Below are 44369 nucleotides of genomic sequence, written 5' to 3' on the forward strand. Positions count from 1 at the left end.
GACGGGTTTGGCGAAGGAATGGTGTATCTGTCGGCGCTGCTCGAGGTCGCCGGTCGCTACGCGTTGCCCGGACCGCTTCCCGAAACGGCGGCGATCGCTGCGCCGTTGCTCGCCGAACTCGGCAGCGAGACGCAACGTTCGACGTACCTCCCGGCAATCGCCGACGGCGACTGTCGAATGAGTGTTGCAGTGTACGACGACGAAACCGAATCGCTGCCGGGTGCGATCCGGATGCAAGCCGATCGGGTCGACGACGACGATACGCGGTACCGACTGCACGGAACGAAGACGCTCGTACCGTACGGCGACACCGTCGATGCGGTCGTCGTCGCCGCGCGGACGAGGCATAATAACGACTACGACGGGATCTCGCTGTTCGTCGTCGAGACCGACCACGAGGCCCTCGAGACGCGACGGCTCGACGGCCTCGACTGGACGCGTCCGATGTGCGAGCTCAGCTTCGACGAACTCACGGTCGGTGAGGAGGCGTTGCTCGGTCCCGCTCACGGCGGTGGCACCGCGCTCGTGGACGCGCTCGATCGGTTCCACGTCGCGGCCTGTGCGATGCTGGTCGGTGCCGCCGACCGTGCGGTCGAACGCTCCGTCGAACACGGAAACGAACGCGAGCAGTACGGACATCCGATCGGCCGGTTCCAGGCGGTCAAACACCGCACCGCCGATATGTGGATCGATATGCAAAGCGCCCGGTCGCTGGTCTACTACGCCGCCTGGGCCATCGACAACGACGAACCGGAGGCGTCGCGGGCCGCTGCGTCGACGAAGGCGTACGCGGCCGATCGACTCCATCGCGTATTCGGCGACGATATTTGGAACCACGGCGGAACGGGGTTCACGTGGGAACACGACGGCCACATTTATCTGAAACAGGCTAAGAGCTGGCGGAACTTCCTCGGCTCGCCGGACGCGTGTCGTGAGCGGCTCCTCGAGGCGCGACTCGCCGAACGAACCGAGTAGCGAAGACGGGGCGATACACGTACGAGGAGATTCGTACGGGCCCTCATCCGGCGGCGCCGGCGAACCATTCGTAGCCGCCGATCCGGGCGATTACCAGCAGACGAGACGCATGTTCGAATCGACCCACGTCCTCGCGGTCGTGCTCGCCCTCGGTGCGGCGATCGCGAGCGCCTCGCAGACTATCTTCGTTCGGATCGGAACGGAGGACGGGACCGCCTACGACGCCGTCATCATCGTGATCGCCGTCAATATGATCGCGCTGGTTCCCCTCGTCGCCGTTCTCTATTACCCCGACTACGGGTTGACGCGAGTGTCGTGGCTCTCGTTTATCGCCGCCGGACTGTCGGGAACGATGTTCGGGCGCATCTTCCTCTACACGAGCATCGAGCGCATCGGTGCGAGTCGAACAGCGCCGATCATCGCCTCGTGGGCGCTCATCGCGTCCGTGCTTGGCGTCCTGTTCCTCGATGAATCGCTCTCACCGATCCACGCGGTCGGCATCGTGTTGATCGTCCTCGGTGTCTCCGTCATCGCCTGGGAGACCGGGCGCGAGAACCCCGACGGGCTGTCGCGTCGGGAGCTGGCGTTCGGGATCGCGATCCCGTTCGTCGGCGCGTTCGCGTTCGGTCTCGAGCCGATTTTCGCGAACTGGGGGTTCAATGAAGGGACGCCCGCGCCGGTTGGTCTCGCAGTTAAAACGGTAGTCGCGACGGGCTGTTTCTGGCTCTACCTTCGGTGGCACGACGCGACCCCCGACCGCTCGAGCCTCCGCTCGAACGATACGCGCTGGTTCGTCTTCGCTGGGATCGCCAGTACGCTCTTTCTCCTCGGTTACTACGTCGGCCTTGAATTGGCACCGGTGAGCGTCGTCGTCCCAATCGTCGTTACGAATACCCTGTTCGTCGTGGTACTTTCGTCTGTATTCCTGTCCCAGCGCCTCGAGCGCGTGACGTGGACGGTCGGCGCCGCAGCGCTCGTCGTCGTGGTCGGCGTGATTCTGATCACGATCTACGGGTGAGGACGTTCGATAATCGATCGCGCCGATTCGTCCCGGCGGTCCCCAACCCTTAGTGTTATATGCGAGTGTCAATATCTACCAGTATGGTAGATACGTATCGATTGATGGAGCTCGCGGAGACGATCATCTCGGAAACGCGCGAAATCGTATCCGGCCGTATTTCTCGAGCATAACATGACGTACGAAAGCGTCTACGAGTCGGTTAGGGAACTGTACGATAGTGACCGCTGTTGGGACGAACTGGTCACAGTAGGTGATAAAAGCTCGTTGAACGTTGCCGAGGAAGCCCTCGGTCGTCACGGGGATTCTGAGGAGACGGGTCTTCGATTGCGAGACTTCGAGACGGGAACGAGCGAGACGTACACGTTTTCGGAACTCAATTCCGCTGCGAACAGAGTGGCAAACTATCTCGATTCGACCGCGAAACCACGCGATCGGGTCGCTGCGATGCTCCCCGCACAACTGGAACTCTACGCTACCGCCTACGGCGTCATCAAATCTGGACGCGTGTACGTGCCGCTGGCGCCGTTGTTCGGTCCCGAGGCGCTGCAGTATCGATTGGCCGATTCCGGCGCATCAGTGCTGATGACGACGAGCGAACACGTCTCCAAGCTCGACGGCGAGGCAGTACCCGCTCTCGAGACGGTAATCGTCGTCGACGGGACGGACGGTATCGATCCGACCGACCGACCGGACGGGGTCGAGCTCGAATCGTACGACCCGATCGATCGGTCAGAGAGCGAATTCCAGTCCGTCGAAAGTCACCCGAGCGACGTTTACGCCATCAAATATACGAGCGGCACGACGGGGCAACCGAAAGGGTGCCCCTCGACGCACGGCTCGACGATTCGAATCCACACCTTCTTCGAGCACGTAGTTGATCTGCAACCGACGGACAGGTACTTCGTCGCCGCGTCACCTGCGTGGTCGTACGGCTTCACGGTCGGAATGCTCGCGGCCGGGTTACGCGGAACCGCTGCCGGGTGTTATCGCGGCCCGTTCGACCCCGAAGAACTTCTCGAGACGTTCGAAGCGTTCGGGATCACGAACGCGATGGTGCCGCCGACGGGACTACGAAAGCTTCGAGCGTCGTCCGTTTCGCCCGCAGAGTACGACGTCGACCTCCGCGTGTTGGTCTCCGCCGGCGAGTCCCTTGACGAAACGACCGTCGGGTGGTGTCGGGACGAGCTCGGAACGCGACCGCTCGACGCGTACGGCCAAACCGAGTCGGGAATGGTCGTGGCGAACTATCCGTTCCCCGACTGGGAGATAAAGGCCGGCAGCATGGGTAAACCGATACCCGGCTACCGAGTAGCACTTCTCGACGAAGACGGTGCCGAGGTCGATACCGGTGAAATCGGCGAAATCGTGGTCGAGCGCGACGAACACGCTCGGACCGGCGGTTACTGGGGCCATCCGGAGGAATCGATTTCCGCCTACAACGGCCAATGGTGGCGGACCGGCGACCTCGCCAGACGCGACGAAGACGGCTACTACTGGTACGTCTCACGTGCGGACCAGGTGATCATCTCCGCCGGATACCGAATTGGACCCGAGGAAGTTGAAGAAACGCTGTTGAAACACGCCGCCGTTGAGGAGGTTGCGGTCGTCGGGGCGCCACACGAAACTCGAGGAAGTATCGTCAAAGCGATCGTCGCACTATCGCCTTCGGCGACGACTTCTGACGAATTGGCGTCGGAGTTGCAGTCGTTCGCCCGATCGCGACTCTCGAAACACGAGTACCCCCGCGATATCGAGTTCGTCGACGAACTCCCCAAGACCTCGAGCGGGAAGATCAAACGTTCGGAGCTGGAGGCGTAGTCGGCCGAATACGAACGCCATCACCACTTACGCATGGGAAACTCTGACTACCTCGACCGACTGATCGACAAAGACGCGTTACGTCGCTATCTCGAACGAACGCTCGGTCCCGCGGAGCACCTCGAGATCGAGTACCACCGGGAAGGCCACTCCAACGAAACGCTCTTTCTCGAGTGGGGCGATCGAGACCTGGTCCTTCGGCGTCCGCCTGCCGGATCCACGGCGGACTCCGCACACGACGTGCTCAGAGAGTATCGGGTTATAGACGCCCTTCAGGAAACGAACGTACCGGTCCCGCGGACGGTATCCGGCTGTGAGGACCGGTCGGTCATCGGCTCGGACTTCTACCTGATGGAGCGGTGTCGCGGTGACGTTCTCAGGGACGAGGAACCCGATCGATTCGCGACCCCGCAGTTCCGAGGGACGCTCTCTGAACGGCTCATCGACGTGATTGCGGACATACACACCCTGGACCCCGCGTCGGTCGGTCTCGAGGAACTGGGGTATCCCGACGGGTACACCGAACGGCAGGTCGATCGGTGGATCGACCAACTGGAGTGGGCAACCGAGCGCACGGACGCGGAGCGTTCCGTGCCCCTCGCTTGGGACGTCGCAGACTGGCTCAGGGAACACGTCCCGGACGAGTACGACCACGCGCTGGTCCACGGCGACTACAAACTGGATAACGTGATGTTCGCGCCTGGGACACCGCCGGAACTCGTCGCCGTCTTCGACTGGGAGATGTCGACACGAGGGGATCCGTCGATGGACCTCGGCTGGTTCCTAGTTTACTGGCCCGACGACGGAGATCCGTCCTACGGCGACCCATTCGCTAGCGAGCTTCAGATGCAGCCGGGGTATCCGTCCCGACGAGAACTCATCGATCGCTACGAAACGCGCACTGGTCGAACGTTTCGGAATCAGCGCTTCTACCGAACGTTCGGCGCGTTCAAGATGGTCAGCGCTTGCGAGATGATGTACCGGCGCTACCTCGAAGGGAACGCCGACAACGAGTCGTACCCCAGAATGAGAGAGCGCGTTCCGAAACTCGCCGAGCGGGCTTACGGAATTCTCGACGGGAAGGAACCACTCTGAAATTCGTACGGCAGAACGGTCGCGCACTCACCTGAGCACCGATTCTCGCTACTTCGGGAGTCGGACGACGGCACCGGAGTTCGCGGATGGAAGTACGTCCAGCCTCGTACTCGTGAAGCACGTAGACGGACGCTGCGGACGGTATTGAGCTCTCGTTTTCGTCGGAAGCAATGTTTACAACGGAAGAGGATGAATATGAGGTATGTCATCACACGACTCTCGCGAGACGGGTGACGCGAGAGCGGATCTCCGGTTGATCGACTGTGACGTCCACCAAATGTGGGCGAATCCCGACGACGTCGTCCAGTACCTGCCGGATCACTGGAAGGGGCGAGGAATCGACGTTCCCGGTACTCCCTGGCCGAGTCCCGTGGGGCTAATGCGCGACGACGCCGCCCCCGAGTCGGGCGCCCCGGCTGGCTCCAACCCGGATCTGATGCGTGAGCAACACATCGATCCGTACGACGTTGAGTACGCGATCCTCAACGCCACCGGGATGTTGACCCTCGGCGTCACGCCGAACGAGAACTACGCTGCAGCGCTCGCGAGTGCCCAGAACGACTGGCTGGTCGACTACTGGCTCGAGGCAGACGACTGTTTCAAGGGGGGACTCGTCGTCGCCCCGCAAGCGCCGAACCGGGCCGCCGAGGAGATCGATCGGCTGGGCGGGCATCCCGATATCGTTCAGGTTCAGATGGCGAGCGTCGGTCGGACCCCCTTCGGTCGACGGGAGCTCTGGCCCATCTACGAGGCGGCGGCGAAACACGACCTGCCGATCGCGCTGCATATCGGTCCGGAGGGAATGGGGACGAGCCCGCCACACACTCCGGCAGGCTACCCCTCGAGTTATTTCGAGCGCCACGCCCTCACTAACACCAGCCTGATGGGACAGCTCACCAGCATGCTCCTTGGAGGCGTCTTCGAGAAGTTCGGCCTCGATCTGGTGTTGATCGAGGGCGGGTTCTCGTGGCTCCCGTATCTTCGATGGCGACTCGACAAAGACTGGCGCGGACTCCGGGAACAGACGCCGTGGATCGATCGGCCGCCGAGCGAGTACATCACGGAGCATGTCCGCGTCACGACGCAGCCGCTGCCGGAACCGGACGATCCGGATCACCTTCGACAGATGTTCGATATGATCGACGCCCGGGAGACCGTCCTGTTCGCGTCCGACTATCCCCACTGGGACGCCGACGATCCGCGTCTGGCGTTCCCGCCCATGGACGAGGAATTGGAGCGACGCATCTTCCGCGAGAACGCGGCTGAGCTGTACGGCCTATGACCGGTGACGATACGTCTCGCGATCGGATCGAGGTCTGTCCGGCCGCGGAGCTCCCCCCGGGTTCGCGCACCATCGTCGAGGTGTCGGATCAAGAGGTCGGTATTTTCAACGTCGACGGCGAACTGTACGCGATCGCGAACGCCTGTCCCCACCAGCTGGCGCCGCTCTGTGAAGGACGGTTGACCGGTGAGATGACCGCCCCTGCGGTGGGGGAGTACGAACTCTCCCGGCAGGGGATGGTCCTACGTTGTCCGTGGCACGGCTGGAAGTTCGACATCGAGACGGGCGAGTCCGTGTTCAATCCTCACCTCCGGACACGAACGTACGACGTAACTATCGAAACGCTCGAGGAGGGGGACTGTTCGAAGGACTGCACCTACGGGGCGGACCTCGCCGGCGACGAACCGCCGGTCGACACCTACGACGTCGCCGTCGAACGGTCGACCGTGGTTCTCTACGTCTGAGACGTCGTCGAGGCCGGTGAGAACGTTCTCGAGGGTACCGTGATCGCTCTCGGATCCAGTCGTCCGATCGCGGATTCGAATTCAGTGAATCGAAACGGTCGTCACACCGAATCGGCCGAATCGTGAATCGGTGTCGTCTCGCACTTATTCGGATCCCTCGACGATACGAAGCGCCCGACGAGCGAGTTCCGGAACGCGCTCCTCCATCAACGGATACCGATCGTCGGCGGCGTTCCCCTCGAGGTGACGGCGGAAGAACATCTCGCCGATTCCGCCGAGTTTGTAGTACGCCAGCGCGCGATAAAATCGGTCGTTCTCGAACGTATATCCCGTCGCCGATTCGTACCGTTCGACGAGTTCGTCACGCGCGGGGTACCCGTTTCGGAGCAAATACGCCGCATCTTTCGCGGTTCCGACTTTGGTCGTTTCGTCACTCTCGTCCGGCCAGTATGACAGTAGCCAGCCGAGATCAGTAAATGGATCCCCGATAGTCGACATCTCCCAGTCGAGAACGGCGACGGTTTTGGGTTCCGAACCCAGTTCGAACATCACGTTGTCGAGTTTGTAGTCGCCGTGGACCAGCGCGTGGGGATGATCCGTCGGAACGTTGTTCTGGAGCCAGTCGGTCAACTCGTGAACTTCGGGTATCTCCCGTTCTTCGGCCGTGGTCTCGAACGCCCAGTCGTACTGCTGTTCCCACCGATCGACCTGTCGCTGCGTGAACCCGTCCGGGCGACCAAATCCGTCGAGGCCGACTTTCTCGTGATCTACCCCGTGAATGGCCGCAAGTGTGTCGATCATTTCAGTGCCGATCCATCGGCGTTGCGACGGGTCGGTCACTTCCTCTGGCTCATCCTCTCGAATCACGACTCCGTCCTTTTTCTCCATGACGTAGAAGTCCGACCCGATGATATCGTGATCCTCCGACGCAACCTCCGTCGTTGGGATCGGCACATCGGAATCTTGGAGCGCCTCGAGTACCGTGTACTCTCGTATCACGTCGTGGGCCGTGTCTGCGGTTTCCCCCGGCGGTGGACGCCGAACAACGAACTCTTCTGCCCCCCACGTGATGAACAGCGTTTCGTTGGAGTGCCCGCCTGGGTGTCGGTGGACCTCGAACGTGGCCGCCGGTCCGAGGTGCGTCTCGAGAAACGCCTCAAGTGCGTCGAGATCGACGAGTCGGTCGAAGTAATCGGTGTCTCTATCAGACACGAACCTCACCTGTTGAACCGTCCATAGACGTGTTATTCACACGCAAGAACTTAAATAGTATACTCATTCGTTCGCCAACACGTAAGCTCGGGTCACTGTACGTGAATGACAACGTCAACGCTCCGCTGTGCCTCGTTTCGTAGAATAAAATGATAGCGTAAGTTCATGCTATTCGAATGTATTCGTGCGCTATTTGATATATGTGACCACATAACAAACATACGCATAGATAAGTAGTGAACGTATGTGCGATAACAACGAAGAAAATCGGCGAAATTTTATGAAAGGATGCGGTGCAGCGGCCGCGATGGCCGTAACCGGACTCGGTGCCGGGACGGCGGCGGGGCAAACGGAATCGATGGGAAACATCGAAGAGTTGCTAGATGGGCTTCCGAATAATTGGGGCCGGTGGGGTAACGACGACGAGGTGGGGGCGTTGAACTTCCTCGACAGCGAACAAGCGTTCGCCGGAATGCAAGCGGTAATGCGTGGCGGTCCAGCAAACATTCAGCAGTATACGCTTCAGGTCCCGATGACCGGCGATGCGCTGGAGTCGGTCGTCGACGAAGATGTCGAGGTTTCAGCAGACGCCGGCGATGCACTGTATCCGCCGCGGACGCCAGCAAGACGGGACAACACCGCCGACGCAACGACGATCGAAGATTCCGATGCACGCGCCGGGGTCAAATCGTCGGACGACGCGTTCATCACGCAGTTGTTCCTCCACGGAACGACCCATATCGACGCGCTCGGACACGTTTGGTACGATGACCAACTCTACAACGGGTACGACGAACTGGCGACGGCGGAGGTCAAGGAATTCGATCAACCGATCCCGGGCATCGACGCGGAGGGTAACGCGACCGAAGTGACGGAAACCAAAGGACACTCGGAAGCAAGCGTTGCACCCCTCGCCGCCTCCGGAGTCACGGGTCGCGCAGTCCTACTCGACGTCGGTCGTCACATGGGCGACGAAAACGGCTGGCTCGAACTCGGCGCATCGATCACGCTATCAGATCTTCTGGAGACGGCGGACGCCCAGGGAGTCGACATCAACGAGCGAGATATCGTCCTCGTTCGGACCGGTGGCGTCGAGCGGGCAATCGATCCCGAGGCGGAGTGGGGACCTGAGGCGGAACCCGGTCTCACGTTCAGCGAGGAACTCGTCGAGTGGGTGTACGATATGGAGATTCCGATGATCGGTGCTGACAATATTGCGGTCGAAAAGCTCGCCCAGACTATTGACGGCAAAACGTACGCGATCCCACTTCACGCGGCACTGCTACGCGACCTCGGCGTCTCGCTCAACGAGATACTGTGGCTCGGCGACGTGGCTGACCAGTGTGCAGAAGACGGTATTTACGAACTCATGTACGTTGCGGCTCCGTTGCACGTCGAACGAGCGACGGGAGCCCCGGCGAATCCGGTCGTCCTGAAAGCTACCCAGAACGGGAAAAACGGACGGGACGTTGATCCGAAGGAGAAAGCCGACCGATAACACGCTGACGGTCAAGTGCAACACGATTCCATTGGGAAGGCGGACGAGGAATTTGCCCGTAGGGCCTTAGTAGACGACTTCCTGCCGGCGACGTAACCGATAGTTCAATAGTGGCTGAACGTTCGTTGGAACTCGCCGCCGACCCTCCCCACGGCGTTACAGAGGCAGAACGAATCTAACCGGGGAGGTGGGTCGAGGCGTCGTATACTGTCGCGCCAAGCCAGTTATCGTACAGGGATGGATGTTGAACTGATCGCGCCGACGGTGGCTCCACGGGGTAAACCCATGGTTCAGACGCAGTAATTCGATGGAAACGAACGTCAACCCGCACGAGCGCCGATTATCGTGCTGGTGCTGTCTGCCGAGACGCGTTCAACTATCAACCGGTTCGAGTATCGCGAGAACGGGTCGGAATATTAATCGTCGTCTCTCGTAAAGGAGATGATTGTGAACGTAGTAGGTAGGTGCCGTTCAGCGCTCGAAGAGGGCGTCCGAGCGCTCTGGATGGACGGTCGCGGAAAGGTCCTGATCGTCGTCGCAGTCGGATGGGGACTCTCGATGGGAACGCGAATGATCTATCCAGTCTTGCTTCCCCACCTTCGCACGGCATACGGCATCGATCTCACTACGGCCGGATTGTTGGTGACCGTCCTGTTCGTCGCGTACGCGATCGGTCAGCTGCCCGGAGGCATCCTCGCAGACCGGATCGGTGAGCGGCCGATTTTGATCGTCAGTACGCTGTTGGCAGCCGCAACGTTGTTTCTGGTAACCACTGCGGGATCTGTCCTGGTACTGTTCGCCATGACGGCGTTATTCGGCCTCGCAATCGCGCTCTACGCGGTGGCCAGATACACCGTTCTTACGCGTCTGTATCCCAATCATCTTGGTGCAGCGAACGGGGCGACGGCCGCGTCGGCCGACGCGGCACAGTCGGTGTTACCACCGCTCGCGGGAGTGCTCGCGGCGGGAGTCTCTTGGCAGATGGGATTCGGATTTGCGATTCCCCTGTTTTTGATTACCGGCCTCGCGCTCTGGGCGATCGTTCCAACGAGAACAGACGGCACAAGGTCCTCTGAGAACGACCGAACTGATGGTGGGGCCCCCGTGGAGCGTCCTACGACGAATCGTAGGTGGGACACGTTTCTCGTTCTTCGGCGACCCGTGATCGTGAAAGGGGCGATCGTCTACACGCTCGGACTCTGTATTTGGCAGGCGTTCACCGCATTTTATCCGATCTACATGATCGAGATCAAAGGACTGTCGTCGTCGCTCGCGGGCGGGCTGTTCGGGCTGTTTTTCGTTCTGGGTATCGCAGTCAAGCCGCTCTCGGGCGGGATGTACGACCAAATCGGTGCTCGACGATCGCTGCTCATCGTCGTGAGTGTCTCGGGTGTCGCGCTCAGTCTCCTTCCGTTCGTGAATAGTTTCTGGCTTCTCGTGATGATAACGGCGCTGATCAGCGCGCTACTCGGGATTAGTACGGTCGTCGAATCGTTTCTACTTACCAACATCCCGAAAGACGTTCGCGGAACCGGATTGGGCATCATCCGTTCGATCGCGTTCCTAATCGGTGCGGTGAGTCCCGCGCTCTTCGGTGCGGCCGGCGACCGAAATCTGTTCGACGAAGCGTTCCTCTCGCTCGGTTTACTGGCCGGGATAGCACTTGTCGTGATTACGTTGCTTCCAGAGAAGTGACAATCGAGGATACACGGCGTGAGGTCGTCGAAACCAGCTGTAACGAAATGCTGTCAGATCGATCCAGTAACTACATAATCACCCGTGACAGTTGTATGCACGTGCCACTCTCAGACATCTCCGTCATTGACTGCGGACAGGTAATCGCTGGACCGCTGTGTGCGACGTTTCTCGCCGACCTCGGTGCTGACGTCGTCAAAATCGAGCCGCCGAACGGAGAAATGTATCGGAGTCACAGACGAACCCTCAACGACGAATCATACAATCCGGGGTTCGAACTGTTCAACCGAAACAAACGCGCCCTCTCGGTCGACCTCAAATCCGACGAGGGTGGTGAACTCGTGCACGAATTGGTCGAAGAAGCCGATATTTTCATCCAGAACTGGCCACCGGGCGTCGCGGAGCGACTCGACGTCGACTACGATACCCTTACCGCGATCAACGAGGATCTCATCTACGTTCATATCACGGGATACGGCCAATCCGGACCGATGGCCAACCTACCGGGGATGGATGCGATGACCCAACACGTTTCGGGCTTTACGAGCATGCTCGGTTACGAGAACGACCGACCGCCGATTCGGTCACAATCGTCGCTTGCCGACTACTTTGCGGCGTACAGCGCCACGGTGAGCGTACTTGGCGCGTTGATCGGTCGCGACAGGACGGGCGGCCAGAAGGTAGAAATTTCGCTACTGGAGGCGCTATCACACAATCTCGACGCAGCGTACGAATTCTACAACAATCTAGGGGAAGTTCCCGGGAAAGGCGGACGCAACCTGTACTACCAGCCGGATATGCTCTACGGCGCGGCCGAAGCGGCCGACGGGTACGTCTCCGTCGCGCTACTACTGTACTCGGAGCGGATCTGGCACGCGTACTGTGAACTGCTCGAGCGACCGGATTTGCTAGAAAAAGAGCAGTACCAGACGACACAAGGCCGAGCCGAAGATGCGGACCACCTTTGTTCGCAGTTCGAAGCGTGGTTGGCCGAGCAGCCGGTGACGGAGGCGGTCGAACGGCTCAACGAACTCGGGATTCCCGCGGCGCCGTATCAGACGATCGAGGAAGCAGCGGAGATGGACCACATGGAACACCTTGGCGTCTTCGAGGAGATCGATCACCCGGTCTACGATACATTGACCCTGACGTCCACGCCGCTTTCGCTCTCCGAATCCGACGTCTCCCTCCGAAGCCGCGCACCGTTCCTCGGCGAACACAACCGCGACATCCTTCGAGAGCAGGGGTACGACGACGGCGAGATCGATCACCTTCTCGAGAAAGACGTGCTTTCGCAGTAATCGCGGTGCGATCAACCACCTCGAGACAGTACAGTCGAAAGACCGCACAACGAAAACGGACGACGGGCGGCGTTACGTTGACTCATCTGGGGGCCTCGGCGTCAGGTAATCGTCAACGTTCGTATCACGACTGGTTTCGATCGAGAATTCGATGTCAGCAACGGTATCAATCTCTTTGACTCGCTGGACGAGTGCGTCGACATCTTCGTTCGATACGGCGGTTGCGACGGCGTAAATGTCGTAGGTTCCGATACCCTTACAGACGAGCCAGAACGGCATCTCGGCGATTTCGTCGAGAAGAGCGTCCTTCGCCCCGGGTTCGTCCGTAACAGAAATCGCGAGCCGAACGATTTCCCAGTCGTGTTCCTGTGGCTCGAGCAAGAAAAACGGCGACGTTCGCTCCAAGAGCTTCGTGACGCGTTTTCGAACACCCTCCGTTGAGAGTTCGTACCCCTTGTCGACAAGAATCCTCGCGATCTCAGAGTAGGGCGTCCGAGGGTCGTCCGCGAGGATCTTGAGAATCGCCCGGTCGATGTCGTCGACGTCGGTCATGGCCGAACTGTGTCATTCGTAACCTAAACGTGTATCGGTCGACATTCCAGTCGTCGACTACGGCGTCACGAGCGGCCGACGAGATTACGTCGGGGACGGTACCGATGTCGCCCGGGACGACCTGCGACTGGAACCGCGTTTCTATCTCAACGATCTGATCGAGTCCGAACCAGTCCGAGCGATCGGAGCGACGAAACCTGCAGTATGCGTCTCCCAATCGGACACAAAAACGGTACCGGCGTGTTAGCGGAGTAGTTACTCGCTTTCGTCGGTCGGTCCTGCAGTACCGGCTTCAATCATGCGCTCGATCTGGTCGCCCGAGTAGCCGAGTTCCTCGAGTACGGCGCGGGTGTGTTCCCCCTGTTTAGGTGGACGGTCACCGAGGTCGGGACGTCCGCTGGTCGTGCTGAATGGTGGGTTCGCCGTTTTGACTTCCGTATCCGTACAGATGTTGTGAGAGTCGGTAAGCATGTTTCGAGCGGCGACGTGTGGATCTTCGACGAGTTCGTCGGTGTGCTGTAGCGGGCCGGTCGGAACACCAGCGGAGGCGAGTTGTTCGCAGAGTTCCGCCCGCTCGTAGTCGCTGAACTCGTCGTTCAAGATTTCGCGAAGTTCGGTGCGGTTCTCCCAGCGCCGATCGTTCGTCTCGAACCGTTCGTCGGTGATGAGATCTTCCCGGTCGATGGTTTTGCACAACCGCTTGTAGAAGTGGTCGTTGACGACGCTGAGATAGAACGGCTCCTCGTTTGCGGCGTGAAACACCTCGTTGGGGGCCATTCCGGCAAACCCGGTGCCGGATCGCTCGGCGACTTCGCCAGTGCCGGTGTAGTGTGCGACCCAGTAGCCCATCCAGGCGGTCGCGACCTCGAACAGGTTGACGTCGATATGTTCACCTTTACCCGTTCTCTCCCGGTCGAGAAGCGCCGATGAGAGGAGGAACGCCGCAGTCGTACCGGTGCCCCAATCGATCACGCTCGCACCAATACGAACGGGCGGTCGGTCCTTGTATCCGATCGTGGACATCAGTCCACTCATCGACTGGATGATCGGATCGTACGCGGGCCACTCAGAGTATGGACCGTCCTGACCGAAGCCGGTGAGCGACAGGTACACCACGTCCTCGTTGGTTTCAGCGACAGACTCGTAATCGAGCCCGAACTTCTCGACGACGCCGGGTCGGAAGCTCTCTACGACGACGTCGGCTTCCTCGGCGAGTTCCTGTGCCGCCGCCTGCCCTGTCTCGCTCTTCAGGTCGAGACAGACGCTCCGCTTGCCGGCGAGGTTGACCGACGCGAAAATTGCTCCGTCCAGTAAGTTACGAAACGCGTCTCCTTCTGGTGGTTCGACTTTGACGACGTTCGCGCCGAGCATACCGAGGAACTGGGTCGATACCGGACCTGCGACTGATTGTGTCAAGTCGAGCACATCTATGTTGTCGAATGGCTGCATATGACATGAATATCGGATGCGGGACCAAAACAGTACCGACAACATGCCAACGATGGGGTAGCCGTCATTCGGACCGACGCTGCACGAAGGAAGAGAGGAGTGTCCTCAAGCGGCGGGTTACATTCGACCAATCGTTACATCCGCGTACGCCCCATCAGGTCAGTAGTCGTGAAACCCCGCTCCGGCATCCTGGCCGGTTCGGCCGGTCGAGACGAGTTCCCGAAGGTACGGTGCGGGCTCGTACCTGTCCGTGCCGTACTCCTCGTGTAGCGACTCGAGTTTCTCGACGATAGTATCGATGCCCGTTTCGTCGGCGTACGTACAGGGTCCCTCGGGAAAGCCGGTGCCGAGGCGCATTCCAGTGTCGACAGCGTCTGCGGTTGCGACATCGTCACCGATGAGATGAGCAGCCTCGTTGATAATCATCGCGTCGACTCGAAGCGTATCGAAGTCTTCGCCGTCACCTTTCTCGTAGTCAGGTCCATCACCGTTCTCATACTCGTAGTGGCCTCTCCCGGTCTTTCGGCCGAGCTCTTCGTTTTCGACCTTCTCCTCCATCAACGGTGCAACGGTGATATCACCGGCCTGTCTGACGTGATAGGAGACTTCGATCCCGGTCATGTCGATGAGTTCGAATGGGCCCATTGGATACCCTCGTCGATGGACCATCGCGGCGTCAACCTCCTGGATCGTCGCTTCACCGCCTGAGACCATCCAGTGTGGTTCGTCGAGGAACGGACCGAGGACGTTGTTGACGACGAACCGGTGGACATCCTTGCGAACGTAGATTGGAACCTTTCCGATGGCCTTCATAAACTCGTAGGCACGCTCGGCCGTCTCGTCTGTCGTCTCGGAACCGTAGATGACCTCGACGAGATCCATCTTCACCGGTGGGTTAAAAAAGTGCAAACCCACCACGTCGGACGGGCGCTCCGTCGCGCTTGCGATCTCCGTGATCGAGAGCGACGAAGTGTTCGACGCTAAAATAGCTCCATCCGGCGCGAATCGATCAACCTCCTCGAAGACGTCCTTCTTGAGCTCCATCCGCTCAGGAACGGCTTCGATGACGATGTCAGCGTCCGTAACACTCTCTTCGAGGTCGACCGCCGTCTTAATGCGCGCCATCACATCGTCGGCCGATTCCTCGAGTGCACCGCTCTCCTCGAGCTTCTCGAGGGACCATTCGATGTTCCGATACCCCTCCTCGACGATATCGGCTTCGATGTCTCGCATTGTGACCTCGTAGCCGGCCATCGCGACGATTTCGGTGATCCCGTGACCCATGCTTCCGGAGCCGAGTACGGTTACGTGCTGAACGTTCTCACGCGTCATTGAGAGGTAGCTGCACGCCTCGCTACTTAACCCCACCGAATCGAACGGTATGGACCGCCTGCAGTCGATTTTGTCGCGACAGTTGGTCGGATATAACGCCAGTCGGATCAAAAAAGATAATAATCTCGTTGTCAAATCTCGCCTCATGCGAACAAATGCCACAGATCTCGTCGAATTCGATCGGTCGGAGGAACTCCTCGAGGTACGACTGAATCGTCCCGACAAGCTCAACGCGCTAAACCCCGAGATGGTCCAGGGACTCCATGACGCGTTCACCCGCGTCTCCGACGAACGGGGGCTCGGAGTCGTGATAACGGGCTCTGGCCGTGTCACTTGCGCGGGAATGGATACGGAGATTGTCTCCGGAGATTATAGCGAGTATCCAGACCTCCACGCGACGCTACAGGAGGTGTACCAGCTGGTCGAAACGCACCCGGGTCCCGTCGCCATCGCCGGCCGGGGTGCGCTCGTCGGCGCCGGGGTGATAATTTCGCTGTCCTGTGAGTTCGTCGTTCTCGGCGAGGACGTGACGTTCGCGATTCCGGAGGTGAAGTACGATATCGCGTCGTCGCAAGCCGCCGATCGACTTCCCGAGGTCGTCGGCCGGCGAGCGGCCGCGGAGCTGTTACTGACCGGCGAGGAAGTCGATCCGGAGCGGGCCCGATCGCTCGGGCTCGCGACCGACGTCGTCCCGTCGGATGCGGTCGAAGACCGGACCCGGGAACTGATCGCGACCGTCGGTGAGCACGACACGGAGACCGTCGCCGAGCTGATCGAGTTGTTGAACCGGAGGAACGACGCGTGAACGACCTTCCGCCGTCGGACGAACGCTTCGAGGTCACGCGGGAGAGTTGGCCCGACGACCTCCCCCGAAGACTCTCGTTTCCCGACGGGCGGCGACCGATCCACGAGTTGGTCCGACTCCGCGCTCGAGAGCAACCCACCGCGCCTGCGGTGACGTTCTACGGGAGAACGCTCACGTGGAGTGATCTCGAGGCGGCCGTCGACGCCTTCGCGAAGTCGATGCGTGCACGAGAATATGGAACCGGGGACGTCTGTGGACTCTTCCTCCAGAACTCGCCGCAGTTTCTCATCGCCTACTACGGCGCCCAACGGGCCGGCATGACAATTACGCCGATCAACCCGCAGTTCAAGACGCCCGCGGTCGCCAGACAACTCGACGACAGCGGCGCGTCGGTCGTCGTGGTCCACACGGACTCGCTCGACATCGCGCGGAAAGCGAGCGCCAACGCGAACGTCGACGACATCGTCGTAACCGCGTACGGGGATTTCGCTGATGACGACGACACCAATCTCGCCTCAGTCGTCGCCGACGAATCGCCGGTGGAGGCGGTGGTTGAGGACGACATTCCGTTCGAACGCGTGCTCGAGGAGGATCGGTCGGTCGAGTTGCCCGACGTCGCCCTCGACGACACGGCGTTGCTCCAGTATACGGGCGGAACAACGGGCTTGCCGAAGGGGTGTGTCCACACGCACTGGAACGTGTTATTCAAGGCCGCGACGACTGCGCAGGTTCGAGGCTATGGACAACCGGACGTGCTGTTGGGGACGATGCCGTTGTTTCACGTCGCAGGGAAACAACGATACTGCGATGCGCTACCGATAACGGGCTGCCAGGTGGTTCTCCTCGCCCGGTACGATCCAGACGCCGTGTTGGCGTCGATTGACGAGTACGACGTAACGTCGACGTGGCTCGCGGTCCCGTCCATTCAGGAACTCGTCGACCATTCCGACATCGGGGAGTACGACCTCACGTCGCTGTCGAATCGCCGCGAGTTCACCAACTGCTCGAGTTTCGGGACGACGCTCACTCAAGAGTTGAGCGACGCGTGGCGCGATCTCACCGGAGCGTACGTCCAGGAGTCGGGGTATGGACTCACCGAAACTCACACGACGGATACACACACGTTCGGCGACTCGCGAGTCGATCCCGGATTCGTCGGTCAGCCGTGTTACGGCGTCGAGATCGAAATTCGCGACTTCGAAACCAACGAAGCGCTTCCCGCTGGCGAATCCGGCGAGATTGTGGTCCGATCGCAGGCGACAATGGAAGAGTACCTGAACCGCCCGGACGCGACGGAGGAAGTGGTGGAGGGTGACGGCTTTCTCCACACCGGCGACGTGGGGCGGCTGACCGAGGACGGCTACCTGTACTTCCTCGGGCGGCGCAAGGACACGCTCAAGGTCTCCGGCCACACCGTCTCACCCCGCGAGGTGGAGACTGTGTTGTCCGACCACGAGACCATCGACGAGATCCTCGTCGTCGGTGCGCCACACGAGCGACGCGGGTCGGTGCTCGAGGCGCACGTAATTCCGACCGGCGAGACGGCGACCGTGGATGGACTCGAGGAGATAATCATAGCGTTCGCCGAGGCGAACCTGGCCGAGTACAAGGTGCCAAAACGCGTCGTTCGCCGCGACTCGTTTCCCCGAACTGACGTCGGAAAGGTCGACCGTGTCGCCTATCGGGATACGCTCCCGAACGGCTACGAGTGACGATTGCCAGCGCGTTGCCACTCGAGTTCGTATTCAGTACCGAAAGCGATTGGGCGAGGTAAAACGACCCGTGCAGGTCGGGCAAACTGGGTTCGGGCCATCAGGATGGACCCGAGTTAGTCGGTCGCTGGGGCAAAGACGGGGACAGCGACGTCGTCGTTCTCCGTCGGGACGAAGTGGACTTCGACCGGCATGCCCACCTCGACGTCTTCTGGCGGACAGTCGACGATGTTCGTGATTACTCGAGGACCTTCCTCGAGTTCCACGTGAGCGAAGACGGCTGGGAGGTCGTCTTCCGGCCAGGAGCCGAGGTGCCGCTGAATTGCAAACGAGTAGACCGTCCCGGATCCCGTCGCCTCTCGCCACTCGGCGTCGGCGAAACAGTCCGGACACAGCACGCTCGGATAGTGGTAGACGAGTCCGCAGTCGGGACACTCGCGGACGAGGAAGCGCCCGTCCGCAGCGGCCGACCAGAAGGGTTCCGTCTCGGGGTTCACCGATGGTACCGGACGGGGCTCCCAGGCGTCCATCATCGGTCTTCCCTCCCTAAGATGGCAGTAATAGAACCGTGTCTCGTCCCGAGGCTTCCGCCGGTTCCGTGGGCGAGCGCGATATCCGCGTCGACCTGCACTTCTTCGTTCGCTTCGCCGCGGAGCTGTCGAACCGCCTCGATCACCTTCGTCATGCCGCCCCTGTTTCCGGGGTGGTTCGAACAGAGGCCGCCGCCGTCGGTGTTGAACGGCAGGTCGCCATCAGGCGCCTGCAAGGTTCCACCCTCGACGAACGACCCGCCCTCGCCCTTCTCGCAGAAGCCGAGATCCTCGAGCGTCTGCAAAACGGTGATCGTAAACGAGTCGTAAATCGACGCGTAGTCGATGTGTTCCGGACCGATACCCGCATCCTCGAACGCTCTCGGTCCGGACTCCTGAGCCGCGGTATGCGTCAGGTCGATCCGACCGGCCTCGTGGTGGCCGATCGCCTCGCCGTGGCCGAGGATCTCGACGCATTCGCGCTCGAGTTCGGAGCGAACGTCTTCGGAGACGACGACGAGCGCGCCGCCACCGTCAGTGACGACGCAGCAATCGAGAAGGTGCAACGGGTCCGCGATCGGCCGCGATTCGACCACGTCGTCGACAGTTACCGGATCTTGGAAGAGTGCGTGTTCGTTGTACTGAGCGTGCCGAGATGCGGCGACCCGTATCTCGGCGAGTTGCTCACGCGTCGTCCCGTGCTCGTGCATGTGACGCTGTGCAGCGACGGCGTACTTGGCGACGGTCGTCGCACCGTAGGTCACTTCGAAGGGATCCTGGTACGTGTGAAACGAGTCGCCGCCGGCGTTTTTGCCGGTCCGCGGACGACCGGCGAGCGTGATGAGCGCAACGTCACAGCGTCCGCTGCGGATCGCGTCCATCGCGTGGCCGACGTGTCCGACGTAGGACGACCCGCCCCAGTCGGTCGTCCCCGCGTAACTCACGTTGAGCCCCAGATAATCGGCCATCACTAGCGGCGTGAGGCCGCGGTCATACCACGGCATTCCGGCGGTGAAGTAGCCGTCAATGTCGTCCTTCGTAAGCCCGGCGTCGGCGATTGCATCTCGAGCGACTTCTGCGTGTAACTGCATCGTCGACTTATCAGGTGCCTCTCTGGTCGGGTGCTCGTACGCACCCGCTATGAATACTGGTTCCGAATCGACCATGCGCCAGACCACTCGGCACTGCTACGTAAACATTGTCATGGAGGCACAGACGGGAGTCGGACGCGGCAGGAGGACGTGATCTATTGGCGAAGGTGTGCGTTCGCCACTCGAACCGGAGACGGCAGCTCACGGAGGAGCATCTTTATTAGCGCTGATCCGAAATCTGCATCTGATGATTTCGCTCTCTCCAGAGCAGGAGATGCTCGTATCGTCGTTAGAGGACCTCGCGGAACGGGAGTTCACCGACAAGGCATTCGAGTGGGACGGTCCGCCGTGGGAAAACGTCGAACTGTTGGCCGAGCAGGGGTTTCTCGGGATCAATATCGCGGAGGAATACGGCGGCGGTGGGATGACCGAGTTCGACGCCGTTCTCACGATCGAAGCCGTCGGCCGCGTCTGTCCGGACACCGCGGAGTTTCTCTACAACCAGCAGATGGTCGCGCCTCGAGCCATCGAGATGTTCGCCAGCGAGGAGGCAAAAGAACGGTACCTGCCGCCCGTGTTGGACGGCGAGGACGCGATTGCCATCGCGATTTCGGAACCCGAAGCCGGTTCAGACGTCGGGTCGATGCGGACGCACGTCGAGGAAGACGAAGACGGGACGCTCGTCCTCAACGGGGAGAAGATCTGGGTCAGCCACGTCGAGCAGTCGAGCGCCGCGGTCGTCTGGACGAAATTCCCGGAGGGACTCGGCTCCGTCATCGTCGACTTCGACGCCGAAGGCGTAGACGTCGAACAGCACTACGCGAACATGGCCGAACAACACCAGACCCACTTCCGGATGGAAAACGTCGCCGTCCCGGAAGAAAACGTTCTCACTCGCGGTAAGGACGGGTTCAAGAATCAGTTGCAGGCACTCAACTGGGAACGTTTAGGGAGTGCGACGGTCGCGAACGCGTGGGCCCGCTGTGCCCTCGACAAAGCACTGGACTACGTCCAGACGCGCGAGCAGTTCGACCAGCAGATCGGCGATTTCCAGGGGGTCGAATGGATGCTGGCCGAGATGACCAAAGAACTCGAGGCATCGCGTGCGCTCACTCACCGGGCTGCGGTTCGCGCACACAATCGCGGGGAGGCACCGGATCGGCTCGATTCTTCGCTGGCGAAGCTCTACGCGGGCCAGATGGTTGAGGAGGTAACGAGCACGTCACTCCAACTTCACGGAGCCAACGGCTATCAGCAGGGCCACCCGCTCGAGTACCTCTACCGACTCGCCCGCGGACGCCGACTCGCGGCCGGCACTGACGAAATTCAAAAGAACCAGATCGCCGCCGCCGTCAAGCGCAACGGACTGCCTGATCTCGCCTGAGGCGCTCGAGTCCGATCGAGCGGGTCCCGCAGTCTAATGGTACCGTACTACTACGCGCTGTACTCGCGATCGTACTCCGGATCGCGCTTTTCCTGAAACGCGGCGATCGCCTCGTGGTGTTCGTCGTCGTTGACGCACTCCCACTGGTGTTCGATCGCGTCCTTGCAGTAGTCCTCGAAGGTGTTGCGCCAGTCAACGAGCCGATTCGTTCGTCGAACCGCGGTCGCCGGGAGGTCGAGGAGGTCATCGGCGAGTGCTCGCGAGGCGGCCATCGGTTCGTCGGCGATTTCGACGGCGAGTCCGAGATTGACAGCGTCGTCGGGGGTGATGTCCTTCCCCGTCAGCAGGTACTCCTTCGCTTTCGCCTCGCCGATGAGTCGCGGAAGGAGCCAGCCGCCGCCGTCACCGGGCACCAGACCAACGCGGACGAACCCCTCGCGCAAGATCGCGTCGGGACTGACGATGCGAAAGTCACACGCCAGCGCGAAGTCACAGCCCGCTCCGATCGCCGGCCCTCCGACAGCGGCGATCGACGGCTTGTCGGTCGTCCGAAGCTGTCTGACAACGTTCTGGACGCCCCAGAGGTAGCCCGCGTAGTCCTCCTTCGACATCTCCTCGTGCCAGTTCGGCATCTCGCTAACGTCCGCCCCGGCGCAGAACCCGTCGCCGGCGCCCGTAAGGAGGATAACGTACACTCCATCGTCGTCGGTCGCTTCCCTAATGGCGACGTTGAGTTCGGCGATCGTTTGCTGGCGAAACGCGTTGTACACGTCCGGTCTATCGATGGTAATCGTCGCGATTCCGCGATTTGTTTCGTATTGGATATCGTCGTACATAGCTTTCCTAAAGCGACTAAGCGAGCAGCATCGCTCCGTCGCGAACGTGTAAAAGCAGCGACGGCAAATCACTTGAGTGTATTCATCATGACCGTCAGTCACACGCTCGAGAGCGGTCGGCGGAGCGAGCAACCGGACTTGGAACCGGCGGCAAAATTCGTTTACCGGAAAATATATGTGTCGTAAAACACACCCACATGTTATGGGTTATCAAGAAACAACCCGGCGGAGAGCGCTTGCAGCAATTGGTGCAGCCAGCACAATAGGGATTGCAGGGTGTATGGGAGGGGGCGGTGGGGACCAACTACAGATGCGTACCTCTACGGAGGATACCTCAGCCTACCAACTTTCTTCGGGACTCGCTGCAGTCGCCGACAATCACGACGAAATTTCGATCGACGCACGACCATCGGATGGGGCATTGCAGAGTATGCGTCAACTCGACGCGGGCGATGCCGACCTCGCGTACACGGACGCGTACAACTCGTGGGAGATTATCAACGAAATGGGGGAGTACGAGGACGAGCCCTTCGAAAGCGAGATTCAAGCGGCGTTCTGGTATTACGATATTTACGGGGGACTCACCGCCGCCGACCAAGAGACCGCCGAAACGGTGGAGGATCTCGACGGACTCGCTGTCAATCCAAATCCGGTCGGAACGGCGATGCGTACGATGACTGAAGCACATCTCGAGCACGCTCTCGACCTCGATAGCTACGACGAACTCGCACTCGACTACGGTGAAGAGGGATCTGCACTCGGAGAAGGGACGGCGGACGTCGTGAGCGACATTCGTATTAACGTCGATCTCCAGCCAAGTTACGTCGAAGAGCAGTACTCCATCAACGACGATGCGTGGTTGGTCCACTGGCCCGACAACGTTGTCGAGAGTATTCAGGACGACGACGCACCAGTTACTGGAGAGTACCTCAGTGTCGACGACACACCCGGTCCAGACGTTGGCGACCGTGACGAGGAGTGGTGGGTCGCGACGGTGTACAACGTCTACGTTCGCGAGGATTTCGACAACGACACGATGTACACGCTCCTCGAGATGATCCGTGACAATTCTGAAGAGCTCGCGGACTATCAGGACCTCGCGGGTGACTGGGCAGACATGGAGAATCTCGCAGAACCCGCTGCAGACATCCCCGATGTCGAGATGCATGAAGGTGCTCAGGACTTCTTCGAAGACGAAGGTGTCCTGTAATCCTACGAGCCACAATTTTCCAAACGGCCTCACCGAAACCCATCGTAGCGCACGAAGCAGGTGCACCGTATGGCTGCTCGTTAATCCTGTCTCGAGCCGGAATCGATATTGATGTCTTGTGCGGTGATATTTCGGGCCCGATCGCTGGCTAAGTACACCACGTACGCGCCGATATCCTCCGGGTCAACGATACTATCGAGCGGAAGTTTTCCCGTGATTCGCTTCCGTTTCGCTTCGTCGACCGAGAGGTTCTGCTTGTCTGCTTGCTTCTCGATCATTCGCTCGATACGCTCGCCTTCAACAGCACCCGGGCAAATCGTGTTGACGGTGATGTCGTACTCACCCCACTCGTAAGCGAGATCCCGTGAAAAACCGATCATTCCAGCTTTCGAAGCCGAGTACGGCGTACGTGTTGGATACGGATCTTTCGCGGCGGTAGACGATATATTGACGAGACTCGCCTGATTGCTTTCTTTCAGGTACGGGAGCGCGTGTTTGCTGACGAGAAAGGCCCCGGTCAGATTGACCCGTAGCGTGTCCTCCCACTCGTCGAGTGAGAGTTCTTCGACGGTTTTGTGTGGACCGCCGATACCGGCGTTGTTAACGACACAGTCGATTCCGCCGAACTCCTCGGCGGTTCGTTCGAAAGAATCGGTTATCGAGTCCACGTCCGTAACGTCAGTTTTCACGGCAAGAGCTTGGTCGTCCCCGATCTGTTCGGCGGTGTCGTAAATCCCGTCGCCGCGCGCCGCGACCGCCACGGAGGCACCGGCGTCCGCGAGTTCGAGAGCAATGTGCCGTCCGATTCCCTGGCTTCCACCCGTGACGTACGCTGTCAGTCCATCGAGCATGTGCTACTGATTCACAAATAATCAATAAATGTGTTGTGGTCCGCCGGCTGCTTTCGAAGTGATCGGTATCAATGGGAGAGCGTACGGAGAAAAACCGGAAAGGTGCTACCTGGAAGCGATAATCTTCTCGAGGCTGGGTACCGTTTCGTTGAAGACCGCGATAACCCAGACGAGAAACGCGATACTAAGACCAACCTTGACGGTCATATTCGGCACGAACCAAATCGCGAAGGCGAACACCAGGTACAGTGCGCGGGACGCATAGTTGAGTTTCGCCTGCAGGTCGTAACCGACTAGCGCGATGACGACCGAGAGAATGCCAACCGACGACGTAAGGAAGACGAGAGCGGTAGTCATTCCGTCCCAGTAGATGAGTTCCTGGTTGAACACGAACACCCACGGGATCATGAAAGAGAACAACCCGAGTCGAATCGTTTCCTTGCAGACGTCAAAAAACGACGCGCCGGCGATACCACAGGCGACCGCACACGACAAGGCGACCGGTGGCGTAATCGTTGACAGAAGGGCGAAATAGAACACAAACATGTGTGCGGTGATCTCGCCAAGACCTAACTGCACGAGACCCGGTGCGGTCAACACGGCGACGACGACGTACGCGGCTGGCGTCGGCATGCCGAGCCCGAACAGAAGGCTAGAAGTCATCGCGAGGAACAACACGACGAAGAACACGCCTCCGGCGATGGCGACCATCTGAAGCGAGAAGCTCAGTGCGAAGCCGGTTTGGCTGATGATCTGGATGACGATACCGAGCGAGGCGAGAACCGCGGTCAGCGGTGCCATGTTCACGACACCGATCTTGCACCCTTCGATGGTTCGTCGGCCCCAAATATTGACCGTCGACATCGACGACGGGTCGAGAATGAGATCCCGAATTAGGGCGGCCGGAATCAGTGCGAGAATCGCGTACAGTCCGGCACTCATTGGGTCCCATCGAAGGACGACAAGCGTGTAGATAAGAACCAGGAGGGGTATCGTGTACGGTGCGGTGCTGACCAGCATTTCGACGGGACCAACGCGTTCCTCGTCGGGTACGTCTGCAATGTCGCCTTCACGGAGCAACCAACCGTATCGGTGAGCCGAGAGGTGAACGACGAACGCCATTCCGATGTAGAACAACACCGCCGGAAGGATAGCTGCCTGTATAATATCCACGAACGAGACGCCGATAAGGTCTGCCATTAAGAACGCTGCGGACCCCATAACCGGTGGGAGAATCTGCCCGCCAGTGCTGGCGATCGATTCGATTGACGCGGCGTACTTATCCCCCACCCTGTTGTCCTGCATCAACGGAATCGTGAACGACCCGGTCGTCGCGACGTTGGCCGCTGAACTGCCCGTTATCGACCCCATTAACATACTCGAGACGATTGCAACCTGTGGGATTCCCGAGGAGATACGCCTCCCGACCGACCGACCAATTTTAATGACGTAGTCCATTCCACCGTAGGATTCGATGATTCCCGCGAACAAAATGAAGATCACGACCCAGGTTGCACCAACTCCGAGCAGAAAGCCGTAAACTCCGTTTAGCGCGACCGAATTGCTGTAAATGATAGTCTCGATGTCGAAGCCGCCGTGGTTGAGAATACCAGGGAATACCGGCCCAAAGTAACCGTAGCCGATCGCACCGACCGTGACGAAACCAAGTAGCTTCCCGTACGCTTTCCACGTCGCGTGGATCGTTATGAGCATGATTACTGCCCCGACTAAGACATCTACGTTCGTGTAGATGTACTGCTCGCGCGCCTGGCGTAGCCATCGCCAGTAATGAACGTGAACGTAGGCCGTCGTCGCGAGTATCGTAACGAACAGACCGGCAGAGATCGCGTTGTCCACCTTGTCTCTCACTCCACTAGGTGAGAAATTAATGCTGGCAAGATAGAACACAGAAAGCATCAATCCCAGATGGATATTCGCGTGCTGCGACCGTGGCATTCGCCCGCTCGAAGCGTAATACAGGTGCCACACAACCGTTATTACAGCTAGGGTATAGAGAAGTATTCGTACGAATCGCCGGACGGACAACTCAGATCGTGAACGAGGGAGAATCTGGGGAAAATCATTTATGCCCTTGGAGTCAGTACCGCCACTGACATCCTTTTCCGTGTCTGGTGTACTCATACCATGATCATCTCCTACATACTATTAATTCTTGTGAGAAGAAGACAGTACGGCGGTCACGTGACCAGTATTAGAACCACCAATACGGGAGGAGATATGCCACCGGATGTGTATCGGTAGAGCAGTCTCACGGAATAGCTGACAGACCATTGAGACGAGAACAAACCGACCCAGTCCATCGACGCTATGGTAGCGGGTGGTTAGCATCGAGGACCATCACCTGGGCGACGTTCCCGAACAAGATTTTCCAGCGGAGTTTCGTTGCGGTCGCCGAAATCGATACTCTCGGCGTCGGTCTCAGCGACTGCCCTGCATTGACTCGACGGGAACACCGTTTCGCAACGTGCGTCAACAATCATATCTGCCAACCCCAAAATAGCTTGAGTTAACTGTGTGAGCGGCTATCTGAGAAATTCGAAGGGGATCGTTGAAGTAACAATGTATATCACCCGCCGCCGCGACGTATGCGGTATGTCCGCAGAGGCCGTACTAGCGGAGTTCGACGACGGAATCGCGACAATCACGCTCAACCAACCCGACCGAATGAACGCGCTATCGGACGAAATCAAGCGAGGACTCGAGAGTGCCCTCGACGCTATCGACGAGCGAGACGACGTCCGCTGCATCGTGTTCCAGGGCAGTGGCAAGGCGTTCTGTGCCGGTGGCGACGTCGGTGGAATGTCCGACCGAGACGAATCGACTCGCACCGCCCAAGACCGAATCCAGGAACTCGTCGACCTGTGTGAACATGTCCCGATTCGAATCTACAACACCGACATACCGACCGTCGCGAAAATCGACGGCTACTGTCTCGGAGCTGGCGTGGGACTGGCGCTCTCGTGTGACGTACAACTCGCGAGTGAAGATGCGTCGTTCGGACTCGTGTTTCGAAACGTCGGGCTATCGATGGACTTCGCGACGTCGTTTCTGGTTCCGCGCGCAACCGGTTGGAACGTCGCAAAAGAGCTCGCGCTTACCGGCGAGATCATCGGCGCAGACCACGCGGAGGAACTAGGACTGATCAATCACGAGTACGGGACAGACCAATTTGAGTCGAAGGCAACCGAATTAATCGAATCGATCGCGACCGGACCGACGGTCGCGCTTGGTCGCTCCCTTCGGAACATCGATCGGTCGTACGGCAGCACGATTCGACAGGCGGTCGAACGGGAGGCACAGGCGCAGAATATCGCATACGGGACCGAAGACCACGAGGAAGGAGTTAGCGCGTTTAGCGAGGATAGGGATCCGGTGTTCCAGGGTCGCTGACAACCTTGAACCGCCACCGACTGCGAAACAGCCTCAGATTTTCCTCGGTTGCGTTCATCGGATGTCCACGACCGCGTTCAAACGCCATTCCATATCGTTCCCGATCACGCGTTTCGGATCGTCTTCGACGAAGTGGTGTCACGAAGGAGAACGTCGGGCGGCGGACGAGTGACGAATCGCGACCGAGTCAAAAACGCGGCAAGTGCTAATTGTTAACAAGCATTAATGCTCCTCGGATACACTATGAACTACTTGTATCACGTGAGCCACAAAGCAATCTACTCGAGCATACGAGCCAGCGTTTCTGGAGTCCAGGGAGACGGACACGGCAAAGCACTCCTCGCCATCGCGAGCAGTTCGTTCCTCTTGATCGGCGTACAGATGATCTATCCGGTCGTGTTACCGGAGCTACGTGCAGCGTACGGACTAAACCTCGGAACGGCGGGCCTGTTGCTGACGGTGCTGTGGCTTTCGAACGCAGCGGGACAGGTTCCCGGCGGGATACTAGCGGATCGGTTTGGGGAAGGGCGAATCATGGTCGTGAGTACGGTGGTCACCGCCGTGATGGTCGTATTCATCGTCGTTTCGGGTTCTATAGCCACCCTCTTTCTCGCGACGGTCCTCCTTGGACTCGGAATCGCCCTGTTCGGAGTCGCTCGATACACGGCCCTCGACGACCTCTTTCCAGAACGTGTCGGAACGACCGTGGGTGTCGTGCTCGCAGCCGCCGACGCTGGACAGGCGCTTCTTCCGCCGGTCGCCGGTGCACTCGCCGCTGCCGTCGTCTGGCAGTTCGGGTTTGCGTACACGCTCCCGCTGTTCGTCGCCGTCGCGCTCGCGCTATGGCTGTACGTGCCCGCACGCACCTCGGGCCCAGAGAGCGGAGTCGATACGTTCTCCATGGAGAGCATACGGTACGTCGGTGCGGCGCTCCGGAAGCGAACGGTCCTGTACGGGTCGGCGGCGTTCATCGTCTACATGATCGTGTGGATCACATTTACGGGATTCTATCCGACGTACCTCATCGAAGAGAAGGGGTTGTCCGCGACAGCCGCCGGGATACTCTTTGGGAGCTTTTTCGCCGTCGGGGTAGCTATCAAGCCGCTATCGGGACTGGCCTACGATCGCATCGGGATCCGGCTCTCACTACTGACGGTCATGGTAATCTCCGGGACGTCCCTCGTGGTTCTACCGCTCGTCGACGGCCTGCTCCCAATTGTTGTCGTTACGATTCTTATCGCCCCCATGTTGGGAAGCGGGACGATCACACAGTCGCACCTCATCCAGGGTATTCCCAATGACATAAAAGGGACCGGACTCGGCATCATCAGGACTGGTGGAATGGCAATAGCCGCCGTGAGCCCAGCGGTATTCGGTGCGATCGCCGATTGGGGTTACTTCGACGAGGTGTTTCTATCTCTCGCCGGGTTAGCGGGGTTGATCGTGCTGTTCGTTCTCCGGATTCCGACAGAGTGACCTACCGTCACTCACTCGAGCGTTGATTTGAATTGATTACCATCGGACACGACTCGTCGCGACCCCACTCCGCGAGCGACCCGTCGTAGACGGCGACATCATCGACGCTGAGCAGCGTCAGTGCAAATGCCACACTACTGGCTGCGATTCCGCCGCCGCAGTAGGCAATCACGCGCTCGGCGTCTAAGGCACCAACTTCGCCGAACCGGCCACGAAGTTCATCGAGCGACTGGTATCTCGCAGTTTCCGGATCGACAATCGCGGTTTCACCGACCGCAGGGACGTTCACACTCGAGGGAATTCGCCCGGGCCGACCGTACTTGACGAGACCACTCCCCTCGTGATCTGCTGGACGTAATCCGTTGATCAAACAGCACTCTTCGTCGTCGATACCAGCTAGAACGTCATCTTTGTCGGCGATCAGCCTCGGCCGAACGTCCGGGGTGAAGGTTGCTCGAGACGGACTCGGCTGATCATCGGAGACTGGACGGTTCTGGGCGGTCCACGTCGTAAACCCCCCGTTCAACACGCCCGCTCGGGTGAAACCGAAGGTCCGAAGCAACCACCAGACGCGAGCGGCCCACCCATTCCCTGTAGAATCGTAGAGGACTACTCGACGGTCGTCACCGACGCCCAGACGTGACATTGCCTCGGCGAACTGTTCGCTCGACGGAAGTTGGTAGGGGTACGCCGGGTCGTCCGTCACCGAAACGTCCGTCGGAATATCGACGAAAACGCTGCCCGGGATGTGTGCTTGTTCCCAGTCAGAACGACCAGACTCAGTTCGCCGCGCCCCAGTTTCCGGATCGAAATTTAGGTGAACGGTACAGTCGATAACCTGCAAGTCCGGTTCGTGTAAACGGCCCTCGAGCCAACTCGGTTCGACAAGTTGCGGAACGTCAGCGTCCGTCATTGTACGCTAACAGCGATCCGAAGCGACTTTATGGTTCCTGTTGCTCGCCACGCGACCCGTCCTGAATCAGCTCTCGAGGGATTCGATCCCCTTTTCTTTGTACAACAGTCGGCGTTTACGCTCGCCTTCTAAACATATATGACAAATAGAGAGAATTATATGTGGACAGTATTTAGACACTTTTTCGATGAACAGTAAAGACATCGTTTGTCAATGAGTGCCAATCGAAATGCCCACTTTCGACGTGGATTTACGGTAGTATTTCTGTAAATGCATGTCCGTCCGTCGAAACCCTTGTTTGTGCTTGTTACTCACGATAGAGTGTGACTAGCAGCGATAGCCTAATAACGACCGTTTCAATAAAGAAATCACCGGGAATTAGAGGGGAAAAATTCCCAACTATGAACACGGAATTCTACTCTCGGCGACAACAGACGAATACACATACACGCGTAAAGCGGTAACTGTACGCGTACTATAGAATATTTTCGAACAGTCTATTTGCACATAATGTCTAATTAAAAACGTTATCAGAGTGATGTTTGCTACGCGGGAAAGAGATTACTGCATAGTGAAATCCGACCATCCAACTCCGCTATGCGAAACAACACAACGATTCAAATGACCCTATTCTGCCATGAGAGATGAAATTTATACAGATGGATTACATGGTGGGGAACGATGACGAAAGAACAAGTGAACCGACAATCGATATGGAGGACAGATCCATGAAAACCGAACTCGACCTGCTGATTCGGCTCTACGACTACGAGCGGCCACAGGACGTCGGTGATCGGGCAACAGAGGCGGAAAAGTTGGGGTTCGATCGTATTACCGTCGGTGAGACAACGGACTGGAACATCGTTCCACCACTGACCCTCGCCGCCGACCGGACCACTGAACTCGGCATCTCGAACGACGTTATCTCGCCGTACGGCCGCTCACCGGCAGTGCTCGCACAAACTGCGCTCACGTTGCAGGACGCTTCCGACGGTCGGTTTCGACTTGGTCTCGGGCCGAGTTCGCCCGCAATCACCGAACGCTGGCACGGCCTCGAGTTCGATCGGCCACTGCGACGAACTCGTGAGACGATTGAGGTGATCCGCGCTGTCTACGACAACGGAAATCCTGCGTATGAAGGCGAGATTTTTGACATCGCCGGGCTCAACTATGATCGCGGGGTGCCAGAGAATCCGCCGCCGATTGACGTCGCGACCCTCGGTCCGAAAGCCACCGAGATGGCTGGCCGCTTCGGAGATGGATGGGCCCCGCAACTGTTCACGAAAGCTGGTCTCGAGGAGCGACTCGAAGACCTCGAACGTGGAGCCGAACTCGCTGGCAAAAACCTTTCTGACTTACGAGTCGCACCGATCGTCCGCTGTATCGCGAGTGAGGATCGTGAGACCGCCCGATCGAAAGCCCGTAGTACATTCGCATTCCTGCTGGGAGCGTACGGACCATACTATGGTAACTCGGTCGCCGAGCAGGGTTACCCAGGCGTCGTCGAGGAAATTCGGGCAGCTTGGGAAGAACGTGACACTGATGCTATGGCCGCCGCGCTTCCGGACGAAGTCCTTGACGAACTGGGGGCTGCGGGAACGCCCGACTACGTTCGTGAGTGGGTCGAAAAGTATGCATCGATCGATGGTGTCGATGCCGTTCGTATCGGCTTTGTCAATAAAATGAATGAATACGAAAAGCGTACAACGATGGAAGCGATCGCCGATGCAACCTAAGTTCACTGACTACTCGAATACGCGTACAGTGGATGGAACGTGATGGGAAGGCGTTCCAAGTATACAACTCGAAAAGACGCCGGTTGACTCGATTGCCCGCTGCGAGGCTCTATGCGAGCCAAATTGTCGAACAGTTGAATCGGCGACCGGTAATCAACCGAATACCGCTTGATCGATTTGCGGAGCCAGAGGAGATCGCTGGTCCAGGCGTCACGAGCCCGACGGGAGTCTCGTCGGTCGGCGACTGCTGCCCGACTGCCACCTCAACGGAGCGGTCGTCGGCGGTGCCAGCGACAGCGACGGTCGCCGTGTAGTACTCGCGCTCGAGTCCTCCTCAAGCAGGGATCGAACGCGCAACGTCGCTGTATCACCGTCGTCACGCTGCGACTCGATCCGTCGGGTATCGTCGACCGTCATCTCAAACGGGGGAGTCAGGAACGACCTCGGGATCGGGAACGATGCCGTGACCGGGACCGAAGAGATCGTGTGTCGGCCCCTTCGGAACGTCGGCGATATCGCGTTCGAACGAGAGGTTTCCGTCGAGATCGACGTACGAGAAGTCGCCGAGTCCGGCGACTAGGTGTGCGCTGGCGTGGAGCACGAGGGCGCTCTCGAGCATGCACCCGATCATCACCTCGAGATTCGCACCCCGGGCGATTTCGGCGTCGGGCGCGGCGTCCCGGACTGCGGCGACGCGCCTGAGGTCCTCGATCTTGTTAGCGAAAAATCATAGAATATCGGAGTTGTTCCTCTTCCAGAACGTTCGTGGGATCTCCAGCTATAATCTCCTGGTACCGATCGTTATTGAACCGACTGAGTTCTAGTTTCGGATATTCGTTGATGTCGAAATCTGCTTCGTGGAGATAGGTCTCTCGGATTTGCTCGGCAATCGGCTCCCCCTGGTCATCATAGTATTGTTACATCGCCCAGAGAAGAAGGGAGATCGTTATGAGGCGTTGCTGACCATCTACAACCTCCGTCTCGTATAGTTGGTCAATCAACTTTCTATACTGAATTACAACAATTGAACCAAGAACGTGCGTATCTTCCTCACTATTACTTTTCAGATCCTCCAGAATTTCGTCCACTGTACATTCCACGAGTAGAGACGCTAGTAATCTGGCTCAGACGCTTCAGACACCACTACAACCATGATCGACCGAATCAAGCACTGTATGGCCGAACGCCAGCCGAGGAGGTGCTGAACTAGACAGTGCCTCAGTTTGGTTAATGTTGGTAGCACGATTTATGACTTTTTGAATCTGTGATTCAATGATTTTTGAGTTCGAAACTCACTGAGTTACTGAGTCAAAAATATACAGAACTCACGGTTACTGCATTACTTCCCCTCCAATTCAAGGACCTAATAGATTAATACCTCTAGGAGTCGTGGATTCAGTGATTCCGTGAATCAAGGAATTTGTGAGGTGTTGAGTCGGAGAGATAGGAATCGAAGGTAATGAATTTCCGAATCAGTGAATCAGATAGTTAGTGAATATTTGAGTCAGAAATTCAGTGACTCGGAAATCAGTTGGTAGTTAACCATTGAGCCAGTGGAACCATGATTCATAGACCCAGGGCCTCTTTGTTCGAAGAATTCAGCGAATCAAGAATTCATTGAGTCATTGAATCATTGAATCATATAATCAGTAAATCCCCTAGTTAGTGATTCAGTGACGTTATAATCAGCCGGTCGTCGAATCGTTGGCTCAACAATTTAGTTGATCACTGATTCAAGTATTCACTGATTCGGAAAGTCATAACTCATTGATTCTCTGAATCATAGACTGTCTAATTCAATAATCCACATACAGGACCGTCTCGCCGTCAATTGCGTCGCTATCGGCGTACGAGAAATCGATGTTCGAGGGATTTTCGCGGATATCGATGTGTGCACGCTCGAGATCTACTCGGGCGTTTTAGAAGCCGACAGTCCCCAGTATCGCAGTGTGGGAATGTAAGGCTGAGTGTCGTTCACGTCGCAGATTTCGACGAGTCGATCCCCGAGCGTTCGATCAGCAGGCACCGTCGTCGAAAGGACCATCAGATCCGACAGCGACAGTACTTCTTCCCCGACTGACTCCAGGACGGCCCCAGTTGCGGCCTCGACTGCAAGGTCAACGGCAAGCGTACCGAGTGCGTCTCGATCAACCACTTCGACCCCATCATCGACGGGGTCGTTCTCTCCCCTCGAGTAAACGTACGCGAGTTCGTATGCATCACGTGCCGCGATTCACTCGTGTAGCAACGATCCGATTTTTCCGTAGCCGATCAGTCCAATCCGGTGGCTCGTCATTTTACTCGTTTCTCGAGTTCGGTCGCACATGGACGGGACGGTACGTTGCTCCTCGGACACTGGGGTTGGTTACTGAACTTCATAGAGCAACGAGGGCGCTTCGGTCAGCAGTAGGCCTAACCAGAACGTGTTTTTCCCGGACGCAGAACAAATCACGCTGTCAGACTCCTTCGCACCGACAATCGCTTTGGCGGCACAAAGGAATCAACGAGTCCGTTCTCGTACTCGGCGTCAGTCACGACGGACCCGACGCTCAAAACGAGTTCCGCTCGCAGAGGTTCATCCGAATCACTCCAGCTCCGGTAGCACTGACAGTAGCCCATCGGTTCGCTCATGTAACTCGAGGGAGATACCGCGAACGCCAGATTTTTGCAGTGCGAACATATCGGCGATGCTAATATTACCATGACTGCATTGTCGAGTGACGAACGGAACTCATTCGTGCCGTGTGTCGCCCACAATTTGGTGTCGACAAAACCATCGCAATCGTCGATAACGTAGAGTATTGCTAACCTATTCGAAGGTGCCGACGTAGACGCAATTGTCAATTCGATAGCCCCATGGTGTATCCAACGGAAAAGCGGCTGGCCCACCTGTGATGTCACGCACCCCATTACGACAATACAACTGTAAATATATGACCTACGATAATGGTGACCACCAAACAGCTCACAGTCACTGTGAAAATATCAATGGTGAATTAGCAGTTGACATCCGAATACCCAGTGCTTTTGTACGCTGATACTGATTCTGAGATAGTGACCGAACGACCGCAATCTACTGAAGGCGAAATTGCCTGTGGATGCAAGCTTGGACGCGTCGCCGCAGAATACGAACTCTCGAGTCTCAACAGCGATCTGGTCATGTACTGGGTCGGTGACGGTGACGAACAACTGAGCACACGCCAACTCGCAACCCACGTTAACCAGCAAATCCTCGAAGCGGGCCTCGAGGACACAGGAATCGTTCCGAAAGACGGCGAAGTCGAAAATACGTACCGGCTGTTGACTGACGACGATGTCAGCAGCGGGACGCGGGTACAGACGCGAAACGAGTTGCGACGCGACGGCGTCCCGATCGACGACGTCGAGTCAAACTTCGTCTCGCATCAGACCGTGTACAATCACCTGACGAACTGTCTCGAGGCGGAACTCGATACGCCGAGCGACGAGGAACGAGTCGAGCAAAGTACCAATAAACTCGGCGCACTCCAGAACCGAACAGCGGCAGTGACGACCGACACTGTCGCACAGCTAAAGCGCAACGACATTGTCGATATTGGTGAGTTTACCGTCACCGTCTCCGTCACCGTTACGTGTGAAGAGTGTCTCCAAGAGTACCCTATTCGAACACTTTTCGAGGAACGAAGTTGTGACTGTCAAGAGCAAGACGTCGTTTGAGGCGTCATACTAGTAATTATTCGCAAAAGGACTCATTTTGTCGAATTTTTGTCCAGGCGCGAAGGGAAAATATATCTGGCGGCGGTGAGAAGGTGATGGTATGAAAACCGATTTGAAGAGAGCGGAACAAGATACACCGCCACGGGCGACGCTCTACGCGAACAATATTGGGGGAATCGACGAAACGACTGTTACGTTCAAGCAAGGAGTAACGGTCCTCGCCGGACGAAACGCGACAAATCGAACCTCGCTCCTGCAGGCACTTATGGCGGCTCTCGGAAGCGACAAGGTCAGTCTCAAGGCCGACGCTACCGAGGGTGAAGTCGAACTCGAGTTCGGTGACGAACTGTACCGCCGCTCGCTCGAGCGGCGAAACGGGACGCTCGTCACCGACGGCGACCCGTTCCTCGACGAGTCGGAGCGCATCGATCTTTTCGCATTTCTCCTCGAATCGAACGAAGCCAGACGGGCCGTCAGTCGTGGCGACGATCTTCGCGAACTGATTATGCGACCGGTCGATACCGACGCCATCAACGCAGAAATCGACCGCTGTAAACAGCGTAAGCGACAGATCGACGACCAACTCGAGGAACTCGAGGAACTCGAAGGACAACTCCCTGACCTCGAGGCAAAACGAACGCGTGTCACCGACGAAATCGAAGCGCTTCAGGAGGAACTCGAGACGGCACAATTCGAACTCGAGGAAACGGACGTCGACGTCGAGGAGCGACGGGAGGAACGCTCCGAACTCGAAACGAAACTCGAAGCGTTGCGTGAGACGCGATCGGAAATCGAACGCGTCCGTGAGCGGATCGAAACTGAACGCGAGAGCATCGATGCCCTCGAAACTGAACGCGAAGAAGTCGAAACCGACCTCGAGTCGCTGTCGACAGGTGAAGAGACGGATCTCGGCCGGCTCGAGGCCGAAATCGACACGCTACAGGCAGAGAAGGCCGACCTTTCGGAAGAGATCTCACAGCTCCAGAGCACGATTCAGTTCAACGAGCAGTTGCTCAGCGACGAGGAGTCGATCCTTCCCGAGGTGAGTTCCGGATCCGACAACGAGGGCGACGATGGCAGTGACGTAACGGATCAGTTGTTGGCCGACGACGACACGGTCACCTGCTGGACCTGTGGCTCCGCTGTTGCTCAGGCCCAAATCGAGACGACGATCGAGCAACTCCGTAGCGTCCGTCAAGAGCGACTCGAAGACCGGTCTGAACTCGATACGGAACTCGACGAGCGACGGGAAACGCTCTCGGCAATCAATGAAAACCGTACCGAGTACCGGCAGACTGAGCGACGCCTCGAGTCCATCGACGACGAGATCGACCGACGAGAGGAGCGTGTCGAGGAACTGATCGACGAGCGTGAACGCCGTACCGACGAGATCGAAACTCTCGAAGCGGAGATCGACGACCTCGAGACCGAAGAGTACGGCGACGTTCTCGATCAACACAAGGAGGTCAACCAACTCGAGTTCGAACTCGAACGAACGCAACGGCGTCTCGAGGAACTCGACGGGCAGATTGACGATATCGAAGATCGACTCGACGACCGTAACGGACTCGAAGAACGACGTGAGGACGTAACCGACGAACTGACCGATCTGCGGACTCGAATCGGTCAGATCGAGGCTGACGCGGTCGACGCGTTCAACGAACACATGGAGAACCTGCTCGACGTGCTCGGGTACGGCAACCTCGATCGCATCTGGATCGATCGGACGACTCAGGACGTTCGCGAGGGGCGACGAAAGGTGACCAGATCGTCGTTCGATCTGAAAATCGTCCGCAGCACCGATGATGGATCCGCCTACGAGGATACGATCGATCACTTGAGCGAGAGCGAACGCGAGGTGACCGGATTGGTTTTCGCACTCGCCGGGTATCTCGTCCACGACATCTACGAGACGGTCCCGTTCATGCTGGTCGACTCGCTCGAGGCGATCGACGCCGACCGAATCGGAAAGCTCATCGAGTACTTCGAATCGTATGTTCCCTACCTCGTCGTCGCACTGCTCGACGAGGACGCACAGGCGGTCGACGTCGAGCACAACACCGTTGCGAAGATTGGATCGCCGTCGACCTCGTAATGACGGTGTTGGCCCGATAGAATAGAATTGGGCTAAAATAAGTACTAACTCTATGTCATCGTGTTGGTTCGGTTTGTGACATACTCACTAGACGGGGAACTCTTGTAACAACGTTTCAGTGGTTGCTGAACCGACGTATCGGAAGTTGTTTCTAAACAGAGGGATTCGCATTCCACCAATTTATTTATATTTTGATAGCGTTCCCGCTTTCGTGACGTCCGAGACGGAATTGGAACGCAGTTCTCTGGAATACACCTTAAGTGCTAGGCGTGGTTGACAGGGAATACGGCACCTAAGACGCCAAATTTCTCGCGAATGTTCGATTAAACGCACTCACATAATATTCATCCAGAAGTTTTGGTCCGTATATCAGGAGATTTACTTAGTCTGTATCGACGAGGTGTACAGCCAGTATTGATTGTCATTTAGGTGTATTATCTTTGCGTTAGCATAAATAAAATTCGTATTTCGATTGATTTTGGTTGGAAATCAGATTCGGTACACCGTTCGTGGATGATTAGTCAGAGTTCATTTAATACACATATACCCAAATACCGAATAGTGTCTGAAACATGCATTTCAATGAATTAGAATTGGGCTTTGGGGATTACAAACATCAACAGTGTTGTTTATCGTTCCATAAATATCAAATATATGATTAGTAGTAGGGCTGAATCGTGCGCAATCGGACATGGATCACTCGCCTCGAGGACCTTTTCGGGCAACTCGCATTGCTTGTAACCGCCGAAAGATGCCCGGCTGATGTCGCTGAACCACTCGTTGACGTAAACGTTTCCAGCCTCGAGTTAGTGTGTGAGACGAAGAGCACTCGAGCGTGACTGGCGTGAGAGTCTTCGCAGCGCTTTCGTGCTGTGCTGGCCGCCCGAGACACTCTCCGCAAACGTGATCTGGTCGACAGTAGGCTCTATACGACTCAAACGGCGTGTAAAGTACTTCGGTCAATTCAGAATGAACCACATCTACATTGACCACCATTCGATGTTAAGCCAGACCACAGCCTCTTCGACCGCAGCGTAATTTGGATTCCGACCAGATTCTGACTGGAGATCGGGTTTGTGACTCCAGTTGTGAACGATACACTGAGTAGATCGAAACCGCACTCCTCTATAATTTGAACAGTATGAGGATAGTGTCGAGCAATTTAGGCCGATTACCGCGTTCTGGATGCAGACCGTTGCGTATTGTTCTCACGTCTCTTCCTCAAGTCTATACAGCGGCACCGTGGGGTGGCCGCATCTTTGTGTCAGCTCGGAAACTACGGTTATCAGTTGTTAGGCCAAACCGTCATGTACAGTTTCGTATCGTACGGCCCGGCAGTTCACCCGTCACTTCCCCTTCGCTGATAATCGATTCACCGTTAACGACCACGTGATCGATGCCGTCAGAATATCGACGTGGATTTTCGTACGTCGCATCGCTTCCGACTCGAACTCGATCGAACACGACGAGGTCTGCGTCCATTCCTGGCCGAACGAGTCCCTTTTTCAAGAGGCCCATCGCTCGTGCCGGCAGTGCGGTCATCTTTCGAATGGCTTCCTCGAGGATCATCAAATTTTCGTCGCGAACGTACGTCCCCAGGATCCGCGGATACGAACCGTATACGCGCGGGTGGGGGTTCCCTCCGAACAGACCGTCGGTGCCGATACAGGTTCGCTCGTACGTAAGGATCTCTCTGACGTCGGCTTCGTCCATCATGTGATACACCGCGCTCACTGCCAGTTCCTCTTCACACAGCAGGTCACAGACCGCACTGACAGGGTTCACGCCGCGCTCCTCAGCGACCGACGCGATGCTCCGTCCCTCGAGATTGGCGTTAGCGTCCGTTTGTACGTCCGAAATAACCACATCATCCCAACCGGTAAGGGCTCCGATGTTCTCCCAGCCGTCGATCCGCCACTCCTCGACATCACGGCGGATCCGTGCTCTTGTCTCCTCATCTCCGAGGTGTTCGAGCGTTCGCTCCGGCCCCTCTGAATGGACCCACGGCGGGAGAGTAGCGGAGAGCATCGTACTCGCTGCGGCGTACGGATACTGTTCGACCGTCACATCGACCCCTCGATCTCGAGCGGTCTCGATAAGATTCACCGCTTGTGAAGCGTTGCCCTGTTGTCCTCGCCCGGCAACCTTGAAATGCGAGAGGTGCAACGGGATGTCTTTCTCGGAACCGACGTCGACGAACTCGTCGAGCGCATCCCAGATCCAGCGGCCCTCGCTTCTGATGTGGGCAACGAACGGGCGGTTGTACGGTTCGAGTGCCGTAGCCAACTCCGTAACCTCTTCACGGGTTGCGTAGGTACACGGTGTGTAAATCAGGCCGGTCGAGAGTCCGAGTGCGCCTTCTTCGAGCGCCCCGGTGACGAGTGAGCGCATCTCGGCGAGTTCGTCGTTGGTCGGTTCTCGGTCGCTCATCCCGAGCAGGTTGTATCGTATCGTCCCGTGGCCGACGAACAGTGCGACGTTCGGTGCGATGCCGTTGTCCTCGACGGCGTCGAGGTAATCCCCAATACTGCCCCACGTCCAATCGATGTCTGCCTGCCCCGCGAGCGCACTCAATTGTGCGCTCCACTCCTGAGCGCCTCCATCGCGGTACATCGGCGCCATCGAGAACCCGTCTTGTCCGAGAATTTCCGTCGTGATTCCCTGTCGGATCTTCGGCTCGAGCGTCGGATCCTCGAACAATCGCATGTCAGAGTGTGAATGCGTGTCTATGAAGCCAGGACAGACGATACGGCCGTCGGCGTCGATCGTTTTTTCGGCGTCGGTACCTGGATTCGCTTCCTGGCGGACCGAGACGATCGTCCCGTCGTCGACGACGACGGAGCCGGTGAACCACGGAGCACCAGTTCCGTCGACGATTCGGGCATCTCTAATGAGAAGGTCTCCCATGTGAAAGGATACGTCAGTAGTACCGAAAAGGTTCCGTTGCAGACGCTTCAATTCAGTACAATATGATTGAAGAAAGATTCGGGTGGTCATTGAAAGTTCGCGAATAGATACTACGGGGCCAACGAACTTTTGCCGACAGGTAGGTGCGAGCGACAACGAAAAAGAGGCGACCATGGCAACGTTCGCGGAACTACTGTGACTTCGACCCGTCGCCTACTAGTTGAGTCTCGATGCGACAGCGACGCAACCGGCACCAATAAAGGCGCCAAGCCCTGCGAGCAGGAACGACCCCGTGTAACTACCGGTGATCTCAAACCAGTACCCGACCAGCGGCGGTGCCGCGAGCCCGGCTACAGCGAACGAGAGCGACATGACGGCGAAGGACGTGTTGAGGTCCTCGTGACCGAACAAATCGGCGACGAGAGGCGAAAAGAGACTCCCACAGCCCCCGTAGCCGACGCCGAAAATAACGATCGTTCCGAGAAAAACCGCCGGTGTCGGTGCGAATGCGATGGCGACCATCGCTGCGCCGAGCAAAGACGTACAGGCGATGAACGTCCGCGTTCGGCCGACACGATCAGCCAGGATACCCACACCGAAGCGCGCGACCGTGGCCGCGACACCTACCGTGGTGAGTGCGAGAACGCCCTGGGAACGGCCGATTCCGATGACGGTCGCGTACGAAACCACGTGGCTGATGACGATGTAGATCGGCATCGATAGCAACACCCACCCGAGGAAGACCAGCAGAAACGGCCGTGAAGTGATCGTCTCGTTACTCGCAAGTGATGTTCGTTGGGTGGAACGAGCGTCTATCGTCTCGAACGGTGATTCGCCGCCATCGAATTCCACGCTCGCGTCCGCGCCGACCTCCGAAGGCCGGTTGACGAAGAACGCTGTGAACGTGATACAGAGGATACCGGCAAGGAGTGCGATACCGAACATCGCCTGTCGCCAGCCAGCCGACGAGATGAGGAGTTCGGTGCCGAGGGGGAAAACGACCATTCCGATACCGAGCCCCGCGGAAGCTATCCCGGACGCCGTTGCGCGTCTGGTTTCGAACCAGAGTGGAATGGTCGCGAAGCTCACGACGAAGAGTCCGCCCATTCCGATTGCGGTGAGGAAGCCGTACGCGGCAAAGAGTTCCAGGTACGACCGCGAGAGCGCGGCCCAAACGAGCCCGCCCGTGAACAAGGCAGAAGACACCGCCGCGACGGCTCGTTGGCCATACCTGTCGACCGCTCGTCCCGCACCAACGCCGACGATGTAGATCAGTGCCGTCTGGAGCCCGAACACGCCCGCAAGCACCGACCGAGAAACATCGAACTCTTCGATGAACACGTCGTAGAAGACACCGAAGGCGTAGCTGGTTCCGTAGACGGCCGTCGTGGCGAGCAACGCACCAATGACGATGATCCACCCGTAGTAGACCCGCTCGGCGATCGCACGACGGGGGTCAGGAAGCATCTCTCTGAGATGTATCCCCTCAGTGACCTAATGATTGGGGTCCCGGAAGAGTCGACCCCAGAAGGACGCGTACCGGATTAATTCAGACTAAAGTGTGGTTACAGGTTCGTTCTGTCACTGCTCTCGGACCCAGTGCTCCGGCTCCGTTTCCTGCTCGCGCTCCCGAAGTTTCTGTTTCTGAATTTTCCCGGTTGGCGTGTACGGAAACTCGTCGACGAACTCGACGTATCGAGGGAGCTTGAACGAGGCGAGTTCGCCGCGACAGTGATCGACGATCTCCCCTGGTGAGAGTTCTTCGTCGTCTTTCACTCGGACGAGCGCTTTCACAACCTCCGTGTAGAACTCGTCCGGACTCGGAATAACGGCCACTTCGTCGACCGCGTTCATCGCCTTGATGCTGCTTTCGACCTCGAAGGACGAGATGTTCTCACCGGCTCGGCGGACGATGTCCTTCTTTCGATCGAGGAAGTAGAGGAATCCGTCCTCGTCGAGTTTGCCGTAATCGCCCGTATGGAACCAGCCGTCGGTCATCGCTTCGTCGGTCTTATCCGGTTGTCCGTGGTAGCCCGCCATGAGCGCCGTATCGCGCTGTGCGATCTCGCCTTTCTCGCCCGCCGGTACCGGATTCCCGTCCTCGTCGACGATCCGAACGCGCTTTTCGGCGGGCGGGATGCCGACGCTTCCGATGCGCCGTTTGGATTCGTCGACCGGGTTGAGCATCGCCAACGGGGCTTCGGTGAGCGAGTAGCCTTCGACCACTCGTACGCCGAACCGCTCCTCGAACGGTTCGATGAGTTCGGGGGGCGTCCCCGCGGACATGACGATTTCGACCGGGTTGTCGCTATCGGCTTCGGTCTCGGGCAGGTTGTCCAGCATCTTGAGCATGCTCCCCATCGCGTTGAACACCGTAACGTCGTGGTCGTGACACCAGTCCCACCAGTTCGTCGACGAGAACCGCTCGTAAATCACGACCTCCGCGCCCCCCGCGACGGCGGCGAGCGTCGAATAGATCTGCGCGTTCGCGTGGAAGAGCGGTAACGCCGTAAACAGCGTGTCGTCGATCGTGATCTCCAGTCGCTTCTGAAAATCGATCGCGCTGATCGTCCAGTTCCTGTGTCGGCACTCGACCGCCTTCGGCGGCCCCGTCGTTCCGGACGTGTACATGTGGAGACCGACCGTCTCCGCGTCGCCGTCGTGGGGATCGACGCCGGTCGGCTGGTCGGCTGCCAGCGCGGGAAGCAACTCGTGACCGTCGACCGGCTCCGTCGTCAGGATTCGTTCGACGGCGGTTCCGTCCGCGGCATCGACGGCGACCTCGAGGAGTTCCGGCGTCGTCACTAGTACTGTCGGACTCGAGAGTTCGAGGGAGTGTCGGAGTTCGGACGGCTGGTACTCGGGGTTCGACGGCGCCGTCACGCTGTTGCGATACGCGTTGGCGAACAGGAGAAAGACGAACTCGGGACTGTTCGGCAGGAACAGCGCTACCCTGTCACCGGCGTCGACGTCGAACTCCGCCAGCGCGTTCGCGTACCGCTTCGCCCGGTCTCTCACCTCGCGGAACGTGAACGTCTCGTCCGGAACAGTAAGAAACGGTTCGTTCGGCGTTCGTTCGACTCTCGTCTCGAGGAGAGACTCGATCCGAATCATACTTCGGTAATAGGGAACAACCCACATATACGTTGGTCTCGGCGAGTAGGTGACACGGGTGTTCGAACGCCTCGAACCAGACAACAGGGACGTGACTCGGTACCGAGTACAAAAAGGGGAACCGCCGGCGTTCGAAAGTATCGAGCGGAGATCTATCGTCGAAACGTGAAGCGCCACGACCGCAAGCGATTGGATCGGTGGATCGACGAGAACGTGATCGGTGAACCGCCTCGGGGCTTGACCTCGAGGCACCCGGCCTGATTTTTTGTAGACGCTCCCTCACCGCTCTGCCGTGCGAGTAACGTTTATCACTGTATCCCGAAAACTACCCAGAGATGTCACGCGACCCGTGTTTCATGTCAATGGTGGAGCTCGCGGAAGGAATCGCCGGTGGGGAGTTGTCCCCGATCGACGTTGTCGACGCGCATCTCGAGCGAATCAACCGTCGAAACGACGAACTGAGCGCGTACAGCACGGTCATCGACGAACGGGCACGAGCGGCCGCACGCGAGGCCCAGTTGGCGATCGAGCGGAATGAAGACACCGGCCCGTTGCACGGTGTTCCGATCGCGATCAAGGACCTCTTTGCGTTAAAAGCGGGCGTTCGTCACACGTTCGGATCGACGGTTTTCGACGATTTCGTTCCAGATCGAACGTCTCCCGTCGTCCAGCGCCTGGAGGACGCCGGTGCGATCATCATCGGAAAGACGAACACTCCGGAGTTCGGGAACCGACCGACGACCGATAACGATCTCGTCGGTATCACCCGAAACCCGTTCGATACCGAACGGACAGCAGGGGGATCGTCCGGTGGGAGCGCGGCCGCCGTCGCAGACGGACTCGCCCCTGCGGCGCAGGGATCCGACGCCGGCGGATCGGTTCGAATTCCAGCCGCCTGTTGTGGTGTT

General features: G+C 58.2%; 33 protein-coding genes and 2 pseudogenes (1 of these 35 only partly in view). 20 read left to right on the forward strand and 15 right to left on the reverse strand.

From position 1 onward, the window contains the following. The 6 genes from BLW62_RS18050 to BLW62_RS18075 all read left to right on the forward strand — a co-directional run. On the forward strand, window positions 1-975 hold the 3' portion of the coding sequence (locus BLW62_RS18050; protein WP_090508419.1) for an acyl-CoA dehydrogenase family protein. The gene continues 183 nt to the left of window position 1, outside the view; 975 of the gene's 1158 nt are visible here — the last part of the coding sequence; the start codon falls outside the window, past its left edge; the stop codon is at window positions 973-975. A gap of 109 nt (window positions 976-1084) precedes the next feature. Further along, the gene (locus BLW62_RS18055) at window positions 1085-1993 is read left to right on the forward strand and encodes a DMT family transporter (RefSeq protein WP_139305432.1); all 909 of its coding nucleotides are present in this window, start codon (window positions 1085-1087) and stop codon (window positions 1991-1993) included. A gap of 174 nt (window positions 1994-2167) precedes the next feature. Continuing rightward, complete coding sequence (locus BLW62_RS18060) at window positions 2168-3814, forward strand: acetate--CoA ligase (protein WP_090508421.1); 1647 nt, start codon at window positions 2168-2170, stop codon at window positions 3812-3814. A gap of 33 nt (window positions 3815-3847) precedes the next feature. Then, the gene (locus BLW62_RS18065; RefSeq protein WP_090508422.1) at window positions 3848-4909 is read left to right on the forward strand and encodes a phosphotransferase family protein; all 1062 of its coding nucleotides are present in this window, start codon (window positions 3848-3850) and stop codon (window positions 4907-4909) included. A 202-nt stretch (window positions 4910-5111) separates the two neighbouring features. Continuing rightward, window positions 5112-6191, forward strand: a complete 1080-nt coding sequence (locus tag BLW62_RS18070; RefSeq protein WP_090508423.1) for an amidohydrolase family protein — start codon at window positions 5112-5114, stop codon at window positions 6189-6191. After that, complete coding sequence (locus BLW62_RS18075; protein WP_090508424.1) at window positions 6188-6655, forward strand: Rieske (2Fe-2S) protein; 468 nt, start codon at window positions 6188-6190, stop codon at window positions 6653-6655. The genes BLW62_RS18070 and BLW62_RS18075 overlap by 4 nt, the downstream gene beginning before the upstream one ends. 144 nt (window positions 6656-6799) lie before the next feature. Here the strand turns inward: BLW62_RS18075 and BLW62_RS18080 are convergent, their stop codons facing one another. Further along, window positions 6800-7867, reverse strand: a complete 1068-nt coding sequence (locus BLW62_RS18080) for a phosphotransferase family protein (RefSeq protein ID WP_090508425.1) — start codon at window positions 7865-7867, stop codon at window positions 6800-6802. 244 nt (window positions 7868-8111) lie between these two features. On the opposite strand from BLW62_RS18080, the gene BLW62_RS18085 reads away from it, so the two are divergent. The 3 genes from BLW62_RS18085 (at window position 8112) to BLW62_RS18095 (ending at window position 12361) form a co-directional block, all read left to right on the forward strand. Continuing rightward, a complete protein-coding gene (locus BLW62_RS18085; RefSeq protein WP_281246660.1) occupies window positions 8112-9365 on the forward strand; it encodes a cyclase family protein in 1254 nt (417 codons plus the stop codon). Between the two features lie 504 nt (window positions 9366-9869). Continuing rightward, window positions 9870-11060 (forward strand): MFS transporter, encoded by a 1191-nt coding sequence (locus tag BLW62_RS18090; protein WP_245726753.1) that lies wholly within the window; start codon window positions 9870-9872, stop codon window positions 11058-11060. A gap of 95 nt (window positions 11061-11155) precedes the next feature. After that, complete coding sequence (locus tag BLW62_RS18095; protein ID WP_175459803.1) at window positions 11156-12361, forward strand: CaiB/BaiF CoA transferase family protein; 1206 nt, start codon at window positions 11156-11158, stop codon at window positions 12359-12361. Between the two features lie 72 nt (window positions 12362-12433). On the opposite strand, the gene BLW62_RS18100 is transcribed toward BLW62_RS18095, so the two are convergent. The 3 genes and pseudogenes from BLW62_RS18100 to BLW62_RS18110 form a co-directional block, all read right to left on the reverse strand. Continuing rightward, complete coding sequence (locus BLW62_RS18100; protein ID WP_090508429.1) at window positions 12434-12913, reverse strand: Lrp/AsnC family transcriptional regulator; 480 nt, start codon at window positions 12911-12913, stop codon at window positions 12434-12436. A 255-nt stretch (window positions 12914-13168) separates the two neighbouring features. Next, on the reverse strand, window positions 13169-14338 hold the full coding sequence (locus tag BLW62_RS18105; protein ID WP_342706911.1) for a CaiB/BaiF CoA transferase family protein: 1170 nt from the start codon (window positions 14336-14338) through the stop codon (window positions 13169-13171). A 186-nt stretch (window positions 14339-14524) separates the two neighbouring features. Further along, window positions 14525-15694 (reverse strand): annotated as a pseudogene (locus BLW62_RS18110) (3-hydroxyacyl-CoA dehydrogenase); the annotation flags it as partial. A 145-nt stretch (window positions 15695-15839) separates the two neighbouring features. Here BLW62_RS18110 and BLW62_RS18115 point away from each other — a divergent pair. Both BLW62_RS18115 and BLW62_RS18120 read left to right on the forward strand, forming a co-directional pair. Then, on the forward strand, window positions 15840-16499 hold the full coding sequence (locus tag BLW62_RS18115; RefSeq protein ID WP_175459804.1) for an enoyl-CoA hydratase/isomerase family protein: 660 nt from the start codon (window positions 15840-15842) through the stop codon (window positions 16497-16499). After that, window positions 16496-18211 (forward strand): AMP-binding protein, encoded by a 1716-nt coding sequence (locus BLW62_RS18120; protein ID WP_090508433.1) that lies wholly within the window; start codon window positions 16496-16498, stop codon window positions 18209-18211. Before BLW62_RS18115 ends, BLW62_RS18120 begins: the two co-directional genes overlap by 4 nt. Window positions 18212-18327: 116 nt before the next feature. On the opposite strand, the gene BLW62_RS18125 is transcribed toward BLW62_RS18120, so the two are convergent. Continuing rightward, window positions 18328-18744, reverse strand: coding sequence for a Zn-ribbon domain-containing OB-fold protein (locus tag BLW62_RS18125; protein WP_090508434.1), 417 nt, complete (start codon window positions 18742-18744; stop codon window positions 18328-18330). Continuing rightward, window positions 18741-19907, reverse strand: a complete 1167-nt coding sequence (locus BLW62_RS18130; RefSeq protein WP_090508435.1) for a thiolase domain-containing protein — start codon at window positions 19905-19907, stop codon at window positions 18741-18743. The genes BLW62_RS18125 and BLW62_RS18130 overlap by 4 nt, the downstream gene beginning before the upstream one ends. A 172-nt stretch (window positions 19908-20079) precedes the next feature. Here BLW62_RS18130 and BLW62_RS18135 point away from each other — a divergent pair, with 172 nt between their 5' ends. After that, window positions 20080-21216, forward strand: a complete 1137-nt coding sequence (locus BLW62_RS18135; protein ID WP_090508436.1) for an acyl-CoA dehydrogenase family protein — start codon at window positions 20080-20082, stop codon at window positions 21214-21216. A gap of 50 nt (window positions 21217-21266) precedes the next feature. On the opposite strand, the gene BLW62_RS18140 is transcribed toward BLW62_RS18135, so the two are convergent. After that, window positions 21267-22052, reverse strand: a complete 786-nt coding sequence (locus BLW62_RS18140; protein WP_090508437.1) for an enoyl-CoA hydratase/isomerase family protein — start codon at window positions 22050-22052, stop codon at window positions 21267-21269. A 310-nt stretch (window positions 22053-22362) separates the two neighbouring features. Here BLW62_RS18140 and BLW62_RS18145 point away from each other — a divergent pair, with 310 nt between their 5' ends. Beyond that, window positions 22363-23262, forward strand: coding sequence for a TAXI family TRAP transporter solute-binding subunit (locus tag BLW62_RS18145; RefSeq protein ID WP_175459805.1), 900 nt, complete (start codon window positions 22363-22365; stop codon window positions 23260-23262). An 80-nt stretch (window positions 23263-23342) separates the two neighbouring features. Here BLW62_RS18145 and BLW62_RS18150 read toward each other — a convergent pair whose 3' ends face one another. Together BLW62_RS18150 and BLW62_RS18155 are read right to left on the reverse strand one after the other, a co-directional pair. Beyond that, window positions 23343-24113 carry an SDR family NAD(P)-dependent oxidoreductase gene (locus BLW62_RS18150; RefSeq protein WP_090508439.1) on the reverse strand — a complete coding sequence of 257 codons (771 nt, stop codon included), beginning with the start codon at window positions 24111-24113 and terminating at the stop codon, window positions 23343-23345. A gap of 105 nt (window positions 24114-24218) precedes the next feature. Beyond that, window positions 24219-26255, reverse strand: a complete 2037-nt coding sequence (locus BLW62_RS18155; protein WP_090508440.1) for a TRAP transporter permease — start codon at window positions 26253-26255, stop codon at window positions 24219-24221. Window positions 26256-26726: 471 nt separating this feature from the next. Between BLW62_RS18155 and BLW62_RS18160 the strand changes: the two genes are divergently transcribed. Together BLW62_RS18160 and BLW62_RS18165 are read left to right on the forward strand one after the other, a co-directional pair. Beyond that, entirely contained in the window at window positions 26727-27524 is a 798-nt protein-coding gene (locus BLW62_RS18160; protein ID WP_090508441.1) for an enoyl-CoA hydratase/isomerase family protein, read from the forward strand. 243 nt (window positions 27525-27767) lie between these two features. Then, window positions 27768-29000, forward strand: coding sequence for an MFS transporter (locus BLW62_RS18165; RefSeq protein ID WP_090508442.1), 1233 nt, complete (start codon window positions 27768-27770; stop codon window positions 28998-29000). Between the two features lie 7 nt (window positions 29001-29007). Here BLW62_RS18165 and BLW62_RS18170 read toward each other — a convergent pair whose 3' ends face one another. Continuing rightward, complete coding sequence (locus BLW62_RS18170; RefSeq protein ID WP_090508443.1) at window positions 29008-29913, reverse strand: sulfurtransferase; 906 nt, start codon at window positions 29911-29913, stop codon at window positions 29008-29010. A gap of 728 nt (window positions 29914-30641) precedes the next feature. Between BLW62_RS18170 and BLW62_RS18175 the strand changes: the two genes are divergently transcribed. Next, entirely contained in the window at window positions 30642-31649 is a 1008-nt protein-coding gene (locus BLW62_RS18175; RefSeq protein ID WP_090508444.1) for a TIGR04024 family LLM class F420-dependent oxidoreductase, read from the forward strand. A 418-nt stretch (window positions 31650-32067) separates the two neighbouring features. On the opposite strand, the gene BLW62_RS18185 is transcribed toward BLW62_RS18175, so the two are convergent. Further along, on the reverse strand, window positions 32068-32280 hold the full coding sequence (locus BLW62_RS18185; RefSeq protein WP_245726754.1) for a hypothetical protein: 213 nt from the start codon (window positions 32278-32280) through the stop codon (window positions 32068-32070). Between the two features lie 286 nt (window positions 32281-32566). Then, window positions 32567-32749: a GmrSD restriction endonuclease domain-containing protein gene (locus tag BLW62_RS19275; protein WP_090508445.1), complete on the reverse strand. Its 183-nt coding sequence runs from the start codon at window positions 32747-32749 to the stop codon at window positions 32567-32569. A 20-nt stretch (window positions 32750-32769) separates the two neighbouring features. On the opposite strand from BLW62_RS19275, the pseudogene BLW62_RS18415 reads away from it, so the two are divergent. The 3 genes and pseudogenes from BLW62_RS18415 to BLW62_RS18205 form a co-directional block, all read left to right on the forward strand. Then, window positions 32770-32859: pseudogene (locus tag BLW62_RS18415) on the forward strand (IS6 family transposase); the annotation flags it as partial. A gap of 1844 nt (window positions 32860-34703) precedes the next feature. Then, window positions 34704-35345 (forward strand): rod-determining factor RdfA, encoded by a 642-nt coding sequence (gene rdfA / locus BLW62_RS18200; protein WP_090508447.1) that lies wholly within the window; start codon window positions 34704-34706, stop codon window positions 35343-35345. A gap of 100 nt (window positions 35346-35445) precedes the next feature. Then, window positions 35446-37440, forward strand: coding sequence for an archaea-specific SMC-related protein (locus BLW62_RS18205; RefSeq protein ID WP_090508448.1), 1995 nt, complete (start codon window positions 35446-35448; stop codon window positions 37438-37440). Between the two features lie 1305 nt (window positions 37441-38745). Here BLW62_RS18205 and BLW62_RS18210 read toward each other — a convergent pair. The 3 genes from BLW62_RS18210 to BLW62_RS18220 all read right to left on the reverse strand — a co-directional run bounded on the left by BLW62_RS18210 (window position 38746) and on the right by BLW62_RS18220 (window position 43461). After that, entirely contained in the window at window positions 38746-40347 is a 1602-nt protein-coding gene (locus BLW62_RS18210; protein WP_090508449.1) for an N-acyl-D-amino-acid deacylase family protein, read from the reverse strand. Between the two features lie 216 nt (window positions 40348-40563). Beyond that, window positions 40564-41814, reverse strand: a complete 1251-nt coding sequence (locus tag BLW62_RS18215) for an MFS transporter (protein ID WP_090508450.1) — start codon at window positions 41812-41814, stop codon at window positions 40564-40566. 114 nt (window positions 41815-41928) lie between these two features. Beyond that, window positions 41929-43461 (reverse strand): class I adenylate-forming enzyme family protein, encoded by a 1533-nt coding sequence (locus BLW62_RS18220; protein WP_090508451.1) that lies wholly within the window; start codon window positions 43459-43461, stop codon window positions 41929-41931. A gap of 335 nt (window positions 43462-43796) precedes the next feature. On the opposite strand from BLW62_RS18220, the gene BLW62_RS18225 reads away from it, so the two are divergent. After that, window positions 43797-44369, forward strand: a 573-nt coding sequence (locus BLW62_RS18225; protein ID WP_139305434.1) for an amidase, incomplete at its 3' end; no start/stop codon positions are given.

It is taken from the genome of Natronorubrum sediminis (genome assembly GCF_900108095.1).
Taxonomy (GTDB): domain Archaea; phylum Halobacteriota; class Halobacteria; order Halobacteriales; family Natrialbaceae; genus Natronorubrum; species Natronorubrum sediminis.

What these genes read in the sequence shown, in the direction of transcription:
- BLW62_RS18065 (WP_090508422.1), top strand. Translation starts at nt 3,848, where the DNA reads ATGGGAAACTCTGACTACCTCGACCGACTGATCGACAAAGACGCGTTA.
- BLW62_RS18060 (WP_090508421.1), top strand. Translation starts at nt 2,168, where the DNA reads ATGACGTACGAAAGCGTCTACGAGTCGGTTAGGGAACTGTACGATAGT.
- BLW62_RS18175 (WP_090508444.1), top strand. Translation starts at nt 30,642, where the DNA reads ATGAAAACCGAACTCGACCTGCTGATTCGGCTCTACGACTACGAGCGG.
- BLW62_RS18145 (WP_175459805.1), top strand. Translation starts at nt 22,363, where the DNA reads ATGCGTACCTCTACGGAGGATACCTCAGCCTACCAACTTTCTTCGGGA.
- BLW62_RS18205 (WP_090508448.1), top strand. Translation starts at nt 35,446, where the DNA reads ATGAAAACCGATTTGAAGAGAGCGGAACAAGATACACCGCCACGGGCG.
- BLW62_RS18215 (WP_090508450.1), bottom strand. Translation starts at nt 41,814, where the DNA reads ATGCTTCCTGACCCCCGTCGTGCGATCGCCGAGCGGGTCTACTACGGG.
- BLW62_RS18090 (WP_245726753.1), top strand. Translation starts at nt 9,870, where the DNA reads ATGGACGGTCGCGGAAAGGTCCTGATCGTCGTCGCAGTCGGATGGGGA.
- BLW62_RS18185 (WP_245726754.1), bottom strand. Translation starts at nt 32,280, where the DNA reads ATGATCGGGTGCATGCTCGAGAGCGCCCTCGTGCTCCACGCCAGCGCA.
- BLW62_RS18150 (WP_090508439.1), bottom strand. Translation starts at nt 24,113, where the DNA reads ATGCTCGATGGACTGACAGCGTACGTCACGGGTGGAAGCCAGGGAATC.
- BLW62_RS18220 (WP_090508451.1), bottom strand. Translation starts at nt 43,461, where the DNA reads ATGATTCGGATCGAGTCTCTCCTCGAGACGAGAGTCGAACGAACGCCG.
- BLW62_RS18135 (WP_090508436.1), top strand. Translation starts at nt 20,080, where the DNA reads ATGATTTCGCTCTCTCCAGAGCAGGAGATGCTCGTATCGTCGTTAGAG.
- BLW62_RS18055 (WP_139305432.1), top strand. Translation starts at nt 1,085, where the DNA reads ATGTTCGAATCGACCCACGTCCTCGCGGTCGTGCTCGCCCTCGGTGCG.
- BLW62_RS18140 (WP_090508437.1), bottom strand. Translation starts at nt 22,052, where the DNA reads ATGTACGACGATATCCAATACGAAACAAATCGCGGAATCGCGACGATT.
- BLW62_RS18095 (WP_175459803.1), top strand. Translation starts at nt 11,156, where the DNA reads ATGCACGTGCCACTCTCAGACATCTCCGTCATTGACTGCGGACAGGTA.
- BLW62_RS18115 (WP_175459804.1), top strand. Translation starts at nt 15,840, where the DNA reads ATGCGAACAAATGCCACAGATCTCGTCGAATTCGATCGGTCGGAGGAA.
- BLW62_RS18100 (WP_090508429.1), bottom strand. Translation starts at nt 12,913, where the DNA reads ATGACCGACGTCGACGACATCGACCGGGCGATTCTCAAGATCCTCGCG.
- BLW62_RS18070 (WP_090508423.1), top strand. Translation starts at nt 5,112, where the DNA reads ATGTCATCACACGACTCTCGCGAGACGGGTGACGCGAGAGCGGATCTC.
- BLW62_RS18165 (WP_090508442.1), top strand. Translation starts at nt 27,768, where the DNA reads ATGAACTACTTGTATCACGTGAGCCACAAAGCAATCTACTCGAGCATA.
- BLW62_RS18160 (WP_090508441.1), top strand. Translation starts at nt 26,727, where the DNA reads ATGTCCGCAGAGGCCGTACTAGCGGAGTTCGACGACGGAATCGCGACA.
- BLW62_RS18075 (WP_090508424.1), top strand. Translation starts at nt 6,188, where the DNA reads ATGACCGGTGACGATACGTCTCGCGATCGGATCGAGGTCTGTCCGGCC.
- BLW62_RS18085 (WP_281246660.1), top strand. Translation starts at nt 8,112, where the DNA reads ATGTGCGATAACAACGAAGAAAATCGGCGAAATTTTATGAAAGGATGC.
- BLW62_RS18155 (WP_090508440.1), bottom strand. Translation starts at nt 26,255, where the DNA reads ATGAGTACACCAGACACGGAAAAGGATGTCAGTGGCGGTACTGACTCC.
- BLW62_RS18210 (WP_090508449.1), bottom strand. Translation starts at nt 40,347, where the DNA reads ATGGGAGACCTTCTCATTAGAGATGCCCGAATCGTCGACGGAACTGGT.
- BLW62_RS18125 (WP_090508434.1), bottom strand. Translation starts at nt 18,744, where the DNA reads ATGATGGACGCCTGGGAGCCCCGTCCGGTACCATCGGTGAACCCCGAG.
- BLW62_RS18170 (WP_090508443.1), bottom strand. Translation starts at nt 29,913, where the DNA reads ATGACGGACGCTGACGTTCCGCAACTTGTCGAACCGAGTTGGCTCGAG.
- BLW62_RS18130 (WP_090508435.1), bottom strand. Translation starts at nt 19,907, where the DNA reads ATGGTCGATTCGGAACCAGTATTCATAGCGGGTGCGTACGAGCACCCG.